Below are 53,077 nucleotides of genomic sequence, written 5' to 3'. Positions count from 1 at the left end.
CAGGCCGGGGAAACAGGGGAGAACATGAGCGTTTGGTTTGTCACCGGTGCATCACGTGGGCTCGGCGCGGAGATCACCCGTGAGGCGTTGGACCGAGGACACTCGGTGATCGCGACGGCGAGGGACGCGGCGGCGGTGCTCCAGGCGTACCCGGTCAAGCCGGACGGGCTGTTGGCGGTGAACGCGGACGTGACCGAACCGGAGCAGCTGGCGGCCGCGGTGGAGGCCGGTCTGGCGGAGTTCGGGCGGATCGACGTGGTGGTGAACAACGCCGGTTACGGCCTCGTGGGCGCGATCGAGGAGGTGCCCGACCAGGCCGCCCGAGCCCTGTTCGACGTCAATGTGTTCGGTGTGCTCAACACGTTGCGGGCGACCCTCCCGACGCTTCGTGCGCAGCGGTCCGGGCACGTTCTGAACATCGGCTCCGTTGGCGGCTTCGCCACCGCTCCGGGCGTGGGTCTGTACGGCGCGTCGAAGTTCGCCGTCGAAGGCGTCTCCGAGGCGCTGCACGCCGAGTTGGCACCGCTCGGCGTCCGCGTCACGATCGTGGAGCCGGGGGGCTTTCGCACCGACTTCCTCAGCAGCTCCAGCATGCGGGTCGAACCCGCCTCCATCGAGGACTACGCCGCGGGGGCGGGGCCGGTGCGCGAGGCACTGGCCCAGAACGACGGCCGTCAGCCGGGAGATCCGAGGAAGGGGGCGAAGGCCATCATCGACGTCACCGAGGTGGCCGAGCCGCCGCTGCGCCTGCAGTTGGGCGCGGACGCGGTCGAGCGCGTCGAGGCGAAGCTCGACCTGGTGCGGCGTGAACTCGACCAGTGGCGGTCCGTGGCGCTCTCGACCGGCATCTGAGGCGAGTAGCCGGCCGCCGGGCGCGGCCGGGAGTCCAGCCGGCGGCGGAGTCCAGGGGTGGTGGCGCCCTCACCCGGAAACGCGGCGAGTTCGGCGGTGGGACGCGCCCTGTGTACGACGCGGTCGGTCAGGCGGTGCGGGTCTACCCGAGGCCCTCGCCCCCGTCGCCGTCCGCCGCGCCCAGCTCGCCCAGCTCGCCCGGTGGCCTGCCCGACGCGCCCAGTCGCCACGCCGCGATGTCGCGGTAGTGGATCGGCCCGGGGCCACGGCCGATGTTGCTGCCGACCAGGTGGAGGTGGTCGGTCCGCCACGGCCGGCCCACGAACCCGCTGAGCCCGGCCGCGACCTGCGGCACGCTGGTGGGATCGTCGCGGCGGGAGCGTGCCAGGGTCAGATGGGGGTGCAGCGGGCGGTCCCTGAACTCGATCCCGCAGGACCTGACCAGGTCCCGGACGTCGGCGGCCAGCAGGTGCAGCCCCTCCAGGTCCCCGTCGATCCCGGCCCACAGCAGTCGGTGGTCGAAGTGGCCGCCGCCCCGCAGGCCGAGGCGCAGCGCGGGGTGCGACGCCGCCTGGCCGGCGAGCGCCGACCGCAGCGGCGGCACCGCCGTGGACGGCAGCTCACCGAGGAAGGCCAGGGTGATGTGCCAGTCCTCGATCCGGTTCCACCGCAGCCGCAGGTACGTGGCGTAGGCGGGCTCCAGGGCCCGGGCCAGTTCGTCCTTGGCGTCGTCGGGCGGGGCCAGTGCCACGAAGACGCGCAGGGTCGAGGGTTCGGGGTGATCGTCCACGAGGGGGCAGGTTAGCCGAGGTCAGGTCGCCGATGCCCGCCCGCCCCTGCACAGCCCCGGCCGGGTCAGGGGCCGGTGCACGACTCCGGGCAGATCCGGCACCCACGGACAGGGGCGGGCAGTCGGCCGGTCCGACGTCCCACCCCGCGGCGCCCCGTCCCGGCGATGCTCCTACGGGTGTCAGTCGACGAAGTAGCTGAACCCGACCGTCGCCGCGGTCATCCCGGGTGCGATCTCCCTCGTCACCGGTCCCTGACAGTTCGCCGCCGTGTGCACCAGGACCTTCGAGTCCGTGAGGTTCTCCACGAGGACCGGCGACAGGCTCGGGTAGCACCCCCGCGCCGGGTTCTGATGCGCCACGCCGTTCACCACCAGGACTCCCGTCGCCGCCTGCGCGGGCACCACGAGCGCGAGCACTCCGGTGGCGGCCAGCATTCCGACGACTGCGATTCGACGACGCATGACGTGTTCTCCTTGTCCGAGGGCGCACAACGGAGGACGGCACCCTTCCGGGGCATGGATTCCCCCCGCCGTCCCGTCCGTCCCGAAACCCCCGCCGCAATCGCCCGAACCGCCGACCCCGTGTCGCCCATGCCCGTGGTCGGGGCGTCATCGGACGCGGCGACGATCGAGATGCGGGCCGTCGTCGGACCGGCGGAGCCGGACGATCCGGGCCGCCCGACCCGACGGCGCCCCGTCCACGTGGTCCTGGACGGGCTCGCCGGCCACGACGGCACGGACGATCCGCCCGACCGCACCGGAATCCCGGCCCCGGGTGGCGGCGGGCCGGGTGGCGGCGTCAGGCCGGGTGGATCAGGCGGCTCTCGTAGGCGAAGATCACGGCTTGTATCCGGTCGCGGAGTTCGAGCTTCTGCAGGATCCGCCCCAGGTGGGATTTCACGGTCGCCTCCGCGAGGTGCAGGGTGGCCGCGATCTCGGTGTTGGACAGGCCGCGCCCCACCTGGATCAGCACCTCCAGCTCGCGGGGGGTGAGCCGTCGCAGCCGCTCGTCGCCGCCGGCGTCGCCGCCGTCCGGGATGTGCGGGCGGAAGCTCTCCAGCAGGAGGCGGGTGATCCGCGGGGAGACCACCGCGTCGCCCGCGGCCACGTTGCGTATCGCGGTGAGCAGCTCCTCCGGCCTGGTGTTCTTCAGCAGGAAGCCCGAGGCCCCGGCATTGAGTCCGGCGAAGGCGTATTCGTCGAGGTCGAAGGTGGTGAGGATCAGCACTCTGCTCTGCGGGGACGTCCGGACGATCCGTCGGGTCGCTTCGATCCCGTCCGTCCCGGGCATCCGGACGTCCATGAGGACGACGTCGGGGCGCAGTTCCCGGGCGAGGCGGACGGCCTCGGCGCCGTCCGCGGCTTCGCCGACCGGTGCCATGTCGGGTTGGGCCTCCAGGACGGTGCTGAAGGCCATCCGGAGCAGCGCCTCGTCGTCGGCGATCAGGATGCGGATCGTCATGCGGACGCCTCCCCCGCGCTGCCGAGGTCGAGGCGGGTGTGGACTCCCCAGCCGCCGCCCGGCAGCGGCCCGGCCCGCAACTCCGCTCCGTAGGCGGCCGCGCGCTCGCGCATGCCGGGGATGCCGTGGCCGGACGGCGTGGTGCCGGAGGGTGGCGGGCACGGACCGCTGTCGGTGACGTCCACGGTGACGGTCCCGGCCGAACACCGCACCCGGACCGTCGCGTGCGTGCCGGGGGGTGTGTGTTTGAGGGCGTTGGTCAAGGCTTCCTGTACCAGGCGGTAGACGGTCAGTTGGGCGGTGGCGGGAATGCGGCTGTCGCCGCCGTGGAGTTCGAGGCGGGTCGGCAGCCCGGCCGCGCACATCTGGTCGGCGAGGGTCCGCAGCTGGGCGATGCCGGGCAGCGGGTGGCGCTCCGCGTCCGGTTCGTCGGTCCGCAGGACGCCCAGGGAGCGCCGCATGTCGGTCAGGGCCTGCCGGCCCGTCTCGGAGATCTGGAGCATCGCGGCGGTCGCCTTGCCGGGCGACCGGTGCTGCGCGTAGACGGCGGCGTCGGTGAGCGCGACCATGACGGACAGGTTGTGGGTGACGATGTCGTGCATCTCGCGGGTGATACGGGTCCTCTCCTCGGCGACGGCCAGCCGCGCCTGCTGTTCCTGTTGGTGCTCCAGGCGGGCGGCCCGTTCCTCCACGGCCGCCAGGTAGGCACGCGTGGTCCGCACGTTCATACCGAGGACGGCGGCGGCGACGGCCATCGCGGTCACCGCGACGAACGGGGTCAGGAACGCGCCTCCCGCCGACCAGCGCAGGCAGGCCAGGAGGACCCCCGCCTCCACCACGGCACCGGCGACCAGCGTGGCGCGCCGCCCCGAGTGCGCGGCCACCGTGTAGAGCGCCACCAGCAGGGCGACGTCCGCCGGCAGTTGGACGTCCGTCAGCCACTGGACGAAGGCCGCCGCCACCACCACGCCGAACACGATGACCGGCGCCCGGCGCCGCCACAGCAGGGGCAGCGCGAGCGCGGCCGTCAGCGCGACGGCCGCCGGCAGCCCCGGTGACGGGCTCGTGGTCACGATGTTGACGAGGAGCAGCGCCGGCAGCAGTGAGTCCCACACCATCGGCGGCAGCCGGGAGCCCCAGCGCCGGGCGGCACTCACCGGCCCCGCCGCCCGCACCGGGGCCGGGTCGACGCACCTCGTCAACCGTCCGGCCGTCCACATCCGCAGCGCCCCGCCCCGGTGGCGCACCGGACGGGCACCGCCGGTTGCCGCGGCTGCCTCGGTCATCACTCGTCCCTGTCGGTTCGGCGTCGTCGTGGCCCCGGTCGGGGCCGCCGGCGCGTGCGGCCGGAGCCGGTCGAGCACGGGGGAACGATGGACCCGTGCTGCCCGGCACCTACCGCAGCCCTGTCACGGTAGGCCGCGGTCCGGCGGAGCACATGAGTCCACGGTCTGAGGGCACCGGGCCGGAATACGACCGCAGGAGGAGTCCCACTACCTCCCGTGGGAGCAATACGGCCGCTGACCTGGCATGTTCGACTGCGACTCCGGTCGCACGAGCGCCGTCCCCCGGGTGCGACTCCGGGCGCACGGGGGCACGGCTCCGCGTGCGACTCCCGTCGCACGCGCCGGCGACCCGGGATCGATGTGGCGGCGCGCGCCCCGCGCCGAGGATGACCGGGTGACCGAAATCATCGCGGGACCACAGATGTCCCTCCTGGAAATCCTCGCCCTGCTGGGCGCTGTCGTGCTGGCGGTGGCGCGCTGGCTGCCCCCCGCCGCTCGACCGCCCGTCACGATCGGGGCGGCATCGGCCTTCGTGCTGTCCGCCGCCCCGCTGACCGTGCTGGGGCTCCGCTGGCAGATGCTGCCGGTACTGGCGGGCGCCGCCCTCGCGCTGCCGTTCGCCGTCTCACCCCTGATCCGACGACGCGCCGGCCGGCCGGCGAGGCGGGCGCGGTGGTGGATGGCGTTGCCGGGATCGGTGCTCTGCGTCGTCCTGACCGCCACCGGCCCGGCGGCCGCCTGGGCCTTCCCCGTCCCCGTGTTCCCGGAGCCGACCGGCGACTTCGCGGTCGGCACCCGGGTGCTGCAGTGGACCGACCCGGACCGGCCCGAGACCGCCACTCCCGAACCCGACGACCGGCGCACGGTCGTGGTCCAGCTCTGGTACCCCGCGCAGAAGAGCCCCGCGGGTACCCGACGGGCCCGGTACCTCGGCCGCACGGAGCAGGAGGCACGCACCGTCTCCGACGCCCTCGCGCGCTATGCCGGCCTCCCCGGTTTCCTGGTCGACGGCGTCCCGCGGGCCCTCACCCGTTCGGTGCCGGACGCCCCGGTGGCCGTCGACGGCGGGCGGTTCCCGGCCGTCGTGTTCTCCCCCGGACTGGGGGGCGTGCGCACGCAGAACACCGCCTGGGCGGAGGAACTGGCCAGCCACGGCTACGTGGTCGCCGCCCTCGACCACCCGTACGACTCCGCCGCCGTCGTCCTCGCCGACGGCCGGACGATCGGCACCGAGGTGGGCTCCACCGGCGACGACGAGGAGGACAACAGGCGAGCCGCCGAAACAGCGGGAATCCGCGCCGCGGACCTCAGCTTCGTCCTCACCCAGCTGGACCGTCTGGACCGGGGCGGGGCCGAGGGCGCGCTGACCGGACGCCTGGACACCGGCCGGGCCGCGGTGACCGGCCACTCGCTGGGTGGCGCCGCCGCCCTGCAAGCCGCCCGCCAGGACCGCCGGTTCGCCGCCGTCATCGACCTGGACGGCTACCCCCGCGACCCCACCCCGCTCCCCTTCCACCAGCCGGCGCTCGCGCTCACCCAGGCCATCGGCCCGGGCACCGACGCGCGCTACATACCCCGCCTCACCGAGGTCCTCAAGCTCAGCACCGCGACGGGCTACCGGCTCACCATCCCCGGCGCCGCCCACCTCACCTTCACGGACGCCCCGCTGTACCTGCCGCCCGTGCCCGCGATGGTCGGCTCCCTGGGCCGCACCGAGAGCCGGCGCGTCGTCGCCGCCACCACGCTCGCCTTCCTGGACAGCACCCTGCGGCACGAACCCGGTGACCTGGCCGGCGCCCTGTCGGCCCACGGCGAGCTCACCGTCTACCGCCCGGGCGACAGCCGCTGACCAGCGCTCCCGCGAAGGCCGGACCGCCCGTCTCCTGAATCCCCGGCACCGTCCTGCGGCGTTGCCCGGCCCGGAGTCACCCGTGGTGACTCCGGGCCGGCCGCTAGGTCCGGGCAGCGTTCCGGAGCCACCAGGAACCGTCCGTCTCAAGCTCATCCAGCGCCCGCAGCCGCTGTTCCATGTGGTCGACGAACTCGGCCGGCAGCCTGACGCCGTGGTCGCGGACGTAGTGGGCGAGCCCTTCCGGCCAGAGGAAGGAGCCATCGGTCAGATCACGGTAGCCGTTCGGGAGTGCGCACAGCCGGCACCTCGACACGCCCATCCAGGACCCGGCGACCTGCCCGTGATCCAGGTAGTCCGCGACCCAGTGCCGTTCCGATTCGTCCCACGCGGCATCGACAAGATCGGCGGGGTCGGGCAGCGCCCGGTTCTCGGGGGTTCCCCAGAAGCCGAGGATCCTGACCCGGTGGTCGGCTCCGTCACGCGGCTCGGACATGCCGGGAGCCTCTCACGCCGGGACCGGTGCGTCCCGCACGCCGTGGGGCGGACTGCCCGTGGGGCAGGGTCCGGCGGAGGCCGGGCCTGGTCCCGGGGACGTACCCACTTATTTGTGTGTACTGGGCAGTCCGGTGCGCGGCGGGCAAGCTTGATCCCAGCAGGGCGGCGGGAGATGACGGCAGGTCAGGAGGCCGGCAGCCCGGCCGGTTCGGCCGTCATCCGGTCGAGGCGTTCATGACCCCAGTCGGAGACGGGGCCCAGCGCCACGGAGAGGCGGAGGCCGAAGTCGGTCAGGGAGTAGACGGTCTTCAGCGGGAGGACGTCGTGCACCTCGCGGTGCACCAGACCGTCGGACTCCATCTCGCGCAGCGCCTGGGTGAGGACCTTCTCGCTCAGGCCCGGCATCTGTCGGCGGAGTTCGGCGGGCCGGTGCGGACCGGCCTCCAACAACCAGAGCAGAGACGTCTTCCACTTGCCGCCGATCACGGAGATCGCGGCCGTCACTCCGCAGACGTTCGGGTCCACGGCCCGCCTTCGCGTCATCCTCGCCCCCTCGTTCTCGATGTCCACCACCATGTCTACAGGAGCTGAAGTATGTCCACCAACCACGCGCGGTCCACCGTCACCGTGCTCGGCCTCGGGCCGATGGGTCGTGCCCTGGCCGGGGCCTTCGTCGGGGCCGGGGTGCGTACCACGGTCTGGAACCGCACCCCCGGACGGGACACCGAACTGGTCGCCAAGGGGGCGGTGAGTGCCACGACCGCCGAAGAGGCGGTGACGGCGGGCGAGTTGGTCGTCGTCTGCGTGGTGAACTACGACGCCTCCGACGCCGTGCTGCGCCGCGACGAGGTCGCCGCCGCGCTCAGGGGTCGCACGGTGGTCAGCCTGACGGCCGACTCGCCGGAGCGCGCCAGGGACACGGCCGCCTGGGCGGCGGAGCACGGCGTCGAGTACCTGGACGGCGCCATCATGACCCCGGCCCCGACCATCGGCACGCCGGGGGCGGTCTTCATCCACAGCGGCCCGACGGAGCTGTACCGGCGGCACCAGCCGGTGCTGGCGGCCCTGGGCGGTACGCACACCCACCTCGGCGAGGAGATCGGCCGGGCCGCCGGGTTCGACATCGCGCTGCTGGACATCTTCTGGACGGCGATGGCCGGATACGTGCACGCGCTGGCGCTGGCCAAGGCGGAGGGGATCAGCGGGCGGGAGCTGGCACCGTTCGCCCAGGGCATCGGCGCGATCCTCCCGCCGCTGTTCACCGAGTTCGCCGAGGACTTCGACAGCGGCAGCTACTCGGGCGCGATCAACCCGCTCACCTCGGGAGTCTCCTCGATGGCCCATGTCGTGCACACCGCCGAGTCGCACGGGATCGACTCGGGCGTGATGCGCGCGGCCGAGGGACTGGTCCGCCGCACCATCGCGCTCGGCCACGGCGGGGACGGTGTGAGCCGCCTCGCCGAGGTGCTCGGCCGCCGCTGACCCCCACCGGGGCGAGGCGGGCCGGTGGTGGCCGGCCGGGCACTCAGCCGCCCGGCCGGCTGCCCGGCGCCGCGGCGACCACGAACCAGTCGGCGGGCAGCGTGACCCGGGTGCCGTCCGGGTGGCACTCGCTCATCGCGAGGTCGGTCCCGCCCCGGTCGAGGATCTCCAGCCCGGCGGCGCGCAGCAGTTCGGGCATCTCGCCCGGGGCGACCTCGGCCGGGCGCAGTTCGTGCTTGCGGACCTGGCGGAGCTTCTCCGGCGGGCCGCCGGGCCGTTCGGCGACCTGCTGGAGCACCGCCTTGGCGGCGGTGGTCGGCTCGACCACGAAGCCGCGGCCGCGCCGGCCGAGCAGCAGGGCGACGGCGGCCGCGACCGGCGCCCGGTCCACCGGGTCGCTCTGGTGGAGCACCGCCCGCAGGTAGACGTTGGCCTCGCCGAGCCGGTCGCCGAGCCGCCGCACCCCCACCAGGTCGGTGAGGCTGAGCTGTTCGTACTCGGCCGCCCCGTCCCGGTCGGCCCGACGGGCGTGTGCCACGGCCGAGGCGGACAGGTCGACGCCCACCGCGCGCGGGAAGACCCCGGCCAGGTAGCGGGTCTGGGTGCCGTTGCCGCAGCCGAGGTCGACGATCGGCAGCGTGCGGTCGACGTGGGCCGCGAACAGGGCGATGTGCGGGGCCGCCGTCAGCGTCGCGTCCGCGTCCCAGAACGGCCCGCCCTGCTCGCCCGTGCTCTCGGCCCAGAAGCCCTCCCACGCGCGCGCGTAGCGCTCCGAAACACTCATCAGCAGGTCCTTTACCGTGTGCCGTGGCAGCGATCACCAGCCTCCCTACCGGAGCCCGCGTCGACGGAAACCAGGCGGCCGGATCCCTTCACACCACGTTCGACCCCGGGCGGGGAAACCACCGGATCGGTGGACCCCGGGCGGGGCGGTGTTGACGAGCGGTCCGGGGAATGCGGTGTGTCCCGCCGCCTGTGCCGGTCGGCGAGCGCTCCCCGGGAGGGATGTGAGCCGGATCACCCTTGAGGTTGACCTCGGGTCAGGGTGGAGGCTCGTCACAACGGCAGCACGGCGACCCGGGCAGCACACCGACCCGAGCAGCAGCGACCCGGGCAGCACACCAAGCCGGGCAGCAGCGACCCCAAGGAGCGAACCACCATGTCACCCCTCACCCAGAACGAGGACCGCCCGGAGCTGCGGACGGCGCTCCAGGAGATCGTCGACTCCGGCGTCACCGGCGTGTCGCTGCGCGTGCACGACGAGCGGGGCGAGTGGGTCGGCAGCGCCGGGGTGCGCGAGCTGGGCGCGGCCGGCGAGCCGCCGGCCGACGGACACGTCCGGATCGGCAGCAACACCAAGACCTTCACCGCGACCCTGGTCCTGCAACTGGTGGCCGACGGACAGGTCGGGCTGGACACCCCGGCGGCCGACTACCTGCCCGGGTTCGGACTGGACCGGCGGATCACGGTACGGATGCTGTTGCAGCACACCAGCGGGGTGTTCAACTTCACCGGCGAGGTCTACGAGGACGGGACGATCGTGCCGGGGATCCCCTCCACGATCGCGGGCAAGGAATGGGTGGACAACCGGTTCAAGAGCTACCCGCCGGAGGAGCTGGTGCGACTCGCCCTGTCCAAGCCGGCGCGGTTCGAGCCGGGGGCGGACTGGAGCTACTCCAACACCAACTACGTGCTGGCCAGGCTGCTGACCGAGAAGGTCACCGGGCGCTCGTGCGCCGAGCAGACGCGGGAGCGGATCCTGGGGCCGCTCGGCCTGTCGGGCACCGTCCTGCCGGGCACCTCGCCGGAGCTCCCCGCACCGTACGCCCACGCCTACTACCGGTACGAGGACGGCGGCCGGCCGACGACGGTCGACGTCACCCGCCAGAACCCCTCGTGGATCTCCGCCGGCGGGGACATGATCTCCACCACCCTGGACCTCCACACCTTCGTCTCCGCGCTGGCGGGCGGCCGGCTGCTGCCCGCCCCGCTGCTGGCGGAGATGTGCGTGCCGCACCCCAAGAGCGGCTTCGGCCTGGGACTGCGCGTGCAGGAAGTGGGCCCCGACGGCGGCACCGTCCTGTTCCACAACGGCGGCCAGGGCGGCCACGCGGCGTTGATGTACAGCACGCCGGGTGGCGGCAGGACCCTGACCGCCGCGCTCAACTACGTGGACGACGCCGCGATGTCCCTGGCGGGGGCGTTCCAGCAGGCGCAGCAGCGGCTCGTCGACGCGGTGTTCTCCGGCGGGCGCGCCGAACCGGCACGACCCGCGAGCTGAGCACCCGGGAGCCGCCCGCCCACCGTCCGCCGCCCACCGGTCGCCCCTTGGTCGCGCTTCGGGCCCGAGGCGAAGGGGGGCGCACGGAGCCCTGCGTGCGGGAGGATGTGCGGATGAACGGAGTCACGATCGGGCAGGCGGCGGCCTTCGTCGACATCACCGTGAAGACGGTGCGGCACTACCACAAGCTCGGCCTGGTCGAGGAGCCGGAACGCGACAGCTCCGGCTACCGGCGGTACGGGTCGGCCGAGTTGTTGCGGCTGGTGCAGGTCCGGACGCTGGCCGGCGCCGGGGTGCCGCTGGCCGGGATCAAGCCCCTCCTCGACGCGGAGGCCCCGGAGTTCGCCGCCGCGCTCACCGAGGTCGAGCGGCAACTCACCGAGCGCATAGCGGAGCTGACCGCACGGCGGGACACCCTGCACCGGCTCGCCGACGGCGACCGGGCCCTGCTGCCCGACCGCGCGGTGGCCTTGCTGGCACGGATGGCCGGCCTCGGCTTCACCGCCGATGAGGTGGCGACGACCAGGGAGGGCTGGGTGCTGGCCAGGGCCCTGGTCCCGGAAGGCTTCGACGAGTACCTCGACCAGGTCGAGCAGGCCGCGCTGGACACCCGGTTCCTCGCCCTGATCAAGCGCGGCATCGAAGCCGCCGACTGGGACCCGGACGACCCGCGCATCGCCGAACTCGCCACCGCCATGGCCGACCACTACCTCGCCCACCCGGCACGGCTGAAGACCGTGACCGGCTTCCAGGCCCGCACCGAGACCGCCGCCCGCTACCGGCTCATCAGCCGCTTCGGCAATCAGTCACCGGCCGGGGCCCGGCTGGCGGATCTCCTGGAGGGCAGGCTGCGCGCCGCGGGCGTGCGCATCCCGCGCCCCTGACGGCGGGACGCGACGGCTCAGGAGGGACACGGCCGTCTCGACTGAGGGGGCGTGAACGCGGGTGAGATGGATCACCACCCACCCCTGTCGGGCGGGGCGTGCGCGATCATGACCGGCATGGACACTCGTTACCTCGGTATCGCCGAGCTGGTCGAAACCCCCTCCGTGGCGGTCGTGGTGGACGTCATGCGTGCTTTCACCGTGGCCGCCTGGGCGTTCGCCCAGGGCGCGGAGAAGATCGTTCTCGCCGAGTCCCTGGACGAGGCCCTGGCGCTGAAGGCCCGTCACCCCGACTGGGCGGCGCTCAAGGACGGCCCGCCCGCGCCCGGGTTCGACGCCGTCAACTCGCCGGCCCTGCTGCGGTCCGTCGACCTTGCCGGCCGGACCGTGGTGCAGAAGACCACGGCGGGGACGGTCGGCGCCCTCGCGGTCAAGAGCGCGTCACTGGTGCTGTGCGCGAGCTTCGTGGTCGCGGAGGCGACGGCCCGGCTCCTGCGCGACCGCGACAGCGTCACGTTCGTGGTGACCGGCGAGGACGGCCGGGCCGAGGAAGATCTGGCGTGCGCCCAGTACATCGCCCACAGGGCCACCGGGACCGGGACGGATGCCGCCGAGTTCCTCCGCCGCGCCGAGCGGTCGCGCGCCGCCGCCGAGCTGGCGAAGGGCGTGCGCGAAGGCGCCCATCCCGATGACGTCGCGCTCTGTCTTGAGCTCGACCGGTTCCCCTTCGCCATGGTGGCGACCCTGGAGGACTCGCTCATGGTCCTCCGCCCGTGTGCCGCGCCCGCGCCGGCCGACGAGGCCTCGGTCTGACCGCCGGGTAGGTCCGGCTCCCGCCGTACGAGGATCCGTATCCGGCCGGGTGGGCGGCACCGGCCGGGTGTCCCGCTGACGGCGGTTCGGGGAGGCGGCGGCCGGACGGCGGCCCGGCCAGGCGCCGGTCCCCGCCCGGCAGGTGGCGCGTCCACGCTCGGCGCGCCCTCGCGGTTCCGCGCTCACGGGCGACGCCGCCGGAGGCGCGGGCGCCGGGCGCGGCGGAGTGGGGATGGGCCGAGTTCACGCGGATTCCCCGGGTCACGCTCACCGGCGGTCGGCGCACCTGGTGCGCCGGCCGTGAACGGTCGCGATCCGGGGTCCACAGACCGGGCGCCCCCGTGCCAAGCCCGCCCGGCCTCCGCCTACCCGCCGGCCGACGCGCGGCGGGCGTCGGCCTCCTCCCGCAGCACGCTGTAGCGGACTCCGTCGCGCCACCGCCCGTCCCGGAAGGTCACGCTGCGCAGCACGCCCTCCCGGGTGAACCCCGCCTTCTCCAGCGCGCGTTGCTCGGCGAGGTTGCCCGTCTCGGTGTCGGCCTCCACCCGCACCACCGGCGAGTACCCGAACAGATAGTCCACCAGGAGGACTTGGGCGCGTGTCCCGATGCCCCGGCCCCGGGAACCGGGAAGGAGCTGGATGCCGATGTTCCAGTAGTACGACCGTTGCACGGTCTCCACCCGCCGCCACCCCACGAACCCGTGGAACTCCTCCCCGACCGCGACCGCCAGCTGCCCGCGGTCGTCGCCCAACAGCCGGTTCTCCGCCCACCGCCGCCGCCAGACCCCCGGGTCGGTCCAGCCGAACCACTGGAACGACCCGACCGCCTCCGGGTCCTGCACCAGCTCTTCCAGGACCCCGAGTTCGCTCTCACTCACCAGCCGGAGTTTCACCTCGTCAGATGCCATACAAGCGAGTGTAGTTCGCGCGATTCGGCGCACCGGAGGGGAGTTCCGCCGCCCCCTCCCCCGGCCGCACGGAGGCACCGGCCCGCCCGACGGCGAAACCCCCGCACCACGTGCGGGGGGGGGCTTCGGGACCCCGGGTACCCGGAGCCCTTCGGGTCACTGCGCGTTGCTGTACAGGTAGCTGACGTGCCGTGAGCCCGCCCGGCCCCTTCGCCGGGCGGGCGGGACCAGTCCGACAGATCAGCCGATCACCGTCGCGCTCGCGCCGCGTGCTGCCGCCGTCAGCTGGACGAAGCGTGTGGAACCGCGTGCGGAGCGGCGCTCGGATCGCGCAGCTCGGCCCAGGCGGCGCGCAGGACTTCGACCTCGCGCTCCACGTGGAGCGGCGATTCAAGATGCTGATCGTTGAGGTGAACGAGCAACACACGCCGCCCGGTTGACCGGTAGGCGTACGCGATCACGGTCGGCGGATCGTCGTCCGGCGCCGAACCCCGCATCGACTGGACCCTGATGTCCTCGATCTCCGACCAGGCCAGCCGACGCAACCTGAAGAATCCGCGCACCCGGATGCCGGCCCGGTCCACGAAGGTCCCGGACCGCGGAACGCAGGCGACCACCACGATGTCCAGCAGCAGCACCGCCGCGGTCGCCAGCTGCTTCACCCAGAGGGGGAAGTCCTCGACCCATGTGATGAACAGCATCAGGGCCGTTTTCAGTCCCAGCACCAGCAGAACCGGCCCGACCCTCCCCCAGGTCGCCCGGTACTCGCGCGGCAGTTCCTGTTCCCCCATGACCCACCTCTTTCACAGGGTCCCACTGTAGGAGCGAGGGTCAACGCGCGGACCTCGGGCCTCGGTGGGCGTCCCGGACGGGCCGCCGGAGCCTGTTTCAGAGGTGGGAAGGGATCACGTGTTGTGCGGCGCGTCTACCTTTGCTGTTGAACGACTGCGGTGCCGCTGTCCAAGTCGATGCCTGTGCGAGGCGGGGCGCCGGCGTGGTCGTCGTCCCGCATGACCAGTTGAGTCCGCCGCTGCTCGATTTGCACGCGCTTGCTGGCATTGAAGAAGGCGTGCAACTCCTCGGTCGGGGTGGCCCCAAGACCGAGAGCGAACGGCGGACCGTCAACGGTCCCCCGGAATCCGAACGCGCAGGAGACCGCCCCACCTTCACGGCGGCGGTCGGCCGAGTGATCCGGCCGACCGCGTCACCCGGCCCCGCGCTGCCCCCGGCCCGGACGGCCCGCGACACCCGCGGCCGCCGGGTGGCGGCTTCACTCAGGGCAGAACGGCCCTCCCTTCCCAGGGCGCCCCGGATGCCTAGGCTGAAGGGGTGAGCACTCATGCCCCGAACGAAGCCCACGTCATCCCCTTGCGCCCGCAGGCCTCGCCGCCCGCGCCCGGTGGCACGACCCGCCCCCCGCAGCTATCGGCGGGGGCCCCACAGCCGACCGCGCCGAGGGAGCCCCTGTGGCGCGACGTCGTCGGCGATGTCCTGCGGCGCGAGCGGCTGGCCCAGGAGCGCACGCTGAAGGACGTCGCGCAGACCGCCCGGATCTCCGTGCCGTACCTGTCGGAGCTGGAGCGCGGACGCAAGGAGGCCTCCTCCGAGGTGCTCGCGGCCGCCGCCCGGGCCCTCGGGTTCGGCCTCGGCGATCTGCTCTCGCTCGCCCAGGACGAGCTGACCCGGTACACCCCGAGGAGGGTCGGCTCCGGCCGTGCGGCGCCCACGGCGCGGTACGACGGGCTCTGCCTCGCCGCCTGACCCGACCGGCGGCCGGTCCAGGTCCGGCCGGTCCAGACATCCAGGTCCAGGTCCGGTTCGGTGGCAGTGCGCACCGCCACCGAACCCGCACCGCCACCGAACCGCACCCGGCCGAACCCCGCCCGCCCTCGCCGCGCGGGGGTCAGGCGAACGCGGACCGCCGGCTCAGCACCTCGTCGGCGATCCCGTAGGCGACGGCCTCCTCGGCGGTGAGCACCTTGTCCCGGTCCATGTCCGCGCGCAGCGCCGCCGTGTCGTGCCCCGTGTGCCGGGACAGGACCTCCTCCACCTGCGAGCGGATGCGGACCATCTCCTTGGCCGCGAGGCTGAGGTCGGAGACCGTCCCCTGCCGGCCGCCGCTGGCCGGCTGGCCGAGCAGCACCCGCGCGTGCTGGAGCACGAACCGTCGCCCCTGGTCCCCGCCGGCCAGCAGCACCGCCGCCGTGGAGGCCGCCTGGCCGACGCAGAACGTGGCGATCGGGGCCTGCACGAACGTCATCGTGTCGTAGATCGCCATGAGCGAAGTGAACGATCCGCCGGGCGAGTTGAGGTAGATCGAGATCTCGCGCTCCGGGCTCTCCGACTCCAGGTGCAGGAGTTGCGCGATGACCACGTTGGCGACCCCGTCGTCGATCTCGGTGCCGAGGAAGATGATCCGCTCGTTCAGCAGCCGGCTGAAGACGTCGTAGGACCGCTCGCCCTGCGCGGTCCGCTCGATGACGTAGGGAACCGTGTACGACCCCATCTCACAACCCCATCCGTCGGCGCGACGAGGCCGGGCGGATGTCGGCGACCGACTCCACCACCCGGTCCACGATCCCGTACTCCCTGGCCTGCTCGGCCGTGAACCAGCGGTCCCGGTCGCCGTCCCGCGCGATCGTCTCCTCGCTCTGCCCGGTGTGCTCGGCGGTGATCCGCTCGATGGCCTCCTTGGTGAACTGGAGGTTGGCCGCCTGGATCACGATGTCCGCGGCGGTGCCGCCGATGCCCGCCGAGGGCTGATGCATCATGATCCGCGCGTTCGGCAGCGCGAACCGCTTGCCGGGCGCCCCCACGGTGAGCAGGAACTGGCCCATGCTGGCGGCGAATCCCATCGCCAGGGTCGAGACGTCGTTCGGGATGAGCCGCATGGTGTCGTAGATGGCGAGCCCCGCGGTGACCGAGCCGCCGGGGCTGTTGATGTACAGGCTGATGTCGGTGCGCGGGTCCTCGGCCGACAGCAGCAGCAGCTGCGCGCACACCCGGTTGGCCGACACGTCGTCGACCTGGGTGCCGAGCAGGACGATCCGCTGGGCGAGCAGCTGCGCCGCGAGGTGGTCGTCGAAGCGGCTGGGCGGCGTGTCGCCCTCCGCCGCGCGGGGCGGGGGCGTGGTGAGTGGATTCATCCGGACTCCTCGTCGGGGCGGGGTTGCCTCGACTCCACTCTTGACCCGGGAAGGCCCCCGAAGGCGGTTTCTCTGCCCGCCGCAGATTCGCCACGGGCAGACGTGACGGCCGGGGCCCGGTGGGGACCGGGTCGAGGTCAGCCGCACGGTGTGCCCGGGGGCCACACGCCGAACCACTGTTCGGCGCCGTACTCCTCGAACCGCTCGACCTCGGTGAACCCCAGCTTCGCCGCCAGCCGCATCGAGCGGTCGTTCGCGATCTGGGTGCAGAGCACCACCGGCTCGCCGGGGAGCGCGTGGGCGACCCAGTCGAGCGCCGCCGCGCACGCCTCGGCGGCGTACCCGTTTCCCCACGCCTCCGGCAGGAACAGGTACCCGAGTTCGGCCTCCCCGCCCTCCGGACGGACGTGACCCGGCCGGTCCGCCGCGCGCCGGTCGAGAAGCGTGATCATGCCGATCATCGCGCCGTCGAGCGCGACCACGAAGAGGCCGGGGCGCCGCCCGGGCACCTCCGGCACGGCGCGGTCGAGCTCCTCGCGCGGCCGGGCCCCACCGGCGTAGGTGCCCACCTCCGGTGAGGCGAACAGCTCGACGAAGGCCGCACGGTCCCGGGCCTCGGAGGCGCGGAGCGCGAGCCTCGCGGTCCGGATCGCGGCGGGTGGCCAGGGGACGGATGCGGGAACAGTCACGGCGGGCAACCTATCGCACGGCCGTACGGGTACCCCGGGGTAGCGGGCGGCACTGCGGCCAGGGCACCGCGGCCAAGGCACCGCGCGGCGATGGGAGCCGGCCGCGCCGGCCCACGGAGCATCCGGGCCTCATCCGGAGACACCCGACGAGGAGAGTTGAACATGTTCAAAGTTGTGCGCCATGATGATCGCGAGCAGGATCGACCGGCCCCGAGCACGGGTGCCGGACGGTCCCGCCGTACCCCGCCGCGCCCCGGTGCGCGCCCTGCCCGGGCGGCGGCAGAAAGGACCGTCCGCCGTGCCGACACCCTGGCAGACCCGCTGCGCCGCCCTGGCGATCGCACTGATGTGGGGGTACGAGGGCCTCTGGTGCAAGATCTTCCCCGGCCGCGCCGACCAGCGGGCCATCGTCGAGGGACTGCCGTTGCTGCCCGAGGGCGCCGCGGCCGTGCTGCTCGTCGCCATCGGCCTGGCCGAACTGGCCCTCGGCGTCTGGGTGCTGAGCGGGCGCCTGCCCCGGCTCGCCGCGCTGGTGCAGACCGCGCTGGTCGCCGGCTTCAACACCGGCGGACTGCTGGTGGGAGCCGACCACATCCCCGAGCCGGGCCGGCTGGTCGTCCAGGACCTGGTCTTCCTCGCCCTCATCTGGACGGTCGCCGCCGCACGCCCGACACCCGCGGCCCGCCCCGCGCACCCCGCGACGGTCGCCGCATGAACGCCCGCGCCGCTGCCCATACCGCTGCCCACGCCTCCGCCCCCGCCGCCACGCCGTGGGCCGAGGGCCGGCTGCTCAGTGTCCAGGCCCGGCAGCCCCGCGTCCTGTTCGGCCGGATGTACGAGGATCCGGCAGTCGAACTGGCCGCCTTCCCGCCGGCCGCCGCCGGGGCCCGGGTGCTGTGCATCGCCTCGGCCGGGGACACCGCGGCCGCGCTGGCCGCCGCCGGCTACGAGGTCACGGCCGTGGACCTCAATCCCGCCCAGCTCGCCTACGCCCACGGCCGGCTCCACGCCGGAGCACCCGCCGTCCCGGGCTCGGCCGAGCGCCTCCTCACCGCCGGCCGCGCCGCCGCCGGCACGCTGCTGCCCGCCTGGCGCCCGTCCGGGCTGGAGCGGTTCCTGCGCCTGGACGACCCGGCCGAACAGGCCCGGCACTGGCGGCAGGTGCTCGACACCCCCGGGCTGCGGCTGTTCCTCACCGCCTCCCTCCGGCCGGCCGGCGCCCTGGCCGGGGGCCTGCGGCCGGCCTTCCGGGGCGTCGTCCCGGACCGCTTCGACGCCGTGCTGCGCACCCGGCTCGCGCGGGGCTTCGCCCGGCACCCCAACGCCGCCAACCCCTGGGCCTGGCGACTGCTGCTCGGCCGTGAGCTGCCCGACACCGACCTGGTCTGCGCCGACCTGCCCGGCGGTGAGCGAACCGACGCCGACCTGCCCGACGGTGACCGGACCGCCCCCGGGGCCACCGCGGCCGAGCAGCCGGCCAGGGGCGCCGCCCTGCAGCTCGCCGGGGACGTCGTCGAGCACCTGGAACGCTCCCCCGCCGGCCACTACGACGCGGTGACGCTCTCCAACGTGCTGGACGGCCCCGGCCCCGCCTTCGCCCGGCGGCTGCGCGCCGCCGTCCGGCACGCCGTGCGGCCCCACGGCGTCGCCGTCCTGCGCAGCATCCGCGAACCGGGCCCCGCCGGCCCCGGCGCCGCCGCCGAGGACCGTTCACTGCTCTGGGGCGTCGTCCGGGTGGTCCGGCCGTGAACCCCGCCCGCCCCGCCTCCCGAAGGGCCTGACCGTGCGCCACCTGCTGCAACGCCACCCGCTCCCGATGCGCACCCACTTCGCGCACTCCCTCGTCCTCACCTACGCACTGCCGCCGGAGCGCCTGGCGCCGCTGGTGCCGCCGGGGCTCACCCTGGACACGTACACCGATCCGGACGGCACCGAGCACGGCTTCGTCGCGGCCGCCCTGGTGGACGCCCGCGGCCTGCGGCCGGCCGGGCTGCCGGCCCGGCTGGGCGCGGACCACGTGCTCACCGGGTACCGGGTGTTCACCCGCTTCCCCACCCCCGGCGGCCGGACCATGCGCGGACTGCGCATCCTGCGCAGCGACACCGGCCACCGGCTGATGGTCGCGGGCGGCAACCTGTTCACCCGCTACCACTACCGGCTCGCCCGGATCGGCAGCCGGGTCGTCGGCTCGACCCTGGAGTTCAAGGTGCGCAGCGCCGACGGCCTGGCCGACCTGCACGTGCGGGCCGAACTGGCGGCGGAACCGGCACCGTTGCCGCCCGGCAGCCCGTTCGCCGGCGCCCGGGCCGCCCGCCGGTTCGCCGGGCCGCTGCCCTACACCTTCGAGTACGAGCCGCAGACCGGGTCGATGATCGTCGTCAAGGCCACCCGGGCCCGCTGGGAGCCGGTACCGGTCGCGGTCGAGGTGCCGCGGCTGACGTTCTTCGACCACGGCCCGCTGGCCGGCAGCCGACCGGTGCTCGCCAACGCCTTCCACGTCGCCGGTCTCGACTACGGGTGGCAGGCGGGCAGCCGCCGCGCCCTCGACGGGAGCCTGCGGTGAGCGGCGCGCGTCCGGCGGGCCGGGAGGAGCACGGGGACCGGCCGCGGCCGTCGGCCGACACCACCGGCAGAACGGGCAGCACCGGCAGCACCGTCCACCGGCACCACCGGCCCTCCGGGGTGCGCGAGGTGATCGGGTTCAACTGGCCGCTGTACGCCGCCGGGGCCCTCACGGCCGGCGGGGGCTGGGTGCTGGCCCGGCGGCTGCCCCCGCGGGCGGCCCGGCTGGTGCGGGCGGGCGCGTTCACGGCGGGCTGGCTGCTCGCCACCAGTACCGCCGCCACCTGGTGCGTCTACGACCGATCCGAACTCCACCGCTACACCTGGCCCGACGACCTGCTGCCGGACGGTCCGGGCCGGCACCTCGTGGTCACGGCGGGCCTCGACGAGGCGAGCCGGCCGGTCGCGGCCCGTCACCCGGCCGCGCCCCAGCGGACCGCCGACCTGTACGACCCGGCGCTGATGACGGAGGGTTCGATCCGCCGGGCCCGCCGCCGGGTGCCGCCGGTGCCCGGGAGCCTGCCCGCCCGGCCGGGGGCGCTGCCCGCCGCGACCGGGTCGCTGGACTCCGTGCTCGCCGTGTTCTCGGCCCACGAGTTGCGCCGGGCCGCGGACCGCGCCGCCCTGTTCGCCGAGGCGGCCCGGGTGCTGCGGCCCGGGGGGACGTTCGTCGTGGTCGAGCATCTGCGCGACGCCGCGAACCTGGCCGTCTACGGCCCCGGCGCCTGGCACTTCCTGCCGCGCGCCACCTGGCTCGGCCACGCCGCCGGAGCGGGCCTGCGCCCGGTGACGGAGCGGCGGATCGCCGGTCTGGTCACCGCCTTCGCGTTCCGGCGGGCCGCGGCATGAGCGGACTCCTCGACCTGGGTGTGCAACTGCGGCTGGTCGGCGCCGTGCTGGTGGGCGTCGGCCTCTGCCACGCGGTGCTGCCGCGGGTGATCGGCTGGCCCGCCGACCTGGCCGGGAGCACCCTGATGACCCGTCGGGTGTCCTGGGCGCACCTCTTCTTCATCGGCCTGACCTGCGTCCTGCTGGGCCTGTTGCCGCTCCTCCTGGGCCGGGAACTCCTGGCGGGCTCGCCGCTCGGCACCGCGCTGCTGGCCGGTCAGACGGTGTTCTGGGGTACCAGGTGGCTCTTCCAGTTCACCGTGTTCCCGCCCCGGCTCTGGCGGGGCGACGCTCTCCGCACCCTGGGCCACATCGCCTTCTCGGGTCTGTGGACGTGGGTGACGGCGGTCTTCGCGTGGGCACTGTGGCGGGTGGTGTAGGCCGTTCGCCGTCGTGCCGTCCCGGACCTGCCCCGGACGGCACGGCGGCGCGGCCCGGCAGGCGGGCGCCGTCGTTCCCGTGGCACGCCACGTCAGGCGGTGCCGGGGCCGCCACCACCGCCCCGGCCCCCGCGGGCCGACCCCGGGCGATCGGGTGGATGCCGTATAGGGTCGGCCAATGGCGAAGTACTTTGACGTTCACCCGCAGACCCCCCAGGCCCGCACCATCGGCACCGTGGCCGACAGCCTCCGCTCCGGCGCCCTCATCGCGTACCCGACCGACTCCTGTTTCGCCCTGGGCTGCCGCATGGGCGACCACGAGGGCCTCGAACGCATCCGGTCGATCCGGCGGCTCGACGACCGCCACCACTTCACCCTGATGTGCGAGAACTTCGCCCAGCTGGGCCAGTTCGTCCACATCGACAACGCCGTCTTCCGCGCCGTCAAGGCGGCCACGCCGGGCAGCTACACCTTCATCCTCCCCGCCACCAAGGAGGTCCCGCGCCGTCTGATGCACCCGAAGAAGAAGACGGTGGGGGTCCGGATCCCCGACCACGTCGTCACCCAGGCCCTGCTCGCCGAACTCGGCGAGCCGCTGGTCTCCAGCACCCTGCTCCTGCCCGGCGAGAGCGAGCCGATGACCCAGGGGTGGGAGATCAAGGAGCGGCTCGACCACGTGCTGGACGCCGTGGTGGACTCCGGCGACTGCGGGACGGAGCCGACCACGGTCGTCGACTTCTCCAGCGGCGAGGCGGAGATCGTCCGGCGCGGGGCCGGCGACCCGGCGCGGTTCGAGTGACGGCACCGGCCGGCCGGCAGCGCTGACGGGCCCCGCCCTCGGCGGTGGCGGCGTGCCGCGGGCGCCCGGCCCCGGGCCCCGGGCCTCGGGAAGCGAGCCGACGGACAGGCGGCGAATACCGCGCCGCTCCGCCGACGAGGGAACCGCCCACGAGGGAACCGCCGGCGGGTGCCTGAAGTCGTGTCTGGTGTGAACACGGATCAACCGCAGAACCAGCCCCTCCAGCCCCGGGTCAGCCGCAGGCGACTGTTGCTCAGCGCCGCCGGAGGCGTGGGCGCGCTCGCGACCGCCGGTGGAGCCGCGTGGTGGGTGCGACGCGACACCGTCCGCGGCCCCCGGATCTGGAGCACGGCGACCCCGGGCGGGCGGGTCGCCCTGCCCGCCGACCCGCGGGAGAGCCTCTACGTCTCGGGGTACGACGGCAACGTGAGCGCCCTCGACCCGCGCACCGGTGCCGTTCGCTGGAGCAGGACGGTCGACACTCCCGACGCCGTCGACAGCTACGGCGGATGGCCGCTGGCCGTCGGGGACGCCGTGGTGTGCGTGACCACCCCGACCCGCGTACAGGTCCTCACCGCGGCGACCGGGCAGGTGCGGTGGGAGCTGCCGATGCCCGACTGGCGTGACTTCGCGTGGCAGCAGGCCCCCGCCGTCGGCGGGGGCGGCGTGCTCGCGACCGACGGAGTCTCGCTCCGCTGCCACGACGCGGCCGACGGCGGACTCCGCTGGACCAGTCGGCCGGGCATCTCGGGGGTGCCGGCCGTCGCCGGCGACAGCGTGTATGTTCCCGGCCGGTCGGCGGGGCTCCTCGCGCTGGACGCACAGAGCGGCGAGCAACGGTGGGAGCAGAACACCGTCCGTACCGTGCAGACCGACAGCGGCCCGGTCGTCCACCAGGGCGTCGTCTACCTCGCCGACCGCGACACGGCGATGCGGAACCCGGCCGTCCTCGCGCTGGACTCGGCGACCGGCCGGGTGCTCTGGCGCCGCTCGCAGCCCCACGGGCTCAGCTGTCCGCCCGCGGTGTCCCAAGGGACGGTCTGCCTGCTCAGCGGAGGCCGGCTCACGGCCCTGGAGGCGGACACCGGTGAGACCCGCTGGACGACCGTCACGGCCGCCGGCCTCGGCCGCGGCCAGAGCTCCATGACCACCGCCGACGGCGCCGCCTACGTCGGGACGAACGACGACAGCCTGTACGCGTTCGACCTCGCGACGGGCCGGCTCCGCTGGCAGGACGAACCGGAGCACCGGCCGCCGGGCACCTCGTACACCCACGTCTCGCTGGCCGCCGCCGGTACCACCGTCTACCGCGGCAGCCGCACCGGTGTCCACGCGCTCGGCGCCCTCGCGGCCGCCTGACACCGGTGCCCCGCCGGCGGCAGGTCACGTCCGGCGGCCCGGATAGGCGCCGGGCCGCCGGACCGCCGCACGCCCACCCACAAGCCCCCCGCCGACGCCCCGGGACCGCCTACCGGCCGTCCGCTCCCGACCGGGCCGGTACCCGGTCCGCCGACCGGGCGGGGGCGGGCACCGCGGCCTTGCGCGCGTGCAGGACGGTGGCGCCGAGCGGCAGCGGCGAGCCGTCCACGAGTTCGAGGCCGGCGTCCGCCAGGAGCCGGGCGAAATGGTCGGCACGGCGTTCACGGCCGCCGGTGTTGCACATCATGTGGAGGTCCCACGCGGTGGCCAGCGAGGTCGAGCCGTCGGCGGGCAGCACCCGCTCGACGATGAGCAGGTCGGCGCGGGCGGGCATCGCGCGGGCCAGGTGGCCCAGGATCTCCCGGCACCGCTCGTCGTCCCAGTCGTGCAGCACCCGGGAGAGCAGGTAGACGTCCGCGTCCGGCGGGACGTCCGCGAAGTCGCCCGTGACGTAGGTGCAGCGGGCGCCGAAGCCGGCCGCGTCCATCGCCCCGCGGGCGGCGGCGACGGCGTGCGGGCGTTCCAGCAGGACGCCGCGCAGGCGCGGGTGCGCGGTCAGGACGCGTCCGAGCAGTTCCCCGTTCCCGCCGGCGACGTCGACGACGGTGCCGGGAACGGTCGCCCGGCCCGCGGCCGTGAGGACCGGGTGCGCGGGAAGCGGCTCGAACATCCGGGCGCTCGCGGCCATCGACCGGTCGAACAGCTCCGCCAGTTCGGGGTCACGGGCGAAGTGGTCGAAGTGGTTCTCGCCGAAGAGGTGGTCGAAGGCCGCCTGTCCGGTCCGCACGGTGTGCCCGAGTTCCCCGAAGGAGCGGTAGAACGGGCCGCCGTACATCAGTGCCAGCGGCCGCATCGACCCCGGGGCGTCCGCCCTCAGCAGCTCGCCCGTCCCGGTGAGCCGGAAGCCGTCCGGGTGCTCCGCCACGACGTCGAGCATCACGAGGTAGCGCAACAGGGTCGCGAGGCTCTCCGGGTGGGCGCCGATCCGGTGTGCGAGCGCCTCGGCGCCGGTCCCCGTACGGGTGTCCAGCGCGTCGGGCACTCCCAGGCGGGCGGACACCGCGAGGGCCTGGGTCGTCCAGGCGCCGGTGAGCAGGTGCAGGAGCGTTTCAGCCCGGCGGTCCGGCTCGGCGGGCCGGTGCGGGCGGCCCTGCGCCGGGACCTCGCCCCGCCCGCCCGGCTCCGCACCGGGCAGGCCGGCGTCCGCACGTGGCAGGCCGGCGGGCTCGCCCAGGTGGGCGGCCAGGGTGTCCGGGTGGGCGCCCGCGACGTGGAGCTCCAGCCGCCGGTACCCGGTCCGCGCCCCGGCGGGAGCGGTGAAGTAGAGGACGGTGCCGTCCTCGTGCGGGTTGTACCCGCCACCGTCGGGGCTCGCGCCGTGCCGGGCGAGGAGCGCGCACAGGCCGTCCAGCACCAGCGGGTCGGCGGATCCGACCTCGAAGGCGAGGTGGGCCTCGTGCTGGGCGGCCCGCTCGTGCGCGGCGATCGGGGCCAGGTCGGAACCCGGCGGGACCGCCAGCGCGAACACCTCGACCACCCGGGCCTCGCCGCGCGGACCGCGCAGCGGCGGGCGCAGGATGGCGACGTCCAGGCCCGCCGCGTCGTGCCCGTGCCGCAGCGCCAACCGGTCGCGGACCACGGTGCTGGGCGTCGGCGGCGCGCCGGCGGCCAGGCCGCAGGCGGCCAGTTCACGGTGCAGTGCCTCCTGGTCCGGTGGGAAGACCAGGACCGCGGCGTGCGCGAAGTGGCAGTGCTCCGCCATCGCCCGCAGGCTCGGTCCGCTCAGGCCGGGCAGCAGGAGCCGGAGCAGCGTCGTGCTGTCCTGGTCCCGGACGAAGGCGGCCGCCGCGAGGAGGCGGGTGGCGTCGTCGGTGTCCGGGGGCGTGGTCGGGGTCGGCATGGTGTGTGGTTCCTCGTTCGCGTGTTCAGGAGTGTCCGGGAGCCCGGGTGTGACAGGCCCTCGGGCGTCCGGGGGTTCGGGCGGCCGGCCGCGAGCAGCCGGACGGAGTGGGGCCGGCGGACGGAGTGGGACGGGCGGATCAGACGCCGGTGTAGTTCTCGGCGAACCAGTCCTGATGGGTACGCGAAGTGCGCAGCGATTCGAGGCGCGAAAACCGCAAGGATTCGTGGAAGAACGATTCGCCAATCGGAGCGGCGGGCTCACGGTGGAGCAGTCGGATCATCCACAGCGAGAACTCCTGCGCCCGCCAGATGTGGGCCAGGGCCTGCCCCGAGTACCGGTCCAGGGCGCCGGGATCGCCGTGCGCGAGGTCGTCGATCAGGGCGTGGGCGAGCAGTTCCGCCTCCAGGACGGCGAGGTTGGCCCCCTTCGCGGCGGACGGGCTGATCAGGCTCGCGGCGTCCCCGGCCAGCAGGAGCGATCCGTGCCGCAGCGGTTCGACGACGTCGGACTCGAAGTCGACCACCCCGCGGTGGAGGATCGGGCCGCGGTTCAGCGGTCCGTGTCCGGCGGCGTACATCCGGGTGTCGAGTTCCTCCCAGATCCGCTCGTCGGACCACGCTCCGGCCGCGGTGCCGCGCTCGCACTGCAGGTAGTAGCGCGTGACCTCCGGGGTGCGGGCCATGTGCCCGGCGAAGCCCCGGTCGTGAACCGCGTAGCCCACGGCGTCCAGGCTCGGCGGCGCCTGGGCGAGCAGTCCGAGCCAGGAGATCCCGTGGTCCCGGCGGTGGCGCACGGCGCCGGGCGGCAGTGACCACCGGGCCGCGCCGTGCCGGCCGTCGCAACCGGCCACGTACCTGGCCCGCCACCGGCCGGGGCGGCCGTCCGTCTCCCGCACCGTCACGGAGGGGGCGGTGGCCACCGCGTCGTGCACGGCGAGCGCCTCGGTCCCGAAGCGGATCCGCCCGCCTGCCTCCAGGTAGTGCCTCAGCAGGTCCGTGACCAGGTCCTGTTGGGGGTAGACGGTGTGCTGCTCGCCCCGGCCGAGGTTGCCGTAGTCCAGGCGGAAGCGGCCGACCGCGGTGCGGAACTCGCAGGCGCCGTGCCGCTGTCCGCGCCGGTGCAGGCCGTCGGCCAGGCCGTGGCGGTCCAGGATGTGAACGGTGTTGGGCGCGAGGAAGCCGGCGCGCGCCCGGGTCTCGACGTGGGCGCGGTCGGCGCGCTCCAGGACCACGCAGTCGATCCCGGCGCGCTGGAGCAGGTTCGCCAGCAGGAGGCCGGCGGGACCGGCGCCGAGGACCACGACGTCGGCCGACTCCGTTGCCATTCTGGTGCTCTGACTGTTCGTCACAAGAAGTGGATCATAATCACCGATCTGTACCCGAGAGGGCACCAGTCACCTGAATTGCCTAATTTGACGACAATCTTTACGACATCCCGCTCGACCCGGAGTCGAACAACCGGCCTGATCGGCCTCATATCCATGATCCGACTCGTACACCTGTCTAGAACACGTGGCACACCCGCCCGAGACACCACGAGCCCCGCCCACCCCGGGCGGGGCTCGTCCCCTTTCCCGGCCCGGCCCCGGCGGCCCCGGGCCGGTCCTCGCGACAACGGCCCGGTGCGACATGATCACGGACATGAGTGCACCGGCACGGGACCCGCTCGCACGGCTGTGGGACGAGCATGTGCGCACACCCTTCCCCCCGCACCTGCGCGGCCGGGTGGTCGAGGGCGAGGACATGGTGCTGCTCGACGCGTACCTCGCCGGCGGCGTCTCCTCCTCGCTGTCGGGGTCCCTGGACGAGAAGCGCCACCAGGTCCTGGTGACCTGCCTCGCGGATGTCGGGAGAGTCCTGCCGTCGATCGGTGACGAGGACGGCGTGCGGTACTTCGAACGCCTGCGGGACATGGCCGTGTTGGCGATCGGACTCGGGCCGAGCACCATGGGCCGCGATCCGCGTTGAACTCGCCGCGGGTCCGGCCTCCCGCGCCCTGACAGGGAGCGCCGAAGGACGCTAGATCTCCCCGCCCACCCCGAGGTCCTGCCGCATCGCGTGCCGCATGACCTTGATCAGCGGCCACAGCCCGTCCTGGGCCTCGGCGGCGGACCGCAGTGTCTCACCGGAGCCCGCGTTCCCCTGCTCCAGGCGCTTGACCATCGCGTACACCTGGGTGAGGGCCTGGTTCGCCGTGTCGCCCGGGGCGATCACGGTATCGGGCGCGATCATCAGGGTCTCGGACCAGTGGTTGCGGTGCGCGTCCTTGGCCTCCTCCAGCGCCCGGACCTCGTCCTCACCCGGCGTCCGGGCGCTCAGAACGAGCAGGTGCCGGTTGAGCGCGGTCGCGAACTGCCGGGCGTCGCGGTACAGCCGGGTGTAGCAGTCACGCCGCAGGGCGAGGTTCTCGCGGACCTCCTGGAAGGCCTGGCCGAGTTCCAGCTCGCGCCGCTTGGCCCGCTCCGCGCCCCGCTGGGTCAGCAGCGCCGCCCCGAGGGTCCCCGCCACACCGGTCATCGCTATCGCCACCGCGGTTATCTCCACCGAAGCACCTTACTGACCCTCTCAGAATGAGAACGTGATGTCCCACCGGGGGCGCCGCCAGGTGGTGTCACGGAATCGGCTGCTCCGCCTGGACGTTCACTCGGAAGGCCTTTGAGGGAGGAGAACCCTTGTCGAGTGTGAGCTTCCCGCCGGTACGGGCACTGGGACGCGGGGCGGGCTGGTACCGCGGGGACTGCCATGTCCACTCCGTCCACTCGGACGGCGAACTCACTCCCGAGGAGCTGGCACTGCGGGCGCGGGATGCCGGGCTCGACTTCATCGCGACGACAGAGCACAACTCTGCCGCGGCACCGCACACATGGGCCCACCTCGCTGCCGACGACTTCTTGATCATGCTGGGTGAGGAAGTGACCACGAAAACCGGTCACTGGCTCGCGCTCGGCATCACCCCCGGTCAGGTCGTCGACTGGAACCACCAGGTCAGGGACGGACTGATCGATCGGCGCCTGGATCAGGTCCATCGATCGGGAGGCCTGTGCGTGGCCGCCCACCCCCACGCGCCCTATCCGTCGGGCGACTTCATGTTCCCCCTCCAGGGCTTCGACGTGGTGGAGGTGTGGAACGGGCTGTGGACTTCGGACCGCCCCTGGAATGCCGACAACGAGGCCGCCCTGGCCGAGTGGGGACGGAGCCTCGCCACCGATGTCCGGACCGGCTCGTGGCGGCCGGCGATGGGCGACAGTGACACACACCTGGAAGGTCAGATCGGGATCCCGCACACCGTGGTCTTCGCCGAGGAGCTGAGCACCAGGGCGATCCTGGCCGGGATCCGCTCAGGCCGGAGCTGGATCGCCGGGTCCGCGGCGGTGGACGTGTCGTTCACCGCCGGCGTTGACGACCGCCTCGCCGGGGTGGGCGAACAGCTCGCGACTCATGGGGGGCGGGTCGAAGTGCGGGCAGCAGTACGTGGCGTGCCGGCGGCGACCGTCAGCTTCCACACCGATAGAGGGAAGGTCCACCGCGCATCGCTCCCCGGTGACGGAGCGGCTGCCGCGCAGTGGCACACGACGGCGGAGGACTCGGCGTTCGTCCGCATCGAGGTCCGTCATCCCAACGGACAGGTCGCCGCACTCACCAACCCGATCGTCCTGACCTGATTGATCGCTTCACCACGATGTGCGCAGGCGGCATGGGCAGATGAGACCGCAGGCCGGTTCGAGCAGGCCCCGATGGAGGTCGGCGCGTCGTTCGTAGCGGATGCGCCGTCGTTTCAACCGGCGAAGCCAGGCGAAGGCTCGCTCGGCCATCCAACGGGCCTCGCCCGGCCCGGAGCCGTGGGCGACGCCGGTTCGCAGCACGCCCATCACGCCCGCGAGGGCTGCCCGGTCCGGCACGCGCGGGCGCCCGGGGTGTCGACGACGATGTTCGGGAGCGGGAGGCAGCAGCGGAGCCACGCGCTCCCACAGGCCGTCCGGAACAAGATCAGCGCGCACCGGCACAGCCTGCCGACCAAGACCGCCAGGCGCACCATCGTGAGCTCGACCATGTGAAACGATCAGTTTAGTCCCGTCCCAGACACCCCTTGTGCCAGTGACTCGGACACGACAACCCATCAGGATAGAACACCTCCGCCCCCCGGCGCTCCGACTCGGGGGCCGAGACGTGCCCGATCGGTCGTACACGCCGTGGGCTCCGATCTCCGTCGATACGATGATCGTTATTAACGGATGCGCTGCTCTTCGGGGCACCTTCGCGCCCGGCCCGGTGGGCCCGTGGTGTCCACGGCGGCCGGAATGCGGCCGTGCCGGCGGGACACCTGACAGCACATCAGCTCTGCACGCCTTTTGAGAACAATCCGCTACCCGGAAGAGAGTACCGATGAAGACACGACTGGGTGTGGCCGGAATCCTGGCGGCCGCGTGCGCGGGCGTCATCCTGTCGCCTTCCGTGGCCATGGCCGACACCCCCGCCAACAGCATCGGGCCGGGGATGATCCAGAACGTCCAGACCGCGCTCTGCCTCGACGGAGACCACAGCGGCAACATCTACACGAAGGGCTGCAGTGTGGACAACCCGTACCAGCACTGGCGGCGCTTCGGCGACGGGCGCATGCAGAGCGTCGCCACCGGGCTGTGCCTCACCGCCGTCGACGCCGGCTCGGTACGCGGGACTTCCTGCGGGCGCCCCGAGGGCCAGCAGTGGACCAACACCTACCAGTGGGGCTCCAGCATGCTGCTCAACAATTACTACCTGAATGTCCTGGATTCGGACACCAAGGGAAACGCCTACATGAAGGACCCCGTGAAGGGGAACCCGTACCAGGGCTGGAAGGTCCTCTGACCTGACACCCCGTCCGGCCGGGCCGCACCACTGCCCGGCCGGCGTCCGGCCGCCCCGCCCCGGGAACGGCTCCGGCACGCGCGGCGCGCGGCGACCGGACGGACGGGGCCCACCGGTGCGATCGGTCCCCCGGCGAGCCCGCGCAGCATCTTCTGCGCGAACGGGCCGACCCGGGTGCCCCGGCGGTCACGCGTGGGCGAGGAGTCCCCGGGTCGTCGGGTGACGACCGCCGACCGTCCGACGCCGGGGCCGCGGGCCCTCGCGGCGCTACGGCTCGGAGCGTCGGCGGGCGAGATGGACGGTGATGTCGGCGGCGAGCCCGACCGTCGCGGGCAGGACCCGCGCGATCGCGGCGAACACCCGCCGCCGTACCGGGGCCGGCAGGACGAGGTAGGCCGAGACGGTCGAGAGATGGCCGACGTAGTCCTCGGCACTCATCGTCAGGCGCCGTTCGACGAGCCTCTGCCGGACATCGGTGAACCACTCGGACCGCCGGAGTTCGGTACCCGGCCACCGCATGGCGGCCCCTGCGGGCGTCCCGTCCGGGGAGGCGACCTCGTCGCTCTCCAGGAACGGCGCCCGCGCCGCCTCGACCGCCTCCCGCACCGCCGGGTCGGCGAGCTGGACCGGCCCGGCGAAGGAGGCGAAGACACCGCCCGGCTCCAGCAGCGCGGCCACGCGCGACCACCGCCCCTCCGGGTTCGTCCAGTGCAGCGCCGCCGCCGCGTACACCAGCCCGTACCGCTCGCCCGGTGGCAGGTCCTCGAACGCGGCCCGCACCGTCGTGACGTGTGCCGGCACGTGCTTGCGCAGTTCGGCGAGCATGGCCCCGTCGGGCTCGGTCGCGACGACCGTGACGCCCCCTCGGGCGAACAGTCGGGTCGCCTTGCCCGTCCCGGCGCCGATCTCGAGGGCGGTTCGCACCGGCCGGCCGGCGTAGGCCAGCACCAGGTCGAAGAGTTCCACCGGATACCCCGGCCGGAACCGTTCGTAGGCTTGCGCCGTCTCTCCGAAGCTCAGTGCGCGACTGGACATGCGCAGCATCCTGACACGGATCGTGCCGTCACCTCCACGCCTTCCCGCGGTCCGCCCGGCCCGCCTCCGGGCGCTTCGGGTCCGTCACTTCACCGACGGACGCCGACCGGGACATCTGACGGCCGGCCGGGAGAACCTTCCGGCCCTCCGGTCGGGTCCACCTGCGAGCCGACCGCCGCACCGGTGCGGATCCGGCCGATCGAGCCTGAAACGAGAGCTGTCCGCGTGTGCCTCGTGACAGCAGGTAGTCGTGTGAACGGTCAAAATCTGTCACCGGAGTGGTCGTTCGAAGGCCCGGACTGGCCACTGGCACGTGCCATCAGCTGCCGTGCGGCGTCGTACCGCGGCGATGGTTGGTGTCCGCCCGGCCGGCACCCGGAACCCGGCCGCACCCCGTCCGGACACCGGTGGCGCATTGTGGCGCGGCGCGCGTGCGCCCCCGTTGGCGGGCGCCCGGCCGCGCTGATTGGATGACGCCCGGTCGGCCGACAAACAGCGTGTCCCCATCGAATGAGAGGAACCGCCATGAGTGACATCTACGAGCCCCCCATGCTGATCGAGCTGGGCGACTTCGCCGAGCTGACCCGAGGCTTCATCATCGGCGACGTCTTCGACGGCCACGGCTTCTACCTCATCTGAGAGGCCCTGACGATGAGCGGTCACCCGAGGACCTGGTTCGTGGTCCTGCCGGACACCGAAGCGCCCTCGGCCGTGGCCGCGGTGCAGGACACGGGCGCCGCCCGTGTCCTGCACCACCCCTCGGGCCGGCCCTGGATCATCGGGGACTGGCCCGCCGCCGAACTCGTCGACGCGCGCGCCGGCCGCGTGCACGTGGCCGTGCTCGGCCACGGCAACGCCGACGCCGGCACCCTGCGCCGCCATGCCGAACGGGCGGCCGACGCCACCGATCCCGACGCACTGGCCGGTCGACTGGCCGGCCGACTGGACGGCAGCTTCCACCTGTTGGTCAGCGCGCACGGCACGGTCCGGGCCCAGGGCACCCTGTCCGGCCTGCGCCGGCTCCACCACGCGCGGCTGCACGGCGTACCGGTCCTCGCCGACCGGGCGGACGTCCTCGCCGAGCTGACCGGGCAGTCCGTGGCGACCGAGCGGCTGGCCCTGCGCCTGCTGCACCCGCTGCCCCACCCGCTGGCCCTGCTGCCGCTCTGGACCGGCGTCGAGCCCGTGCCCTACGACCACGGCGCGCTGCTGACGCCGGACGGGTCCGTCCGCACCGTGCGACGCTGGCGGCCGCCCGCGCCCCGGCGCTCACCCGCCGAGGCCGCCGAGGCCCTGGGGGCCGCGCTGGAACGGGCCGTCGCGGCCCGCACCGCCGCCGGCGGACTGGTCGCCAGTGACCTGTCCGGCGGCCTGGACTCCACCCCGCTGAGCTTCCTCGCCGCGCGCGGCCCGAGCGAGCTGCTGACCGTGACCTTCGGCTCGGTCGACCGGCTGCACGAGGACGCCCGCTGGGCGGACGCCGCCGCCGCCGAACTCCCGGGCGCCCGCCTCCTGGTGGGGGCCGACACGCTCCCCGCGATGTTCGCCGGCCTGGAGGAGCCGGGCGAGCAGGGCGACGAGCCGTTCGCCTGGACCAGGACCAGGGCCCGCGACGAACACGTGGCCCGCGAACTGGGCGCCCGCGGCGCCCGGTTGCGGATCAGCGGCGAAGGCGGCGACGAGGTGCTGCAGCTCCTGCCCGCCTACCTGCGCGCGCTCGCACGGCGCCACCCGGTCACGGCGGCACGGCAGCTGAGCGGCCACCGGGCCCGGCTGCGCTGGCCGCTGCGGTCCTCCCTGCGTGCCCTGGCCGACCGGCGGACCTACCGGGACTGGCTGGCCGACGCGGCCGAGGAGATCGAGGCCACCACACCGCCGCCCGGGACGACGCTGCTGGGCTGGGGCATGCCGCCGCGACTGCCCCCGTGGGCCGCCGCCGGGACGATCCGCACCGTCCGGGCCCAGCTGCTCGCCGCTCTCGACGGTGCCGAGCCGCTGGCGCCCGAACACGCCCAGCACCAGCTGCTCCACATGGTGCAGCACAGCGCCGGAGCGATGCGGCAGGCCGTGGAGCTCACCGCCCGGGTCGGTACGCCGTACACCGTGCCGTTCCTGGACGACCACGTGCTCGACGCCTGCCTGGCCGCCGACCTCGCCCTGCGCGGCACCCCCTTCGCCTACAAGCCGCTGCTCACCCGCGCGATGGCCGGCCTGGTCCCCGAGCACCTGCTGCGCCGCACGGGCAAGGGCGACTTCAGCCCCGACGCCTACGAGGGTCTGGACCGCCACCGCCGCCAACTGGCCGACCTCACCCAGCGGAGCGCGCTGGCCGAGGCCGGGCTGATCGACGCCTCCTCGCTGCGCCTGGCCTGTGTCGGCCTCTACCCGCCCGGCACCTCCTACGCCGCGCTGGACGCCACGCTCGGCTGTGAGCAGTGGCTTCGCGCGCGGACCGCCCACCGCACGGCCCCCGGCACCGCGAACGGCGGCCCCGGGCGCACCGGCGATGCCGGCCGTGCGAGCACCTCACCGATCCCTGGAGGGCACTGATGGCAGTGAAGCTGCGCGCGGACGTGACGCTGACCGAGACCGGGGCAGGGGGTGTCCTGCTCGACGAACGAGCCAGTCGCTACTTCCAGTTGAACCGCACCGGCGTCCTGATCCTGCGCACGCTGATCGACGGGCGCTCGCCGGAGCAGGCCGCCGAGATCCTGGCCGAACGCTACCCGGTCACCGCCGAACAGGCCCGCACCGATGTGGACAGCCTGCACCGGAGCCTCACCGCCGCAGGGTTGATCACCGAATGAGCCTCCCGCACGCCGTCCCCGCCCCCCGGCCGCCCTGGCGCAGCCGCCCCGCCGCGCTCACCGCGATCGCGCTGGCCCGGGTCCTCGAAACGCTGCCGCCGCACCGCATCCGCCGCCTCCTGCTGCAGCTGCGGCGCGGCGCGCGCCCGGCCACCCCGGCGCAGGCCGGCGCCGCCCGGCAGGCCGTGGTGGCGCTGAGCGTGCGCTGCGCCGGCCAGGGGTGCCTGCAGCGCTCACTGGCCGCCGCGCTGCTCTGCCGCCTGCACGGCAGCTGGCCGACCTGGCGCACCGGGGTGCGACTCGCCCCGTTCCGGGCACACGCCTGGATCGAGGCCGACGGCGTCCCGGTCGGCGAACCGGCCGAACTGGCGCACTTCCAGCCGGTGATGACGATCGCACCGGTGGACCGCGGCGCCGGCGAACGAGCGGCGCGGTAGGCCCCGGGCCGGGCGGGGACGACGTCGACCCCCGTCCGGCCCGTCGCCCCGCCGAACCGGTCGGCGACGATCCGGCCGGCGATCGATCCGGCCTGCAATCGGTCCGGCCGGCCGGGAACCGCGGCCCGCCGTACGGCGACGGAGCTCAGTCCTCCCGGGGGCGGCGCTCCGCCCGCAGGCGCTCGGCCCCGTCCGACCCCCGCCCCTGGAGCGTGTCCTCGGTGCCGAGGACCTCGGGGACGGCGACCAGGATCTCGTACAGGAAGTCGTGGAAGCCCTCCGGCGTCGGCGCCGTGTGGTTCAGCGGGTGGACCCCGAACTGCAGGTAGTGCAGCATCTTGCGGGTCATCTGGGCCGGCGAGCAGACCGAGACGAGAGTGCCGAACTCACCGTCCCGGAAGTAGGAGGCGGCGACGAAGCACTCGTCCGCCGACCCGTAGACGCCGGCGTCACCCTTGTACCGCTCGTTGAGGTCGTCGCCGCGGACCGCCGAGGGCGGCACGCCGAGCTTCTCCAGGAAGTCCCCGCCGGCCCGGCTGAGGCTGCTCGCGTCCTCCACCCCGAGGTGCCGGTGACGACTGCCCGGCACGTAGATCTCCACCGGGCGTCCGGCCGCCCGGAACTCCTCGAAGAGCGCGTGGCCGCGCCGGAGCCGGGCCGCGAACTCGTCGCCGGGCGTGGCCCCGTCGACCAGCGGGTGCTGGGCCGCCACCTCGATCAGCACGCCCGGCAGGTGGCTCCGCTCCCGCATGAAGGCCTGGGCCGCGGTGAGCCGGTCCCGCCACCGCTGTGCCGCCGCCGGGGAAAGCACAGCCGCCGTGTCACGCAACTCCATCGCAGACCGCCTCACGAGATCGTCCTCACTTCGCCGCGCTGCTCGACGATGGCCCAGGTCCGGTCGAAGTGCTTCCAGCAAGCGTCGATCAGACCGAACTCCCCGACTCCGCGGAGTTCCAGGGACGGAGTCTCCGGGGCCCTCGCCGGCGGCAGGGTCAGCGTGACCCATCCCCAGGTCCGGTCGCAGAGAATCATCGTGGACCGCAGATGCGTGGTGAAGAACCCGATCTCGACCGAACCGGCGGTCGCGCTGCGCGACCCGGCCTCGCGGACGATCGCCCGCAGCCGCGCCTCCACCTCGCGCACCTCGGCCGCGATCGGCGTGCGCTGGTCCCACAGCGACTCGGACTCGTCGACGTCGGCCAGGAACTCCCCGTCGGGTGTCGGCACCAGGACACGGATCCGGGCGCCGGCCGCGAGTGCCCTCGTCAGATAGGGGGTCTGGATCTCGATCAGCCGCTTCCCGCTGGTGGACATGATGCCGATCGACGAGGCCGTCCCGAGGTTCTCGCTCAGGGCGTTGCCGGCCTGCCCGTCCACGCTGATCCGGGCCACCCCGATCCGCGTTCCCGGAACCACCAGGTGCTGCCACTCGGCGGACGAGGTGTGCGCGGTCGAGTCGCCCTTGACCCAGCCGGGTTGGGGGCTGTGCCGGACCGCCAGCCGCAGCGACCGCGTGACGTCGTTGCGCAGCTCCGCGGTGCTGCTCCAGGGCTTCCAGACCCGCTCGCTGCGCACCTTCTCCCGGAAGACCGCGAGCCGCCCCGTGTCCTCCGGTGTCGGCTGCCAGCTGTCGGTGTGCAGCTCGACGGGATTGGCGTGGACGAACACCAGGATGGGCTTGCCCAGCGAGCGGGCGAAGTCGTACTCCCGCTCGGTGAAGCTGACGCTGCCCCCGCCGGTGTCCCCGTACCGCGCCCCGAGGATGAGGACGAGGTAGTCGCAGTCGCTGATCACCCGCTCGACGACCTCCCAGGCGCCCTCCGACCGGGCGTCGAACAGCTCCATCCCGGAGGGGATGTACCCCTCCTTGACGAGTTCGTCGATGACGGCCTCGCGGTGCTGCTTCAGGTCCAGGCTGGTCGAGCTCACGAACACCTGGTAGCGGCGCTCGTCCGGGGCCGGGCCCGCCGGCACCGGGCCCGCCGGCACCGGGGCGCCCGTGCGGGGGTCGGACTCCGCCGCCCGGTAGTAGTTGAAGTTGTTGGTGACCGAGCTGCTCGGACCGATGGCGTTGCCCGCGACGTCCGCTCCCGCGCCGACCCCGCCGCCCTGCACCTCCACGCGCTCGACCGACCGCCCGGGCTCGGCCGGGTCCTGCTGCCCGCGCCGCCGAAAACGCGATCCCGGCATCAGCCGCCCACCTCTCCGCCCTCACCCAGCGCGTTCCCGGCGACATCGCCGCCGGCGGCCACCGCCCCCTCGCCCCGGGCCGACACCGGCCGGTCCGGTCCGGCGGCACCCCGCGGGGCCGGGACCGCCCCCGTGACCCTGCTGTCCGCGCCGATCGCGTTGCCGATCACGCTCCCCCCGGCGGCCACCGCACCGCGCCCACCGGCCCGGACGGCGCCGCCGCCCTCCGACCCGCCGCGCCGCAGCGCGTACACCGAGGCGACCAGCCCGGCGAGCCCCACGATCGCCCCGACCACGGCACTCGCCCGCTCGGCCCCGGCGGCGTCCCCGAGGGCCGCCCACAGAGCCAGTGCGACCGCGGCACCGGAGCACGTCATGGCCGTCAACCAAAACACCAGCCGCATGTGCGATGTCCCCCCATCACGCCGACAACCCGGTAGGACGTCAGTACCCGGGCGCCGCGCGGTCCGAACGCCCCCGTCGACCGGCGGTGGCCGCGCCCGACCGCCGGGGCCGACGCCGTCCCCCGCGCCGTCCCTTGCGCCGTCCCCCGCGCCGCTTCCGGGCGCCGCTTCCGGGCACGCGCCGACCCGCTCGCGGACAAGCGGACCGATCGGTTTTGCCCGCACATATGACGATTCCTCCTTGCGAGTACAGTTCCCGTACTTACCATGTGCGACGGCGTGATTCCGTGCTGTCATGAAGCCGCCGGATTCCCAGACCCTCATCGCACCTACGCGGAAAGGCAGGACGATGGGCAGATCCACATTCACGGCCACGGCGGCGGCCGTCGCACTGACGGCTTCGGGATTGCTCGCCGCCACCCCGGGCCAGGCCCACGCCGAGGCGGGCCAGGACAGCATCGGCATGTACAAACAGGAGAAGTCCCAGTGGTGCTGGGTGGCCTCCGGACTGACGATCGCCAAGTTCCAGGGCTACGGCAGCACCCAGACGGACTTCTGCGACCGGGCCCAGCCCTCCTACGGCTGCAACAACCAGCCCGCCACGCTCGACGACATGGCCAGGGGCTGGAGCAGCCTCGGCATGACCCGGCCGGGCTCGGGCCTGAACAGCGCGGCCACGTTCAACCAGGTCTACACCGACGTCAAGGCGGCCCGGCCGGTCGCCGCCCGGATCGGGTGGACGTCCGGCGGTGGCCACATGAACGTCGTCTACGGCTTCGACACGTCGAACAACACCATCGGCGTCGCCGACCCGTGGCCGGACACCGCCACCTACACCTGGTGGAACTACAACGACTACGTCAACAACAGCTCGTTCAAGTGGACCCACTCCCGGATCGGCATCTCCCGTTGAGGCAGGCGGCATGAAGAAGAGAAGTATGTCCGGCGAGCGGGCGGCCTCCCGCCTCCCGCGCCTGGCCACCGTCCTGGTCCTGAGCGCCTCCGCGCTGGTGTCCGCGGCCGGCCCGGTCCAGGCGGCCCCGGCCATGGACCCGCTCCCGGCGGACATCCCGGGCTACCAGGCCGCCCTCGACCTGGTGAAGTCGGCCGACGTCCGCGACGCCGTCTGCCGCTTCCTCAGCGTTCCGGTGCCCCAGGGTGACGAGGTCGGGGCGCCGCAGCAGATCCCCGACAAGGCCGACCCGTGCGAGGGCGTGCCGGCGTTCACCGTCAACGACCCGCTGGCCCTGAACGAGATCACCCCCGACTTCGTCGCGGGGACGGCCCTACCGGTCCCCGCCCAGGCGGTCAGGCTGAGTCATCTGGTCTCCGCGTTGAACGCCCCGGTCAACGGGCGGAACGCCACCGTGATGCTCGCCCCCACCGAGGGCGGCGGCTGGCACCTGGCGGCCGTCCGCGACGGTGACGGCGACGCCGTGTACGCGGGCAAGGCCGCGGTGGGGACGCTGGTGTTCACCGAGCCGCAGATCCGCGGCTGGTACCAGTTGCGGCTCACCACGGTCGAACCGCTCAACGACCAGGCACGACAGGGCCTGGCGGGCCGCCCCTCGGTCTCGCTGAGCGAGTACCAGAAGCTGGTCAAGGCCCGTTACGCCGACAAGCTGCCCGGCTCGGAGTACGACAGCGCCGGTATGTCCAGCGGCTACGGCACCGCGGGGAAGGCGGAGGAGGCCCCGTCCTCGACTCCCATGCTCGTCGGCGGGTCGAGCGCGGCCCTCGCGCTCGCGGGAGGCGCCTTCGCCCTCCGCCGGCGCCGGCGCGACACCGGCAGCTGACCCCGTACCGGTCCGGCACCCAGGGGGCCGGACCGGTAGCGCGGGTCGGGGCCGGTTGTCGGCGGGCAACCGGCCCGGGATCAGGAGCCGAGCACGACCGCGTCGGCCGCGGCCTTGCCCGCCGCGGCCACGATGGCCTTCACGAGGTCGCCGAGGGCTCTCGTGACGCCGGCCGCGAGGGTGTCGGTGGCGTCCAGGCTCGCCCTGAACGTGCCGTTGAGGATGCCGTCCCACTTCGCGGTGATCTGCGGGTTGTTGCCGACGAACATGAAGTCGTCGTTGCGGTCCGGCGTCCCGAAGGGCAGCCCGGCGACGGTTCCCTCGGTGTGACCGGAGTGCTGGAAGGTGAAGACGGTTCCGTCCGGCGTCATGACGGCGGCGGTGATCGTGTAGTCGATGTTGTCGAAGCCGCTGTCGTGCGCGTGCGTGCTGAACGAGAAGAAGCCGTCCTGGTACATCACGACGTGCGCGGAACCTCCGATGGCGATGTCGGTGGTGACGTCCCGGTCGAAGTTCTTGCTCGCCGTGTCGTACCAGAAGTGGTCCCGGACGGCGGCGTCACCACCGACGAACCAGAGTTCCATGCTCCCCGGGATCCGCGACACCGCCGCGATGCCGGTGTGGGTGGAGGCGCTGCCGGCCGGCGCGAGCTCGAAGGCCTGCCAGCTGCCGCCCTCGTACCAGTAGCGGTCCTGCACCGAACCGTTCCCACCGACGAAGAACACCTCCATGGTTCCGTCGATCCTGGAGACCGCGGCGACCCGGCTCGACAGGGATGCGCCGCCGGCTGACGCGAGCGCGAATTGGTTCCAACTCATCTGGGACCTCCGGTGGTTCTCGGTGGGAACACGCGGGCCGGGAAAGGCTCGGCCCGGTTCGCGCGGAGCGCCGGCCGGTTTCCCGGGCCGAGCGCCCAACGCGTGCTCCTACGTGAGGAATCCACCGCGACGCCGGCATGAGGCCGTGGTCCCGCCCATGTCCCGGGACCAGCGCACCAGCCCGGCCCGTCCCGCCCTGGGACCGGCGCGCCGCGGCGGACGGCGCCCGTCCCGGGGGGAATGCCCCGGACGGACGCCTCCCGCACGGGACTCGTGTGTCGCAACGCCGCTGGGCGGCACGGTCCGTGACGGGCCGAAGCCGACCGGGCGGACCGGGCGGACCCTGGTCAGTCCCACCAGAACGACCACTGGTGGGCGCCCACCAGCTGCTCGGCGTACGCGGCGAGGGTGCCGGTGCCCTGGAAGACCAGGTCCGGGCAGAAGGCGGTGTGCTCGGCGGCCACCGGGAGCGCCTCGGCGAGCGTGGCCGGTGGCACGGGAACGCTCAACCGCAGGGTGTCGAAGCCGACTTCGACCACCTGGGCGCCGAAGCGGCGCTCCCAGTCGGCGAGCACGGCGGCGATCCTCGCGGTGTCCTCCTCATGGTTCGTCGGGCCTCCCCACCCGCACACCGCCAGCGCCTCGGCCCCACTACCCGCCCGCACCAGACCGAGACGGAAATCCCGGACGGACTGCAGCACGTCGGCCAGCCCCCGGGCCTCGACGCCGGCCGCCCCGCCGGACCCGTTGGTCCCGTCGGCCCCGGAGCCGGCGGGGGCCGTACCGGGCCAGGCCGGGCCGTACGGGGCCAGGGCTTCGGCGAGCCCGGCCTGCTCCCCGTACTCCTCCGCACCGGCGGTGCGTCCCTCCCACCAGCCGCGCAGCAGGGCGGCCGGGTCGTACAGGTCGGGCTCGGAGGCATGACCGGGGTAGAGCTCGCCGGACAGCCAGGGGCGGAAGTCGGGGCCGTCGTCCAGCGGGCTGAGCAGCAGTGGCCACAGCCCGGTGTCCGGGTGCGCGCGGTGCAGGCGCGCCCACAGTCCGACAGCGGCGGGCGCGTCGCTGATCCACAGCAGCGGCCCCGCCCCGTCCTCCTCACCGCCGACCAGACGTCCGGGCGGCAGGGCGACGGGCAGGGCGGCGATGGCACGGGCGAGGTCCAGAGGCTGGGTCATACGAGCACCCTAGGATCAGGATCCGACATCGCCGCGGCATGCCCGGTGGACGCCCGTCCTCGCCCCGTGGCTACCCGAGCGGCCCGAGGTCCCCGTGTACGAGGGTCGCGGTGATCGGGGGGCGGTTCCAGAGGGCGAGGATCTCGTTGGCCAGCGCGATGGTCGGGCGCGGGTCGCCTCCTCCGTGCACCTCGACGGCGGCGGCCGACAGGGTGCGCGGGACGGCGCCGGCGTCGAGCAGCACCCGCCAGTCCGCCGGGGCGAGCGAGAGGAACTCCAGTCCGGTCAGCGCGGCGATCTCCAACGGGTCGGCGAGTGTGCCGGCGTAGGCCGTCAGGGTCCGCAGGCGAGGCAGCCCGATCACGGGCGCGAGGCTGAACGGTGCGCCGTCCCACCGCCCGATGCGCAGCACCTCCAGGTCGGCGTGGGCGGCGGCGTCGATGCTCCGCAGGCTCTGGTGGTGCACGATGGCGGCGACGGGTGCCTTGTCCCATCGGCCGCCCGTGGGCCACTCCTGGTCCGGGTCGCGCACCAGGCTGGTGAGCGAGTCGGCCATGAGGGAGGCGCCGATGCTCTGTTCGTGGTCGAGCATGATGATCTGGCCGAGGTGACCGCGAGGGCCGGGCGTCAGGTCGACCGCCACCCGGTCTCCCCCGCCGGAGTCACCGAGGACGATCCAACCGGGCGAGCCCACCAGATCCTGCACCGCGTCATCGGGCCCGGTGAGCACCGTCTCCGACGCCGCGAACTCCCAGTGGCACCGACGGGACGCCGGGTCGGCGACGGCGAGGTCCTCCAACGCCCCCAACTCGAACCCGACGGCGTCGAACACGCACTGCGCCGCGTCGTAGTCGCCGCCCCAGTCCGCCCACCGCGCGCGCGTCACCCGGTACAGCACCCTCACCTCCTCGGGCAGTTGCCGACCGAGCCGGGACTCGACGGCGGCGATCTCCTCCTCGGTGGCCCCGATCGCGTCGGGTATCCGCTCGCGCAGCGTGCGTTCCAGCGCCATCAGGTCGACCGACGGGGCGGGCCGCGCGCCCGGCACGGGCTCGGGCAGCCGGCGCCACGGCTCGGGGACGGCGCCCTCGACCAGGGTCAGCGCGCCCGGGTGGGCGTCGCCGATCCCCGGGGCGGCCGCGGGCCCGTGGTCGAACAGGCCCAGCGCCGTCGTCCCGTCCGGCGCGATCTCCAGGACGAACACGACATCGTCGAGTCCGGCCTCCGGGAGGGCGTCGCGTACCCGCTCGATCGCGTCGTACTGGTCCTGGTTGTCCGACACCAACGAGGCCCGGCCGGGCGGTGGCTGCCGCCACGGCAGCGGGACGCTCCAGGACCCGCGGCCGATGTTTCCCGCCACCTGGCCGCCCGGCGCGGCGAGGGCCGGCGCGTGGGCGGTCCGCAGCAGCCGCAGCAGCGGCTCCCAGGTCGCGAAGTCGTACAACGAGGGCACCTGGGCCTCCGGTCAACGGGGTGGGCGTGTCGGTGGCGATTATGTCCTCCGCCACCGACACGCCCGCGGGACACCGGTCCGGACCTGCCGGGGATCCTCTCGGATACCGGGCGGAATCTGTCCGGTATCGGCTCTAGCGTGCTGCGCGGGCCCCCGGGAAGCCGACGGACCCGGTGCCGACCGGCCACGACCGCCGGCCCCGAGGACCGAACACCAACCGCGACCACAAACCACCGACCACCGACCACCGACCACCGACCACCAAGGAAAAGCCATGAACCTCGTCTCGATCCGGATCATCACCGAGGACGTCGCACGCCTCGCCGGGTTCTACGAGCACGTCACGGGCGCCACCGCCTCCTGGAGCACCGAGGACTTCGCCGAGCTCACGGTGGGCCCGGCCACCCTCGCCATCGGCAGCACCCGCACCGTTCCCCTGTTCGCACCCGGCTCGGCGGAGGCCGGCGCCAACCGCAGCGTCGTCGTCGAGTTCCTCGTCGACGATGTCGACGCGCTCCACGCCGCCCTCGGCGGCCGGGGCGGGGAGTTCGTCAACGCGCCGACCACCCTGCCGTGGGGCAACCGCTCGCTGCTCCTGCGGGATCCCGACGGCAACCTGGTCAACCTGTTCACCCCGGTCACGCCCGCCGCCAGGGCGAAGTTCGGGCTCTGACCCCTGCGGGCGCGTCGCCCGGCCCGGGTCGCGGCCGGGACGGTACGACGGCGGCCGGGACGGTACGACGGCGGCCGGCCGGGCGCCGCGCCACCGCTTCCCGCGCCGGCCGACGGACCGCCGGGACGGCACACCCGGCACGACGGGACGGCACACCCGGACGGCCGCCGCCCCGGCGAAATGAATCTCGCCGGGACCGATGAGTTCTGTCATGATCCACAGTCAGAGTCCATGGCAGGTGCACCGGAGCCGCCCGTGCGGCCCGGGTGTGCACCGGCCCGACCTGCCGAGTACCTGTGCCAAGAACCGAGGAATCCCAGATGCGCACCCTGATCAGCACGGCCTTCATCTCCCTCGACGGCGTCGTGGAGGCCCCGGGCGGCGAGCCCGGCTACCGGAACTCCGGGTGGACCTTCAAGGACATCGAGTTCCTCCCCGAGGCCTTCGAGCTCAAGGGCCGCGAGCAGCAGGAGGCGACCGCGATGCTGCTCGGCCGGACCAGCTACGAGGCCTTCAGCCCCGTCTGGCCCGACATGGCGGACTTCGCCGACTACAAGGTGATGCCGAAGTACGTCGTCTCCACCACGCTCACCGAGGACGACCTGGTCACCAACTGGGGCGAGACCACGATCCTGCGCTCGCTCGACGACGTCGCCGCGCTGAAGGAGACCGAGGGCGGCCCCATCATCGTCCACGGCAGCGCCGGACTGAACCGGGACCTCTCGGACGCCGGCCTGATCGACCGCTACCACCTGCTCGTCTTCCCGCTCCTGCTCGGCGCGGGCAAGCGCCTGTTCAGCACCACCGACAAGGACGCCCAGAAGCTGAAGCTGGTCGAGTCGGCGGCCTACCCGAACGGCATCCAGAAGCAGGTCTTCGACGTCGTCCGCTGACGCTGACACGGCCGCTGCCGCGCGGGCTCCTGGCGGGGGCGCGCGGACCGGGCCGTGTGCCGCCGCCCGGCGCGGCGCCGGGGTACGCAGGACCGCAGGACCGCAGGACCGCAGGACCGCAGGACCGTCCGGGGATCACTCCGGCCCACGCGCGGGTACACCTACCGTGAGGGGCTCCGTCCAGCGGGGCCGTTCGTCGCCGCGCCGCGGGCGGTGGCCGTGCCGCTTGCGGTCGTCGAACCGGCGGGCCCGGCCGCCGCCCGGCCGCACCTCCTGCCGGCGCGTCCCTCCCCGGCGGGTCCTTCCCAGTCGGAGCCCCGCCCGGCGTGGTGCTGCCACGGCCCGGCGGTCGCGGCAGCGTCACGGTACTGCCGCCCCGGACGCGAGCGGCCGTCCGCACTCGGGCGGACGATGGACGTGTGTACCCGCCCGGCACGAGGGCGGGTACGACAACCGCTGGTGCTCCGGGCGGCCCGTTCGACGACCTCCCCGGGGTGCGGAACTAGGAGTTGATCATGGTTGACGGCACCACGGGTGGCGATGCCCACCAGCCGACCGGCGACAGCGGGGAGCAGGGGGACGCGGCGGCTCCGGACCTCCAGAACACGGTGGACGAGCGCGGCTACGACGACATCCTCGACGAGGGGTACTCCCCGCCCGAGAAGCCGCTCGGGGTGACCAGGGCGGGCACCACGGTCGCGGAGCAGCGCGAGGGCGAGAGTCTGGACGACCGACTGGCCCAGGAAGTCCCGGACCTCGCCGTGGACGACGGGGACGGCATCGGCGACGTGCCCGGCGGGGAGGGCGAGCCGATGGACCCCCAGGCCGGCGACGAGCGGGCCGGACGGCTCCTCGCGCCGGACGAGGGGGCCCACCCGGACACCAGCAAGGGACTCTTCGCCTCCGATGTCGGCATCGACGGCGGCGCCGCGGGAGCCGAGGAGGCGGCCGTCCACGTCGTGCCCGACGCGTGGTGAGCCCCCGGCCCACCGCCGGCTGCCACCGACCGCGCCGCAGCCGCAGCCGCGCCCTACGGAGGCCCGGCGCCACCCGGGTCACGCTTCCGCGGGGCGCCTACCATCGGTACCAGCGGCCGCGACCGCCCGAGCTGCTGGTGCCCCGGGCGATGAAGCCGAGCAACCAGATGACCAGGACGGCGACGGCCACCCACCAGAGAACCTTGAGCGCGAATCCCGCGCCGAAGAGGATCAGGACCAGCAGCAGGACCAGGACGAGCGGGGCCATCGTGTGCCACCTCCACCATTGACTCGGGCAGTAGTGCCACACGTCTGCCCCGGATTCGGCGCTCCACGCCCTTTCGGGCCGCCCGGACCACGTGAACGGTCCGCTGCGCCGGTCCGAGCGGCCGCCCGGGCGCGGGAGCGGGCTCAGCGCCGCTCCTCCGTCCGGACCGCCTTGCGGAGGTCCTCGTGCGCGGCGCCCTCGTGGCCCTCGCGCTGTTCGAGGAGTGCCCCGGCGATGGCGTCGAGCTTGCGCTGGAGGGCGTGCTCCGCCCGACGCCCGGCGTTCTTGAGCAGTGCCGGCAGGAGCAGGGTGATCGCGGCCATGGGGTCGCCCACGAGGATCTGCCGTTCCGTGGACGGGCCGGCCGCGTGGACCGCGATGAAGGCGGCGACCGGCAGCACGCCGGACAGCGAGAACGCCGGCGAGGTCGGACGCGGTCTCGGCGAGCCGCTCGACCCGGCCGCGTTCGCCGTCGCCCCGGGCAGCCGGATGCGAGTGCCTGACGGTCAACCGGTGACTGTGCGGATGGTCAGCGCCATTCGCCGACGATGAGGCCCGGAACTGTCCCCGGAACTGTCCAGGGAACTCCACCCGCGCTGTACGGTCGGGCGAGTACCGCAGCCGTCGACACAGGAGCCGAGATGGGACCGGATCATGATTCCGATTGGTTCTGGGAGGTCCTGGAAGCGACCCGACCGCGGCTGTCCGCCCTGGAGTTGTGGTTGGAGTCCCACTCGCGGGAGGTGCTTGAAGCCTTCGCGCTCGCGTACGAGTCCGCGGCGGAATCGCTGGCCGACTTCTCGGAAGGTGTGAGCGTGGAGGGGGACGTCTGGTCCGAGGACAGCACCGAAGACCTGTGCATGTGGGTGGTCGGTCAGGGCTACGGGCTGTGGAACTCGGTGGTTGTGGGAGAACGACGGCTGGAAGAAGTCGCCCAGATGTATCTGGGCCGTGCTCCGCTGCTTCCAGAAGGCGTGGCGCCGTGGGACGGGGAGGTCTCGGACCCTGAGCACAGGGGCTACCAGTCTCCCGGGGCCATCGTCCACGGCGTCTACCGGTCGCGATTCGCCGAGGCGTTGGATGAACGGCTTGAGGGCAGGTGAGGGGATTTGCCCGGGCCGGGCGGGTGGCGCGGCGGGGCTCCTGGCAGACGCAGCGGTTGTCCAAGGGCTGTCCCGTCACTGCCGGCCATCACCGGCTGACGGCGCGCAGGTCCCGGGTGTACCGGTCGAACCGTGTGCCGTCCTTGCCCGGCGCCCGTCGGCCAGGGGTGAACCCTGCCCGTTGCGCCACTGCGGCGGAAGCGGAGTTCACCGGCTCCACCTGGATCACCACCTCGGCCCCGCCCTCACCGGCCGCGTATCGGGAGGCCAGGAGGACCGCGCGGGTTGCCAGGCCACGCCCCCTCCAGGACGGGTAGAGGCCGTACGCGATATTCACCTGGCCGGGACCCAGGTCTTCCCCGGCGAACCGCAGGTCGATCGTCCCCACGAGCACGTCGTCGGCACCCACCCGGATGCCGAACGCGCGCAGCGGCCCGGAAGCCTCCCACTGTTCCCGACAGTGGTGGAGGTACGCCTCGACGCCCTCCCGTGTGCCGGGACCACCGTTGAGCCAACGAACCAGCAGCTCATCCTCGCCGGCAAGATGCGCCTCGACATCATCCAGGCGCAGTGGGGACAGAGTGACGGTCCCATCGGACAGCCTCACGTCGTCCATTCGGCGATTCTTGATGCCGTGGCCGCGTCGCACCATCGGATTTCCGCGTCGCTTGCCGCACTCACCTGCCGTGCGAGGACGTCCCCGAGGCGCACGGGCACCGGCCCGTGCCGCGCCGGCCGGGGTCAGCCGGTCGGCGCCTCCCCGCACAACCGGCCGGATCGAGCGCCAGAATCCCCCGCGCGTCTCGCGCCGCCCTGATCCCGACGGGTACCGCGGTCCCCGCGGCGGGTGTCACCCCGAGCCGGCCGGTTCGTCCGCCCACCCCGGTGCGTCGCGGTCCTCCAACTGTTCGCGCAGCAGGGCGAGTGTGGCGGTGAGGAGCCGGGAGACGTACATCTGGGACACCCCGATCCGCTCCGCGATCTCCGTCTGGGTGCGGCCGTCCCAGAAGCGCAGCTTCAACACCGTCTGCTCGCGCTCGGGCAACCGGCCGAGCAGGGGGCGCACGGCCGTCCGGAACTCGGCGAGTTCGAGGTCGGGATCGACGGCTCCGAGCCGGTCGAGCAGGGAGCTGCCCGCTTCGTCGGTGTCCTGTTCCCGTAGCGCGTCCAGTGAGTTGGGCCGGTAGACGCGGCCGGCGATCAGACCCTCGACGACCTGGTCGTACGTCAGGTCGAGCTCCTCGGCGAGCTCCTCGGTGTGCGGCAGCCGGCCGAGCCGCTGCTCCAGGCGGTCCGAGCCGCGGGCCACGGCCAGGTAGACCTCCTGCATGCCGCGCGGGACGCGGACCGGCCACGAGGTGTCGCGGAAGAACCGCTTGATCTCCCCGGCGATGGTCGGGATCGCGTAGGTGATGAACTCGACGCCGCGCTCGGGGTCGTAGCCGTCCACGGCTTTGATCAGGCCGACGGTCCCGACCTGGAGGATGTCGTCCATGTCCTCCGCGCGGTGCCGGAACCTGGCCGCGATGAAGCGGACCAACGGCATGTTCAGTTCGATGATCGTGCCGCGGACGTAGCTGTAGGCGCGGGTCTCGCGTCCCAGCGACGCCAGCCTCGCGAACAGCGCGTCGCTGATCCCGCGGGCCTCGGTCCTGCCCATCGCCCGGAGCTCCTCCGCACTCGGGCGCGGGGGCAGTGGGGGCGGCGGGGGCACGATCGTCCGGTCCTCGCGAGGACCGGCCTCTGCACGGATGATGGACACGGTGCTCTCCTGGGTGCACTCCCTGCTACGACGGTGCCGCCCGCGCCTCGCGCAGGACGCACCTCGGGCTCTCGTTCCCGGGCACCGGCCCGACACCGCCGGGCCTCGGCCCCGTGGCACACGGCACCCGGGAGCGTGCGGACACGACACGGTGCGCCACCGCGTCCGCTCTGTCGTGGCCACTACCCGACATCACCGCATTGATGCATGAATCGCCCGATTCATCCGTTTCCGGCCGCTGAACCACGCGTCCCCGGCCCGTGCCCCGGGGTGCCCGCGCCCGCACCGGCCGGCGGGCCCGACGGCGCCGCCGGGCGTCAGTCGAGCCCGGTGACCGTCGAGCCCACCAGGTGCTCGGCGAGCCCGGCCCGGCCCGCGTCCCGGTACCAGCGGCGCTGGCGGTCCGCACCGCTGCCCCGGGCCCGGAACCGCTGCCACAGCTCGGCCACCCGGCCGGTGTCGCCTGCGGCGTCCAGCCCCGGGGCGGCGTAGGACCGGAGTTCCTCGACCACGGCGCCGGCCGGCCGGGACGCGCCGTCGACCGGCGAGACCAGGTCGGCGTGCAGACCCGCCCGGGCGGCGTGCCAGACTCCGGCGCGCACCAGCTCCTCGGGCGGCTCCGGCCGCGGCCGGCCGGCCCGTTCGTCCAGTACCGCCCTGGCCACCAGGCCCCTGGTCAGCCCGGCGAACAACTCGGCGTCGGCGACCGTCAACTGGACGTCGCACGCCCGCACCTCCACCGTCGGGTAGCGGCCGGACAGCCGCGCCTGCCAGTAGACCTGCCCCTCGTCGGCGATCGCCCCCGAGGCCAGCAGGGCGCCCGTCCGACGCCGGTAGTCCGCGATGTCACGGAAGGCCGGTGGCGGGCCGCTCACCGCCCACTGGTCGAAGTGGACGGTGCGCCAGCTCGCGAAGCGGGTGTCCCGGCCCCGCCAGTACGGCGAGTTCGCGGACATCGCCACCAGCACGGACAGCCAGGGGCGGACCCTCACCAGCGCGCCGACCCGCTCCTCCTCGTCCGCCACCCCGACGTGCACGTGCATGCCGTTCAGCATCAGGTCGTCCACCAGCGAGGGCGCCTGGTCGCGGGCCCGGCGGTAGCGTTCGCCGTCGGTGACCGGCACCGGGTCGTCGAGGGCGAACGGAGCGGCGCCGACCGGCACGATCCGGCACCCGTGCTGCGCCGCGGCGGCGGTCAGTCCCGCCCGGACGCGGGTCAGGTGGCGGGTGAGTGCCGCGAGGTCCTCACAGACCGGGGTGGCCGTCTCCACCTGCACCTCCAACAACTCGGGCTGCGCCTCGCCCGACCGCAGGGCCGGGGCCAGATCGGCGGCGGCCAGCACCTCGGCGGCCAGCGGCACGGGCGCGCAGTCCCGCGGATCCACCAGGAGGTACTCTTCCTCGACTCCCAAGGTCAACATGTCCCTCCGCTACCCGGAAGCGCCCGGCCTACGCGGGGGGCGACCGGCCTACCCGGAAGCGCCCGGCCTACGCGGGGGGGCGACCGTCACACCGGGCGGGCCGCCGGAGCCGGCCCGACCCGTGTACCCGGCCGGTCGTGGCCGGAGCCGCGCGGGTACGGTCGGCACCCGGTCGGGTGATGCCGGCCGCTCAGCAGCCGTACCGGCGGGGAAGGGCCACCGGGCGCGCGGCCGGCCCTCGCTGGTCCGGATGCCGGGGTGGGAGTGCGGCGAACCGCTCCGGCGGCGACGTTGGAGAGATGGACATCGTCGTCGTACTGGAACTGGATACACCGACCAACGTGCGGATCCTCGGACCCGACCGTGAGCCGGCCCACCCCGACAACCCGGTGCGCCGCGCGCACACCGCCCTCGCGGAGGCCTCGGGCGCCTGCGGCCCCCTCACCCTGTGCGGCCTGGACACCTCCGACATGACCCTCGCCCCGCACCGGTACCCCCAGCCCGACCAGCCTCCGCCGGGACGCCGGTGGCACACCTGCACCACCTGCCGGAGCGCCGGAGCCGACAGCGCGCCCGGCTGGGCCGGAACGGCCGGAACGCTCGCCCCGGACAGCCATCAGGGCGACACCCACCCCGTGGAGACCCCGGCCCGCTGAATCCCCGTCCGCCCGAGCGCCGCCGGGACCGCCGTCGATCCGGCGGCTCCCGGTCCCGGCCACGGCCGGTGCGCCGCCGCTACGGGGCCCCGGTGTCGGCCGCCGGCGGCTCGGGCTCCTCGCCGTCCCCGCCCTTGGCCCGGACGTCCTTCGGTGTGGGCGCGGTGATGTTGCGCTGCTCCGCCGACCGCTCCCGGGTCTCCTCGTCGACCTGGGGGGTGCCGTCCTGCTCGGGAGTGCTCATCTCGATCGTCCTCTCGTCCAGCTCGGAACGGACAGCGACGCCGGACTGGACGACGGTCCCGGAGCGGACAGCGGGGCCGGCGCACGCGACGTGGTCCGTGCCGGGCGTCTGCCCCCGCGCCCGGACCGGAAACGGGCGGGCTGCCGGGCGGGGCGGAGCCGGGTTCCGCCCCGCCCGGCGGAGGTGGGTGCTACGAGATCCGGGCCCACGCGCTCCAGCTGCCGTCCGCGGCGTGCCGGCGGGACCACAGGCGGTTGTCCGTGCCCTTCGCGGCGATCTCGAACTGGCCGCCGCCCGTGTCGGAGGCGACGATGCCGACGCCACCGGTCTTGTAACCACCCAGCGAGGACCAGGCGCTCTTCTTCCCGGACGCGCTGCTCGAACGCGTCCACACGGCGTGGTCGGTGCCGATGACGAACACCATCCGTCGGCCGTCCCGGTAGGCGTACTCCGCCATCCCCGGCTGCCCGAAGTCAGCGCCGCAGAGGTACTCGCCACCCCAGACGGGGCTGGTGCAGTGCATCGGCTCCAGGGCCGCCGCGGGCGTCGCCGCCTGGGCGGGCGTCGCCGTCAGCGCGACACCGGCGAGAACGGCGGCGGCCATCGCCGTCTTGATCTTCTTCACGGGCACTCCCTCAATCGATACGGACCGGGGCCGCCCGTCCACCGGACAGCCCCTTCAGTTGAGGTGACGGGCGCTCGGGCCTCACGGGTTCACCGGGCCGTCGGCCCCGGCGGCCGCCCACCTCCCTCGACGGCGCCCTCGGAGGCGTTCGACGGCGAGCGCCCGATCGACCGTCACGTCGTCGGCCGGGAATCCCGGCCGGAGGGGTCCGGGCCGACGCCGCGGCGCCCGGCACGTCCGCCTGTCGGTCCCTCAACTGGTCGAACGCGCTGGTGTCGTGATCGATACGGTGCGGCCCGGGCGTTGCAGTCCGGTGACACGGAATGCGTCATTCCGTCGATTGTTCGCACTAGATTCGATCGTGCACGCAGCCGCAACGCCCGGCGGTTCCCGCACGAGAGGAAACGGGCCCTGCGCGCGACCTCACCCGTACTTCGCTCAGGAGAACCCGCATGTCCCCCTCGACGACCCGCCGCGCCACCACCGTCCGCTCCCTGGCCGGCACCGTCCTGGCAGCCGCTCTGCTCGTCCCCGCCGCGACGGCCTGCAGCTCCTCGACCGACGCGGGTGGCACCACCGCGGCCAGTACCCCCGCCGCGCAGGGCACCACCGCACCGGTCGGCCCGCCGCCGACCACGCCCGGTTCTCCCACCGCACCCGGCACCGCCGCACCGGGCACCGCCGCTCCGGGCGCACCGACCGGTGCGCAGGGCACCACCGCACCGACCGCGCCAGCCGCCTCGCCCTCCTCTCCTCGGAGCACCGCGCCGGCCACCGCACCGGTCACCGGCACCAAGGGGAAGTCCCCGGTGCGCACCGAGACCCTGGTGGACGGCAGCACGGCCGAGATCCAGGACACCGGGAACCAGAACTACTCCGCCAAGATCGTCAACAAGGGCGATGTCCTCGCCACGCTGGAGACGCACAACGCCGACGCCGGCCTGGACGCCAACGGCATGTTCGTCGTGCTCTCGGTGGACGGCCACGTCCACTCCTGGATGGGCGGCGAGCACCAGGGACCGGGCACCTTCAAGCTCGTGGGCGGCTGGACGGCCAAGGTCACGAAGATCGGCGAACTCCGGTACCGCGCACAGATCCTCGGCAACGAGAACGCCGTGTACGACACGCTGGAGACCAACCAGCAGGACGTCGGGGCCGTCGCCAACGGCTCCTACATCGTGCTCAGCGCCGGCGGCGTGATCAGCTCCCACATGTGACCGCGCGGTACCGGGAGTTGTTCCCGTCCCTCGTTCGGGTGGTGAACGTCCGCTTCCCGCGAACACCGCGGTACCCGGGCCCGCCCAGGCGATGTGATGAGTGACGGCATCACCGACACCGCCGAGGAAGGCACATCGTGGCTGAACAGCTCTACGCGACACTGAGGACGAACCAGGGCGACATCGAGGTGCGGCTGCTGCCGAACCATGCCCCCAAAACCGTGCGGAACTTCGTCGAACTCGCCCAGGGCGAGCGCGAATGGATCAACCCGGAGACCGGCCAGAAGACGACCGCCCGGCTGTACGACGGCACGGTCTTCCACCGGGTGATCGAGGGCTTCATGATCCAGGGCGGCGACCCGCTGGGCAACGGCCAGGGCGGCCCGGGCTACAAGTTCGCCGACGAGTTCCACCCCGACCTCGCCTTCACCAAGCCGTACCTGCTGGCGATGGCGAACAGCGGTCCGGGCAGCAACGGCTCACAGTTCTTCATCACCGTCTCCCCGACCACCTGGCTGACCGGGAAGCACACCATCTTCGGCGAGGTCGCCGACGACGCCGGCAGGAAGGTGGTGGACGCCATCGCGGCCTCCGCCACCAACCCCCGCACGGACCGCCCCGTCAACGAGGTCGTCATCGAGTCGGTCACCATCGAATCCCGCGAGGGCTGATCCCCGGTTCCGCGGACGAACGCCCGGTGCCCCGGCCCGGCCCGCAGACCCGGGCCGGGGCACCACCCCGGCGCTACGCCCTCCTTCGGCGCCCGGAAGCCGCCGATCCTCCGCTCCAGCAGCTCGGCCGGCCGCAGCGGAGTACGGTCCTCGGACATCGGGCCGATGAGCTGCCCGCCCGCCGGCAGACCCTCGGGGGCGCGGCCCGCCGGTACGGCGGTGGCGGGCAAGCCGGGCATGGTGGCCAGACCGGCCCGGACGCGCTGGTCGACGTACGGGTACCCGACACCGTCGACGTCGATCCGGCGCGCCAGCGGATCGGGGTGGTGGTCGTGCGGGAACGCGGGAGCGGGCGTGACCGGACAGACCACGACATCGAACTCGGCGAAGAACCGCCGCCGGCCGTGGCGGTGGAGTTCACGACGGCCGTCCGCCTCGATCCGGTGACGCCCGCCGGACACCACGACGCGCAGCCGCGCCGCGTCGAGACTCCGGTCCTCCGCGCTCAGCCCCGCGGCGCGGGCCCGCAGCCGCTCGTGCGACTCGACGAGGAAGCGCGGGCGACGGAGGCCGAGAACAGCAACCGGGTGCAGAGCAGCGCGGCTTCGGTCGGATCGGGCAGCAACGGGCTCTGCCACTCGACGTGGGCGCCGGCCACCCGGCGCCCGCCCGCACCGCGGACGCGGTCGGAATTCGAAGGACTCGTTGACCGTCACC

The 53,077-nt window shown here is 73.7% G+C and carries 61 protein-coding genes and 1 pseudogene (1 of these 62 only partly in view); 30 read left to right on the top strand and 32 right to left on the bottom strand.

Annotation, left to right across the window (positions count from 1 at the left end):
• The first annotated feature begins 24 nt into the window (after positions 1–24).
• Positions 25–852, top strand: a complete 828-nt coding sequence (locus tag ACIQTO_RS23500) for an oxidoreductase (protein WP_402391253.1) — start codon at positions 25–27, stop codon at positions 850–852.
• A gap of 142 nt (positions 853–994) precedes the next feature.
• Here the strand turns inward: ACIQTO_RS23500 and thpR are convergent, their stop codons facing one another.
• The 4 genes from thpR to ACIQTO_RS23480 form a co-directional block, all read right to left on the bottom strand.
• Entirely contained in the window at positions 995–1,642 is a 648-nt protein-coding gene (gene thpR, locus ACIQTO_RS23495) for an RNA 2',3'-cyclic phosphodiesterase (RefSeq protein ID WP_402391251.1), read from the bottom strand.
• Between the two features lie 180 nt (positions 1,643–1,822).
• On the bottom strand, positions 1,823–2,104 hold the full coding sequence (locus tag ACIQTO_RS23490; protein ID WP_402391248.1) for a hypothetical protein: 282 nt from the start codon (positions 2,102–2,104) through the stop codon (positions 1,823–1,825).
• A 337-nt stretch (positions 2,105–2,441) separates the two neighbouring features.
• Complete coding sequence (locus ACIQTO_RS23485; RefSeq protein ID WP_402391246.1) at positions 2,442–3,104, bottom strand: response regulator; 663 nt, start codon at positions 3,102–3,104, stop codon at positions 2,442–2,444.
• On the bottom strand, positions 3,101–4,390 hold the full coding sequence (locus ACIQTO_RS23480; RefSeq protein ID WP_402391243.1) for a sensor histidine kinase: 1,290 nt from the start codon (positions 4,388–4,390) through the stop codon (positions 3,101–3,103). Before ACIQTO_RS23480 ends, ACIQTO_RS23485 begins: the two co-directional genes overlap by 4 nt.
• A 358-nt stretch (positions 4,391–4,748) precedes the next feature.
• Between ACIQTO_RS23480 and ACIQTO_RS23475 the strand changes: the two genes are divergently transcribed.
• Positions 4,749–6,239, top strand: a complete 1,491-nt coding sequence (locus ACIQTO_RS23475) for an alpha/beta hydrolase family protein (RefSeq protein WP_402391241.1) — start codon at positions 4,749–4,751, stop codon at positions 6,237–6,239.
• 103 nt (positions 6,240–6,342) lie between these two features.
• Here the strand turns inward: ACIQTO_RS23475 and ACIQTO_RS23470 are convergent, their stop codons facing one another.
• Together ACIQTO_RS23470 and ACIQTO_RS23465 are read right to left on the bottom strand one after the other, a co-directional pair.
• Entirely contained in the window at positions 6,343–6,735 is a 393-nt protein-coding gene (locus ACIQTO_RS23470) for a hypothetical protein (RefSeq protein ID WP_402391238.1), read from the bottom strand.
• A 185-nt stretch (positions 6,736–6,920) separates the two neighbouring features.
• Positions 6,921–7,280: a winged helix-turn-helix transcriptional regulator gene (locus ACIQTO_RS23465; protein WP_402391235.1), complete on the bottom strand. Its 360-nt coding sequence runs from the start codon at positions 7,278–7,280 to the stop codon at positions 6,921–6,923.
• Between the two features lie 51 nt (positions 7,281–7,331).
• Here ACIQTO_RS23465 and ACIQTO_RS23460 point away from each other — a divergent pair, with 51 nt between their 5' ends.
• Positions 7,332–8,219, top strand: coding sequence for an NAD(P)-dependent oxidoreductase (locus tag ACIQTO_RS23460; protein WP_402391233.1), 888 nt, complete (start codon positions 7,332–7,334; stop codon positions 8,217–8,219).
• A 43-nt stretch (positions 8,220–8,262) separates the two neighbouring features.
• On the opposite strand, the gene ACIQTO_RS23455 is transcribed toward ACIQTO_RS23460, so the two are convergent.
• Complete coding sequence (locus ACIQTO_RS23455) at positions 8,263–9,003, bottom strand: class I SAM-dependent methyltransferase (protein ID WP_402391230.1); 741 nt, start codon at positions 9,001–9,003, stop codon at positions 8,263–8,265.
• Positions 9,004–9,378: 375 nt separating this feature from the next.
• Here ACIQTO_RS23455 and ACIQTO_RS23450 point away from each other — a divergent pair, with 375 nt between their 5' ends.
• From ACIQTO_RS23450 to ACIQTO_RS23440, 3 genes are all read left to right on the top strand, one after another.
• Positions 9,379–10,500 carry a serine hydrolase domain-containing protein gene (locus ACIQTO_RS23450; RefSeq protein WP_402391227.1) on the top strand — a complete coding sequence of 374 codons (1,122 nt, stop codon included), beginning with the start codon at positions 9,379–9,381 and terminating at the stop codon, positions 10,498–10,500.
• Positions 10,501–10,613: 113 nt separating this feature from the next.
• Positions 10,614–11,384: a MerR family transcriptional regulator gene (locus tag ACIQTO_RS23445; RefSeq protein WP_402391224.1), complete on the top strand. Its 771-nt coding sequence runs from the start codon at positions 10,614–10,616 to the stop codon at positions 11,382–11,384.
• Between the two features lie 117 nt (positions 11,385–11,501).
• A complete protein-coding gene (locus ACIQTO_RS23440; RefSeq protein WP_402391221.1) occupies positions 11,502–12,197 on the top strand; it encodes a 2-phosphosulfolactate phosphatase in 696 nt (231 codons plus the stop codon).
• Between the two features lie 365 nt (positions 12,198–12,562).
• Here ACIQTO_RS23440 and ACIQTO_RS23435 read toward each other — a convergent pair whose 3' ends face one another.
• The 3 genes from ACIQTO_RS23435 to ACIQTO_RS23425 form a co-directional block, all read right to left on the bottom strand.
• Positions 12,563–13,105, bottom strand: coding sequence for a GNAT family N-acetyltransferase (locus ACIQTO_RS23435; protein ID WP_402391218.1), 543 nt, complete (start codon positions 13,103–13,105; stop codon positions 12,563–12,565).
• A 281-nt stretch (positions 13,106–13,386) separates the two neighbouring features.
• A complete protein-coding gene (locus ACIQTO_RS23430; RefSeq protein ID WP_402391215.1) occupies positions 13,387–13,896 on the bottom strand; it encodes a PH domain-containing protein in 510 nt (169 codons plus the stop codon).
• Between the two features lie 134 nt (positions 13,897–14,030).
• A complete protein-coding gene (locus ACIQTO_RS23425; protein ID WP_402391212.1) occupies positions 14,031–14,180 on the bottom strand; it encodes a DUF6191 domain-containing protein in 150 nt (49 codons plus the stop codon).
• 254 nt (positions 14,181–14,434) lie between these two features.
• Here ACIQTO_RS23425 and ACIQTO_RS23420 point away from each other — a divergent pair, with 254 nt between their 5' ends.
• Positions 14,435–14,866 carry a helix-turn-helix domain-containing protein gene (locus ACIQTO_RS23420; protein ID WP_402391209.1) on the top strand — a complete coding sequence of 144 codons (432 nt, stop codon included), beginning with the start codon at positions 14,435–14,437 and terminating at the stop codon, positions 14,864–14,866.
• Positions 14,867–15,008: 142 nt separating this feature from the next.
• On the opposite strand, the gene ACIQTO_RS23415 is transcribed toward ACIQTO_RS23420, so the two are convergent.
• The 3 genes from ACIQTO_RS23415 to ACIQTO_RS23405 form a co-directional block, all read right to left on the bottom strand.
• Positions 15,009–15,611 (bottom strand): ClpP family protease, encoded by a 603-nt coding sequence (locus ACIQTO_RS23415; protein ID WP_402391206.1) that lies wholly within the window; start codon positions 15,609–15,611, stop codon positions 15,009–15,011.
• 1 nt (position 15,612) lies between these two features.
• Positions 15,613–16,251, bottom strand: a complete 639-nt coding sequence (locus ACIQTO_RS23410; RefSeq protein WP_402391204.1) for an ATP-dependent Clp protease proteolytic subunit — start codon at positions 16,249–16,251, stop codon at positions 15,613–15,615.
• Between the two features lie 137 nt (positions 16,252–16,388).
• Positions 16,389–16,940: a GNAT family N-acetyltransferase gene (locus ACIQTO_RS23405; RefSeq protein ID WP_402391202.1), complete on the bottom strand. Its 552-nt coding sequence runs from the start codon at positions 16,938–16,940 to the stop codon at positions 16,389–16,391.
• A 298-nt stretch (positions 16,941–17,238) separates the two neighbouring features.
• Here ACIQTO_RS23405 and ACIQTO_RS23400 point away from each other — a divergent pair, with 298 nt between their 5' ends.
• From ACIQTO_RS23400 to ACIQTO_RS23370, 7 genes are all read left to right on the top strand, one after another.
• The gene (locus tag ACIQTO_RS23400; protein WP_402391199.1) at positions 17,239–17,655 is read left to right on the top strand and encodes a DoxX-like family protein; all 417 of its coding nucleotides are present in this window, start codon (positions 17,239–17,241) and stop codon (positions 17,653–17,655) included.
• On the top strand, positions 17,652–18,689 hold the full coding sequence (locus ACIQTO_RS23395) for a DUF3419 family protein (RefSeq protein ID WP_402391196.1): 1,038 nt from the start codon (positions 17,652–17,654) through the stop codon (positions 18,687–18,689). The genes ACIQTO_RS23400 and ACIQTO_RS23395 overlap by 4 nt, the downstream gene beginning before the upstream one ends.
• Positions 18,690–18,723: 34 nt before the next feature.
• Positions 18,724–19,503, top strand: coding sequence for a DUF2071 domain-containing protein (locus ACIQTO_RS23390; protein WP_402391193.1), 780 nt, complete (start codon positions 18,724–18,726; stop codon positions 19,501–19,503).
• Positions 19,500–20,351: a class I SAM-dependent methyltransferase gene (locus ACIQTO_RS23385; RefSeq protein WP_402391191.1), complete on the top strand. Its 852-nt coding sequence runs from the start codon at positions 19,500–19,502 to the stop codon at positions 20,349–20,351. Before ACIQTO_RS23390 ends, ACIQTO_RS23385 begins: the two co-directional genes overlap by 4 nt.
• The gene (locus ACIQTO_RS23380; protein WP_402391188.1) at positions 20,348–20,770 is read left to right on the top strand and encodes a hypothetical protein; all 423 of its coding nucleotides are present in this window, start codon (positions 20,348–20,350) and stop codon (positions 20,768–20,770) included. The genes ACIQTO_RS23385 and ACIQTO_RS23380 overlap by 4 nt, the downstream gene beginning before the upstream one ends.
• A gap of 178 nt (positions 20,771–20,948) precedes the next feature.
• Positions 20,949–21,569, top strand: coding sequence for an L-threonylcarbamoyladenylate synthase (locus ACIQTO_RS23375; RefSeq protein ID WP_402391185.1), 621 nt, complete (start codon positions 20,949–20,951; stop codon positions 21,567–21,569).
• 189 nt (positions 21,570–21,758) lie between these two features.
• Entirely contained in the window at positions 21,759–22,928 is a 1,170-nt protein-coding gene (locus ACIQTO_RS23370) for a PQQ-binding-like beta-propeller repeat protein (protein WP_402391182.1), read from the top strand.
• Between the two features lie 109 nt (positions 22,929–23,037).
• On the opposite strand, the gene ACIQTO_RS23365 is transcribed toward ACIQTO_RS23370, so the two are convergent.
• Complete coding sequence (locus tag ACIQTO_RS23365) at positions 23,038–24,888, bottom strand: methyltransferase (protein ID WP_402391179.1); 1,851 nt, start codon at positions 24,886–24,888, stop codon at positions 23,038–23,040.
• A gap of 139 nt (positions 24,889–25,027) precedes the next feature.
• Positions 25,028–26,215, bottom strand: coding sequence for a 4-hydroxybenzoate 3-monooxygenase (locus ACIQTO_RS23360; protein WP_402391176.1), 1,188 nt, complete (start codon positions 26,213–26,215; stop codon positions 25,028–25,030).
• Positions 26,216–26,531: 316 nt separating this feature from the next.
• Between ACIQTO_RS23360 and ACIQTO_RS23355 the strand changes: the two genes are divergently transcribed.
• Positions 26,532–26,858: a hypothetical protein gene (locus ACIQTO_RS23355; RefSeq protein ID WP_402391173.1), complete on the top strand. Its 327-nt coding sequence runs from the start codon at positions 26,532–26,534 to the stop codon at positions 26,856–26,858.
• A 51-nt stretch (positions 26,859–26,909) separates the two neighbouring features.
• On the opposite strand, the gene ACIQTO_RS23350 is transcribed toward ACIQTO_RS23355, so the two are convergent.
• Positions 26,910–27,434 carry a hypothetical protein gene (locus ACIQTO_RS23350; RefSeq protein WP_402391170.1) on the bottom strand — a complete coding sequence of 175 codons (525 nt, stop codon included), beginning with the start codon at positions 27,432–27,434 and terminating at the stop codon, positions 26,910–26,912.
• 137 nt (positions 27,435–27,571) lie between these two features.
• On the opposite strand from ACIQTO_RS23350, the gene ACIQTO_RS23345 reads away from it, so the two are divergent.
• Positions 27,572–28,552, top strand: a complete 981-nt coding sequence (locus ACIQTO_RS23345) for a CehA/McbA family metallohydrolase (protein ID WP_402391322.1) — start codon at positions 27,572–27,574, stop codon at positions 28,550–28,552.
• 9 nt (positions 28,553–28,561) lie between these two features.
• On the opposite strand, the gene ACIQTO_RS23340 is transcribed toward ACIQTO_RS23345, so the two are convergent.
• The gene (locus ACIQTO_RS23340) at positions 28,562–28,888 is read right to left on the bottom strand and encodes a transposase (RefSeq protein ID WP_402391168.1); all 327 of its coding nucleotides are present in this window, start codon (positions 28,886–28,888) and stop codon (positions 28,562–28,564) included.
• A 385-nt stretch (positions 28,889–29,273) separates the two neighbouring features.
• On the opposite strand from ACIQTO_RS23340, the gene ACIQTO_RS23335 reads away from it, so the two are divergent.
• Complete coding sequence (locus ACIQTO_RS23335) at positions 29,274–29,735, top strand: RICIN domain-containing protein (RefSeq protein ID WP_402391165.1); 462 nt, start codon at positions 29,274–29,276, stop codon at positions 29,733–29,735.
• Between the two features lie 267 nt (positions 29,736–30,002).
• Here the strand turns inward: ACIQTO_RS23335 and ACIQTO_RS23330 are convergent, their stop codons facing one another.
• Positions 30,003–30,770: a class I SAM-dependent methyltransferase gene (locus ACIQTO_RS23330; RefSeq protein WP_402391163.1), complete on the bottom strand. Its 768-nt coding sequence runs from the start codon at positions 30,768–30,770 to the stop codon at positions 30,003–30,005.
• Positions 30,771–31,295: 525 nt separating this feature from the next.
• Between ACIQTO_RS23330 and ACIQTO_RS23325 the strand changes: the two genes are divergently transcribed.
• Genes ACIQTO_RS23325 through ACIQTO_RS23310 form a run of 4 tightly spaced genes read left to right on the top strand, consistent with a single transcriptional unit; the run spans position 31,296 to position 34,014 of the window.
• Positions 31,296–31,409, top strand: a complete 114-nt coding sequence (locus ACIQTO_RS23325; protein ID WP_380571953.1) for a lasso RiPP family leader peptide-containing protein — start codon at positions 31,296–31,298, stop codon at positions 31,407–31,409.
• Positions 31,410–31,421: 12 nt separating this feature from the next.
• A complete protein-coding gene (locus ACIQTO_RS23320; RefSeq protein ID WP_402391160.1) occupies positions 31,422–33,320 on the top strand; it encodes an asparagine synthase-related protein in 1,899 nt (632 codons plus the stop codon).
• Entirely contained in the window at positions 33,320–33,577 is a 258-nt protein-coding gene (locus ACIQTO_RS23315; protein ID WP_402391158.1) for a lasso peptide biosynthesis PqqD family chaperone, read from the top strand. Before ACIQTO_RS23320 ends, ACIQTO_RS23315 begins: the two co-directional genes overlap by 1 nt.
• Complete coding sequence (locus ACIQTO_RS23310; protein ID WP_402391155.1) at positions 33,574–34,014, top strand: lasso peptide biosynthesis B2 protein; 441 nt, start codon at positions 33,574–33,576, stop codon at positions 34,012–34,014. The genes ACIQTO_RS23315 and ACIQTO_RS23310 overlap by 4 nt, the downstream gene beginning before the upstream one ends.
• Positions 34,015–34,159: 145 nt before the next feature.
• Here the strand turns inward: ACIQTO_RS23310 and ACIQTO_RS23305 are convergent, their stop codons facing one another.
• Genes ACIQTO_RS23305 through ACIQTO_RS23295 form a run of 3 tightly spaced genes read right to left on the bottom strand, consistent with a single transcriptional unit; the run spans position 34,160 to position 36,590 of the window.
• Complete coding sequence (locus tag ACIQTO_RS23305; RefSeq protein ID WP_402391153.1) at positions 34,160–34,849, bottom strand: hypothetical protein; 690 nt, start codon at positions 34,847–34,849, stop codon at positions 34,160–34,162.
• A gap of 11 nt (positions 34,850–34,860) precedes the next feature.
• Positions 34,861–36,204, bottom strand: a complete 1,344-nt coding sequence (locus ACIQTO_RS23300) for a DUF4062 domain-containing protein (protein ID WP_402391150.1) — start codon at positions 36,202–36,204, stop codon at positions 34,861–34,863.
• On the bottom strand, positions 36,204–36,590 hold the full coding sequence (locus ACIQTO_RS23295) for a hypothetical protein (protein WP_402391148.1): 387 nt from the start codon (positions 36,588–36,590) through the stop codon (positions 36,204–36,206). The genes ACIQTO_RS23300 and ACIQTO_RS23295 overlap by 1 nt, the downstream gene beginning before the upstream one ends.
• Before the next feature lie 367 nt (positions 36,591–36,957).
• On the opposite strand from ACIQTO_RS23295, the gene ACIQTO_RS23290 reads away from it, so the two are divergent.
• Together ACIQTO_RS23290 and ACIQTO_RS23285 are read left to right on the top strand one after the other, a co-directional pair.
• Positions 36,958–37,521: a papain-like cysteine protease family protein gene (locus ACIQTO_RS23290; protein WP_402391145.1), complete on the top strand. Its 564-nt coding sequence runs from the start codon at positions 36,958–36,960 to the stop codon at positions 37,519–37,521.
• 10 nt (positions 37,522–37,531) lie between these two features.
• Positions 37,532–38,404: a hypothetical protein gene (locus tag ACIQTO_RS23285; RefSeq protein ID WP_402391142.1), complete on the top strand. Its 873-nt coding sequence runs from the start codon at positions 37,532–37,534 to the stop codon at positions 38,402–38,404.
• An 80-nt stretch (positions 38,405–38,484) separates the two neighbouring features.
• Here ACIQTO_RS23285 and ACIQTO_RS23280 read toward each other — a convergent pair whose 3' ends face one another.
• The 3 genes from ACIQTO_RS23280 to ACIQTO_RS23270 all read right to left on the bottom strand — a co-directional run bounded on the left by ACIQTO_RS23280 (position 38,485) and on the right by ACIQTO_RS23270 (position 41,850).
• Entirely contained in the window at positions 38,485–39,222 is a 738-nt protein-coding gene (locus ACIQTO_RS23280) for a hypothetical protein (protein WP_402391139.1), read from the bottom strand.
• 347 nt (positions 39,223–39,569) lie between these two features.
• Positions 39,570–40,397, bottom strand: coding sequence for a DUF4253 domain-containing protein (locus tag ACIQTO_RS23275; protein WP_402391136.1), 828 nt, complete (start codon positions 40,395–40,397; stop codon positions 39,570–39,572).
• Between the two features lie 70 nt (positions 40,398–40,467).
• On the bottom strand, positions 40,468–41,850 hold the full coding sequence (locus tag ACIQTO_RS23270; RefSeq protein WP_402391134.1) for an SMI1/KNR4 family protein: 1,383 nt from the start codon (positions 41,848–41,850) through the stop codon (positions 40,468–40,470).
• Positions 41,851–42,124: 274 nt separating this feature from the next.
• Between ACIQTO_RS23270 and ACIQTO_RS23265 the strand changes: the two genes are divergently transcribed.
• The 3 genes from ACIQTO_RS23265 (at position 42,125) to ACIQTO_RS23255 (ending at position 44,393) form a co-directional block, all read left to right on the top strand.
• The gene (locus ACIQTO_RS23265) at positions 42,125–42,523 is read left to right on the top strand and encodes a VOC family protein (RefSeq protein ID WP_402391131.1); all 399 of its coding nucleotides are present in this window, start codon (positions 42,125–42,127) and stop codon (positions 42,521–42,523) included.
• A 320-nt stretch (positions 42,524–42,843) separates the two neighbouring features.
• Complete coding sequence (locus ACIQTO_RS23260) at positions 42,844–43,416, top strand: dihydrofolate reductase family protein (protein WP_402391129.1); 573 nt, start codon at positions 42,844–42,846, stop codon at positions 43,414–43,416.
• Between the two features lie 515 nt (positions 43,417–43,931).
• Positions 43,932–44,393: a DUF5709 domain-containing protein gene (locus tag ACIQTO_RS23255; RefSeq protein ID WP_402391126.1), complete on the top strand. Its 462-nt coding sequence runs from the start codon at positions 43,932–43,934 to the stop codon at positions 44,391–44,393.
• A gap of 97 nt (positions 44,394–44,490) precedes the next feature.
• On the opposite strand, the gene ACIQTO_RS23250 is transcribed toward ACIQTO_RS23255, so the two are convergent.
• Positions 44,491–44,661 (bottom strand): hydrophobic protein, encoded by a 171-nt coding sequence (locus ACIQTO_RS23250; protein ID WP_402391123.1) that lies wholly within the window; start codon positions 44,659–44,661, stop codon positions 44,491–44,493.
• Between the two features lie 143 nt (positions 44,662–44,804).
• Complete coding sequence (locus ACIQTO_RS23245; RefSeq protein WP_402391121.1) at positions 44,805–45,062, bottom strand: hypothetical protein; 258 nt, start codon at positions 45,060–45,062, stop codon at positions 44,805–44,807.
• A gap of 240 nt (positions 45,063–45,302) precedes the next feature.
• Here ACIQTO_RS23245 and ACIQTO_RS23240 point away from each other — a divergent pair, with 240 nt between their 5' ends.
• Positions 45,303–45,764 (top strand): hypothetical protein, encoded by a 462-nt coding sequence (locus tag ACIQTO_RS23240; RefSeq protein WP_402391119.1) that lies wholly within the window; start codon positions 45,303–45,305, stop codon positions 45,762–45,764.
• Between the two features lie 88 nt (positions 45,765–45,852).
• Here the strand turns inward: ACIQTO_RS23240 and ACIQTO_RS23235 are convergent, their stop codons facing one another.
• The 3 genes from ACIQTO_RS23235 to ACIQTO_RS23225 all read right to left on the bottom strand — a co-directional run bounded on the left by ACIQTO_RS23235 (position 45,853) and on the right by ACIQTO_RS23225 (position 48,947).
• Positions 45,853–46,380, bottom strand: a complete 528-nt coding sequence (locus ACIQTO_RS23235) for a GNAT family N-acetyltransferase (RefSeq protein WP_402391116.1) — start codon at positions 46,378–46,380, stop codon at positions 45,853–45,855.
• Positions 46,381–46,614: 234 nt separating this feature from the next.
• Positions 46,615–47,424 carry a SigB/SigF/SigG family RNA polymerase sigma factor gene (locus tag ACIQTO_RS23230; protein ID WP_402391113.1) on the bottom strand — a complete coding sequence of 270 codons (810 nt, stop codon included), beginning with the start codon at positions 47,422–47,424 and terminating at the stop codon, positions 46,615–46,617.
• A 419-nt stretch (positions 47,425–47,843) separates the two neighbouring features.
• Positions 47,844–48,947 carry a glutamate--cysteine ligase gene (locus ACIQTO_RS23225; protein ID WP_402391110.1) on the bottom strand — a complete coding sequence of 368 codons (1,104 nt, stop codon included), beginning with the start codon at positions 48,945–48,947 and terminating at the stop codon, positions 47,844–47,846.
• Between the two features lie 299 nt (positions 48,948–49,246).
• Here ACIQTO_RS23225 and ACIQTO_RS23220 point away from each other — a divergent pair, with 299 nt between their 5' ends.
• Positions 49,247–49,603 carry a hypothetical protein gene (locus tag ACIQTO_RS23220; protein ID WP_402391107.1) on the top strand — a complete coding sequence of 119 codons (357 nt, stop codon included), beginning with the start codon at positions 49,247–49,249 and terminating at the stop codon, positions 49,601–49,603.
• Positions 49,604–49,682: 79 nt separating this feature from the next.
• Here ACIQTO_RS23220 and ACIQTO_RS23215 read toward each other — a convergent pair whose 3' ends face one another.
• Positions 49,683–49,847, bottom strand: a complete 165-nt coding sequence (locus ACIQTO_RS23215; protein WP_402391104.1) for a hypothetical protein — start codon at positions 49,845–49,847, stop codon at positions 49,683–49,685.
• Positions 49,848–50,037: 190 nt separating this feature from the next.
• Positions 50,038–50,472: a hypothetical protein gene (locus tag ACIQTO_RS23210; protein WP_402391101.1), complete on the bottom strand. Its 435-nt coding sequence runs from the start codon at positions 50,470–50,472 to the stop codon at positions 50,038–50,040.
• Positions 50,473–50,924: 452 nt separating this feature from the next.
• Here ACIQTO_RS23210 and ACIQTO_RS23205 point away from each other — a divergent pair, with 452 nt between their 5' ends.
• Positions 50,925–51,689, top strand: coding sequence for a hypothetical protein (locus ACIQTO_RS23205; RefSeq protein ID WP_402391098.1), 765 nt, complete (start codon positions 50,925–50,927; stop codon positions 51,687–51,689).
• A 137-nt stretch (positions 51,690–51,826) separates the two neighbouring features.
• Positions 51,827–52,360: a peptidylprolyl isomerase gene (locus ACIQTO_RS23200; protein WP_402391096.1), complete on the top strand. Its 534-nt coding sequence runs from the start codon at positions 51,827–51,829 to the stop codon at positions 52,358–52,360.
• Positions 52,361–52,443: 83 nt separating this feature from the next.
• On the opposite strand, the pseudogene ACIQTO_RS23195 reads toward ACIQTO_RS23200, so the two are convergent.
• Positions 52,444–53,077, bottom strand: a pseudogene (locus ACIQTO_RS23195) (amidase family protein) (its annotated part continues 220 nt past the right edge of the window); the annotation flags it as partial.

Source organism: Kitasatospora sp. NPDC091207 (assembly GCF_044768625.1).
In the GTDB taxonomy this organism is placed as follows: Bacteria; Actinomycetota; Actinomycetes; order Streptomycetales; family Streptomycetaceae; genus Kitasatospora.
Note: the sequence above shows the minus strand (reverse complement) of the source record. Positions and strands in the feature narration are given on the sequence as shown.

Coding starts and splice junctions, on each gene's coding strand:
- ACIQTO_RS23500 (WP_402391253.1), top strand. CDS start 25: ATGAGCGTTTGGTTTGTCACCGGTGCATCACGTGGGCTCGGCGCGGAG.
- ACIQTO_RS23490 (WP_402391248.1), bottom strand. CDS start 2,104: ATGCGTCGTCGAATCGCAGTCGTCGGAATGCTGGCCGCCACCGGAGTG.
- ACIQTO_RS23485 (WP_402391246.1), bottom strand. CDS start 3,104: ATGACGATCCGCATCCTGATCGCCGACGACGAGGCGCTGCTCCGGATG.
- ACIQTO_RS23480 (WP_402391243.1), bottom strand. CDS start 4,390: ATGACCGAGGCAGCCGCGGCAACCGGCGGTGCCCGTCCGGTGCGCCAC.
- ACIQTO_RS23475 (WP_402391241.1), top strand. CDS start 4,749: ATGTGGCGGCGCGCGCCCCGCGCCGAGGATGACCGGGTGACCGAAATC.
- ACIQTO_RS23470 (WP_402391238.1), bottom strand. CDS start 6,735: ATGTCCGAGCCGCGTGACGGAGCCGACCACCGGGTCAGGATCCTCGGC.
- ACIQTO_RS23465 (WP_402391235.1), bottom strand. CDS start 7,280: ATGACGCGAAGGCGGGCCGTGGACCCGAACGTCTGCGGAGTGACGGCC.
- ACIQTO_RS23460 (WP_402391233.1), top strand. CDS start 7,332: ATGTCCACCAACCACGCGCGGTCCACCGTCACCGTGCTCGGCCTCGGG.
- ACIQTO_RS23455 (WP_402391230.1), bottom strand. CDS start 9,003: ATGAGTGTTTCGGAGCGCTACGCGCGCGCGTGGGAGGGCTTCTGGGCC.
- ACIQTO_RS23450 (WP_402391227.1), top strand. CDS start 9,379: ATGTCACCCCTCACCCAGAACGAGGACCGCCCGGAGCTGCGGACGGCG.
- ACIQTO_RS23445 (WP_402391224.1), top strand. CDS start 10,614: ATGAACGGAGTCACGATCGGGCAGGCGGCGGCCTTCGTCGACATCACC.
- ACIQTO_RS23440 (WP_402391221.1), top strand. CDS start 11,502: ATGGACACTCGTTACCTCGGTATCGCCGAGCTGGTCGAAACCCCCTCC.
- ACIQTO_RS23435 (WP_402391218.1), bottom strand. CDS start 13,105: ATGGCATCTGACGAGGTGAAACTCCGGCTGGTGAGTGAGAGCGAACTC.
- ACIQTO_RS23430 (WP_402391215.1), bottom strand. CDS start 13,896: ATGGGGGAACAGGAACTGCCGCGCGAGTACCGGGCGACCTGGGGGAGG.
- ACIQTO_RS23415 (WP_402391206.1), bottom strand. CDS start 15,611: ATGGGGTCGTACACGGTTCCCTACGTCATCGAGCGGACCGCGCAGGGC.
- ACIQTO_RS23410 (WP_402391204.1), bottom strand. CDS start 16,251: ATGAATCCACTCACCACGCCCCCGCCCCGCGCGGCGGAGGGCGACACG.
- ACIQTO_RS23395 (WP_402391196.1), top strand. CDS start 17,652: ATGAACGCCCGCGCCGCTGCCCATACCGCTGCCCACGCCTCCGCCCCC.
- ACIQTO_RS23380 (WP_402391188.1), top strand. CDS start 20,348: ATGAGCGGACTCCTCGACCTGGGTGTGCAACTGCGGCTGGTCGGCGCC.
- ACIQTO_RS23375 (WP_402391185.1), top strand. CDS start 20,949: ATGGCGAAGTACTTTGACGTTCACCCGCAGACCCCCCAGGCCCGCACC.
- ACIQTO_RS23365 (WP_402391179.1), bottom strand. CDS start 24,888: ATGCCGACCCCGACCACGCCCCCGGACACCGACGACGCCACCCGCCTC.
- ACIQTO_RS23360 (WP_402391176.1), bottom strand. CDS start 26,215: ATGGCAACGGAGTCGGCCGACGTCGTGGTCCTCGGCGCCGGTCCCGCC.
- ACIQTO_RS23355 (WP_402391173.1), top strand. CDS start 26,532: ATGAGTGCACCGGCACGGGACCCGCTCGCACGGCTGTGGGACGAGCAT.
- ACIQTO_RS23335 (WP_402391165.1), top strand. CDS start 29,274: ATGAAGACACGACTGGGTGTGGCCGGAATCCTGGCGGCCGCGTGCGCG.
- ACIQTO_RS23330 (WP_402391163.1), bottom strand. CDS start 30,770: ATGTCCAGTCGCGCACTGAGCTTCGGAGAGACGGCGCAAGCCTACGAA.
- ACIQTO_RS23325 (WP_380571953.1), top strand. CDS start 31,296: ATGAGTGACATCTACGAGCCCCCCATGCTGATCGAGCTGGGCGACTTC.
- ACIQTO_RS23320 (WP_402391160.1), top strand. CDS start 31,422: ATGAGCGGTCACCCGAGGACCTGGTTCGTGGTCCTGCCGGACACCGAA.
- ACIQTO_RS23315 (WP_402391158.1), top strand. CDS start 33,320: ATGGCAGTGAAGCTGCGCGCGGACGTGACGCTGACCGAGACCGGGGCA.
- ACIQTO_RS23310 (WP_402391155.1), top strand. CDS start 33,574: ATGAGCCTCCCGCACGCCGTCCCCGCCCCCCGGCCGCCCTGGCGCAGC.
- ACIQTO_RS23305 (WP_402391153.1), bottom strand. CDS start 34,849: ATGGAGTTGCGTGACACGGCGGCTGTGCTTTCCCCGGCGGCGGCACAG.
- ACIQTO_RS23300 (WP_402391150.1), bottom strand. CDS start 36,204: ATGCCGGGATCGCGTTTTCGGCGGCGCGGGCAGCAGGACCCGGCCGAG.
- ACIQTO_RS23290 (WP_402391145.1), top strand. CDS start 36,958: ATGGGCAGATCCACATTCACGGCCACGGCGGCGGCCGTCGCACTGACG.
- ACIQTO_RS23285 (WP_402391142.1), top strand. CDS start 37,532: ATGAAGAAGAGAAGTATGTCCGGCGAGCGGGCGGCCTCCCGCCTCCCG.
- ACIQTO_RS23280 (WP_402391139.1), bottom strand. CDS start 39,222: ATGAGTTGGAACCAATTCGCGCTCGCGTCAGCCGGCGGCGCATCCCTG.
- ACIQTO_RS23275 (WP_402391136.1), bottom strand. CDS start 40,397: ATGACCCAGCCTCTGGACCTCGCCCGTGCCATCGCCGCCCTGCCCGTC.
- ACIQTO_RS23265 (WP_402391131.1), top strand. CDS start 42,125: ATGAACCTCGTCTCGATCCGGATCATCACCGAGGACGTCGCACGCCTC.
- ACIQTO_RS23260 (WP_402391129.1), top strand. CDS start 42,844: ATGCGCACCCTGATCAGCACGGCCTTCATCTCCCTCGACGGCGTCGTG.
- ACIQTO_RS23255 (WP_402391126.1), top strand. CDS start 43,932: ATGGTTGACGGCACCACGGGTGGCGATGCCCACCAGCCGACCGGCGAC.
- ACIQTO_RS23250 (WP_402391123.1), bottom strand. CDS start 44,661: ATGGCCCCGCTCGTCCTGGTCCTGCTGCTGGTCCTGATCCTCTTCGGC.
- ACIQTO_RS23240 (WP_402391119.1), top strand. CDS start 45,303: ATGGGACCGGATCATGATTCCGATTGGTTCTGGGAGGTCCTGGAAGCG.
- ACIQTO_RS23235 (WP_402391116.1), bottom strand. CDS start 46,380: ATGGACGACGTGAGGCTGTCCGATGGGACCGTCACTCTGTCCCCACTG.
- ACIQTO_RS23230 (WP_402391113.1), bottom strand. CDS start 47,424: ATGGGCAGGACCGAGGCCCGCGGGATCAGCGACGCGCTGTTCGCGAGG.
- ACIQTO_RS23225 (WP_402391110.1), bottom strand. CDS start 48,947: ATGTTGACCTTGGGAGTCGAGGAAGAGTACCTCCTGGTGGATCCGCGG.
- ACIQTO_RS23220 (WP_402391107.1), top strand. CDS start 49,247: ATGGACATCGTCGTCGTACTGGAACTGGATACACCGACCAACGTGCGG.
- ACIQTO_RS23215 (WP_402391104.1), bottom strand. CDS start 49,847: ATGAGCACTCCCGAGCAGGACGGCACCCCCCAGGTCGACGAGGAGACC.
- ACIQTO_RS23205 (WP_402391098.1), top strand. CDS start 50,925: ATGTCCCCCTCGACGACCCGCCGCGCCACCACCGTCCGCTCCCTGGCC.